The sequence below is a fragment of the Halalkalibacterium ligniniphilum genome, assembly GCF_000334155.1.
Lineage (GTDB): Bacteria > Bacillota > Bacilli > Bacillales > Bacillaceae_D > Halalkalibacterium > Halalkalibacterium ligniniphilum.
The window spans coordinates 1-41,416 of the sequence record NZ_ANNK01000132.1; the positions used below are offsets into that span (position 1 = coordinate 1).

A 41,416-nucleotide genomic window follows, 5' to 3' on the forward strand; every position below is an offset into this window, starting at 1 on the left:
CCCTGTCACAATCGTTACAACACCGCTGACAATAGCTGTGATTACAATCTTTGTGAGAGTCCGTCTGAGCCACGTTGTATCTTCGACAATTTTGTCTAAGCTTTTCGACAAGCCTTGTATTTCTCTGTCTTGAAGTTTGTCATTGAGTTTAAGTTCATCAATCTCTTTCCTCATGACTTTTTGCTCGACTTCTACACCTTCAAACCGTTTCGACATATTAGCGATGGTGCTTTCCATAATGTCCATGCCTGGTTCGCTCCTTTTAGCTTCACTCCTGACATAATAAACACCCCTCACTCTATATCTAGGAGCTTAGGCTATTTACTCCCTTGTGATTTTGCGATATAACTAATCCAACTCCTGTTCCTTGTGGCAGGAGCTAGGGGAGACTGCAGCTCCCCGACTATCATTAGACATAAAAAAATGCACCTCTCATAGAGTGGTGCTTGCTGCGTATCATCTTCCGTTTGTTCAGCATGTATATAAATCCCTATAAATAGTGACTTGTAGCGATTAGTATTAATTGTAGAATGCGTAATAGAACATAGTTGCTCACCTCCAGACATAATAAAAAAGCCAAACATAATCATGTCGACTTTTCTATTATTTATTATTAAATTAAAGCCCCCGTTAGTTAAACAGTGAAAAAAGATAATCTATATGAATTCAAATAATATAGTGATAACTAAACTTTGAATAAGTAGGACCGAAACGAAACCCCAAGTTAAAATTTTACCTTTTTTCTTCGATATAAATGCGTGAACTAAGTAATTAATTAAAAACATTATAATCATTACAATTAGTAATGAAAACCAAAATGGCGACGTGTAAGTTATAGTCATTTTTTATTCCTCACTTTCAATCGAATTTATTAACCTGCCTTGTTAGCGAAAGAAGGGAGACTGCTCTTGTACAGCAATCGCACCCATTAGCTCAATAACAATGTCTAAAAACTTTATTTTTCGACTCCTATACTAAGCTCTCTTTCCCCCCATTTTATGATAAAGAGACATGATGACCCAAATAGCAGTTGGAAGTGCGACCGCACCAATTACCATAAACGCCAAGAGGCGAACTGCACTGTCTGAGTCATCGACAAATAACAGTATAATAACAGCAATTAAGAAGAGAAAGAATGGTATAGGTTTCAATAGATTGACTAATCTTTTTTTCCTTTTACCTTCCATTTGTTATTGTATGTTGCGATCACAGTCCAAGCTGTTGGGATGGCAATTATACTAAGAATAACAGCTATTACATGAAGTAATGATTTTAAGGTACCAGAGCTTATCATTGCTCCAACCCATACTAGTACTGTTATTAAAACTAACGGAATTGCTAGACATTTCATGGAACCAATTAAATTTTCATACTTTTCAACTGATGTGTCACGGTCACTATAAATCGGTTTTGTACCAGGAGGTGCTCGAAATAAATGAATATATCCTTCTGAGGCAATATGCGACCATCCAGAAGATGAAAAAAAGTCAAAGTATTCCTCTTCTTCATCCTCTTTGAATGAACGATAATCTACACTGTAGATATAATCTGAGCTTTCTCCTTTTTCAAGCGTATACCCCATAAACTTAAAGTCACTGACATGCCAACCCTTCAAAGAAAATCGGCGTAATTTTTCCATGTCCTTTTCCTCAGAAAAAGCTAACCCACCTGACGTAATATACTTTGTTTGCCTCATTCTTCAACCTCCTTCAATCCAGTTTCCGCTAATTGAATCATCAGTTTTCTTAGCTTCACATCTTCTTCTAATACTTCTCTGCCCTTTTCAGTAAGCAGATATGTTTTACGTCTTGAATTCGACCCATCATGCAAATAAATCCACTCTTGTTTTAATAACTTTTTAATAATCGTGTACATTGAAGCGGGACCTATAGTAATTGCCCCTTTTGTTGTTTCTTCAATTAAGTTCATAATAGCGTAACCATGCCTTGGTTTAGTTAAAGCAGCCATAATATAAAACATTGAATCTGTTAATTGCTCCGTTTTCTTCAACCAATCACCTTCTATATCTTTTTAAGATATATCATAAAGCGATATATATCTAAAAATAATATATCATGATGTAATATATATGTCTAGAGCTATATCAATTTGATCAGCAATATGTGATCTTTATCCATAAGAATCAAAAAAGAGCCCTTACAATGGGCTTTTCACTAAATCTAAACATATCGGATTTTCTTGTCCATATCCTTCTACAACTAACCTGCTCCGTTTGTTGAACAACATTGCAACAATAATACCATATATAGCCAATAGGAAGGCATATGTTCACCCTCGATATATCCGTATTTAATGTCTGTTTCCCACAGTTTATTAGAAGTTATAATGCTACAGTTTTGAGCTAAGCGTCTTGGATAAGTGACCTTTTTCTTTCATTTGGTCGTAAAATATCGAGTTCTTTGCATAGACGATATATCTTCTTTTTATTGATGATGAGATCATAGTGTCGACGTATATGTTTGGTAAGCTTACGATATTTACAGGCATAAGCATCGCCTTTAATTTCTTCTAATAACCATTCTATTATTTGTTCATCTGCTATTTTCTTTCCGTCCTTCGTGCTGGAGTAACCTGGTGCTGGACGTCCCTCACTCACTTGCTTCTCTTTTACCTTATAATTCTTTTGATAATAGTAGATAGATCGAGGAAGCCCAATGATTTTTAGCACCGTTGAAACAGCATAACCTTTATTAATCCAGTGATCAGTCAATAAGTGAGGGGTTTTTTTTATGAGATCACAGAGTATGGCAATCTCTAAATCTTTTTCACCGAGTTACTTTTTAAGTTGATCATTTTCTTGAGATAACTGTTTTGTTTCTAGGAGAGCTGCATCACCAATGGTCGTATGGTCATCAAACTTCCCTTCTTCATATTCTTTTACCCAGCGATTGACCATGTAGGCTTAGCTCATAATGACGTGCAACAAGTGCTGCATTGATGCTGTTCTTTCAGCTACTCGCAGTTCTGCCATATTTACACAAGATGTTGAGGATACGTCGAGCAATTCATGAACGGTTTCCTCGATATGCTGGAGTTCGAAATCTTCCATCACCCCAAGAGGTTTGGAGAAATCAATTTCTTTTATATGCTCTTTTGCTTCTTTCAGTTCTTTTCTCGCTAAGTATGTTAATGCAGCTGGGTGATGATCGACTTGAGGTCCATTCATATAAGGAATAAACACTCCACCTGTAGCCTGTCGATGCAATTCCAATGTAAACTGTGCATCGTCTAATCCTGCACAATACTCTGGCCAATCCTCCTTGCTAACACTTCACTTGTCTGTTTCATGGTTAGCAATTCTTGACCGTGAATAAGACGTTCGTGTTGCAAGCTCTTGTTGTGTCAAGCCGGTTCTTTTTCTCGATTCAGCTACCAATTGACCGATTGACATAAAACCCTCTCCTTCTGTGACAGATTGATTATTTAGTTGTTTCATATAAGCATGTAAACTTTACATTTGATATGGGGTTGTCCAGCCAAAAGAGCTTATTTTAAGCTCTTTGTTGATGAACACTGCGCAATCGCTTCAACGATTTGCTCGCAAACTGGATTTCCTCTAATCAGTTCATTCTTAAACCATTCTTTAATTTCATGTGGTTGTTTGTGAATTAGGTTGGAATAGACAGTTGCTGTTGTGTTCCCAAGCTTAAACTCTTTTTTATCCACGGCGGATTCCCCCTTTTGACCATTTATATGCTCCTGGGGGGAACGGACAACCCTCGCATTTGTTGACCTTTGACGCGGAACAGCCATATGAACTTCACCTCCTTTAGTAGGATATTTCTCCCTTCTGACGAAATGTGTAAATGGAAGGAAGGCGTGATTGAAGATAACAACAACGTTCTTCTAAGCAGTTAAAAGAGCACGCGGTGTTCAAAACCTGCGATACGTTGTTCCAATTAGCTCACCTCCTTAGGCACTGGTTATTTTTTGCAACTTTTGGTTGCTTTCCACTTCAAAAAAAATAGTCCAGTTTATTTCAAGAACATCAGCAATTGCTTTTGCTACATCAACTGAAGGTCGCCTTTCACCATTCTCAATCATTCCGTAATACTGCCTAGTAATACCAATTTCACTCAAGAGCGCAACTCGTTCATGAGATAATTGTTTAAATTGTCTAGCAGAAATTAAAATTTTCTTAAGTTCTGACTTTTTCAAAATCAATTCACCTCTATTTAGCAACTTTTTGTTGCTGTATAATAATTGCTATATTCTATTAGAAAGAGGAATGAATATGTTCTCTAATCGCCTTAAAAATCTAAGAAATAACAATGGTTACACTCAACAAGAAATGGCTAATCGATTAGGCATAACACGACAAGCTTACGGAAAATATGAAAACAGTCAAGCTGAGCCAGATATAAAAACTTTGAAAAAAATTGCGGAAATATTTAATGTAAAAACAGATTATCTCCTTGGCCGTACAGACAAGCCCACAGTGGATCTAAAGCCAGAATCGGAGAAGGAAAATCTTTTCTTCTTCGACCAGGAGAATATCACTCCAGAAGAAGCGAAGGAACTAAAGAAACATTTGGAGTTTTTACGGTATAAGGCTCGGCAAGAGAATGAAAAAGATACAAAAAAAAAGGATTAAACTAAATTAAATAATAATCTTTGTTTTTAAGGATTATTTTATAATTTAGATTTAGATTAATAAGGTGCTTTTTTTCAATATGCAAGGAGGTTTTTATGGATATATTCTTATTTTTGACAGGTTGTGCTGTTTTACTAAGCGGCGTTATCCTACTTATCAAAAATTCCATTCAAAAAAAACCAAAGAAAATAGCTCTTATATTAATTCTATCCTCCCCAATAATTTTTATTGCTTTCGTATTTGCTATTCCAGACAGCTATAGAGAATTGGCCGAAGAAAGAAGATTAGCAGCACAAGCTGAGGAAGCTAAATTGCTTGCTGAGGAACAACTCGAAAAAGAAAGACTTGAGGCAGAGCGTATTGAGCAAGAAAGAATTGAACAAGAACGATTAAATAAAGAGCAAGAACGTGAAAAAGAGAAACAAGAGCGTTTAAAAGAAGAACAACTTCTGCAACAACAAAAAGCGCTGGAAATTAAGCAAAATGAACAGAAAGAAACAAAACAATTAGAGCTCAAACAAAAAGCTGAAGCGGAAAAGCTTGAGAAAGAACGGAAAGAAGCAATTTTTAAACAATCTAAAGAACATTACTTAAAGAATATAAAAAATCATATTGATAGAAACTTAGAAGAATATGATTTAATTTGGAGCTCTTTGTGGCAAAGAACTTTAAATGGCCTTTCAGATGGATCGGTTAGTAATATAGAAGCATATCAGTCGATGAAGGTTATCGAACAACGTTACAGGAATATTTATCAAAACGTTCGCGATGTGCCAACAGATCCTTTAAGTTCTGAGCACGCTAAAACAGTTAATTCAATAACTTTAGATATACAGGATGCTGCAGGCCTTCGTATAGAAGTTTCTAAAAAAATGAGACGAGCGATCGATAATAATGACTTCTCTCCTTCAACCTTGGATGCCATTATGACCATTATTGAAAGTTCAGATAGTTATATGTTTGATGCATTAACAAAGCTTGCATCTTTAGAATCTGAATTCGGAATAAAAAGATAGCTTAGAAAACATTCGGCGGTTACAAGATTAAGGTGATAGCAGGAATGAAAAAATGAGAAGAAATAACAAAGAGACACGCATCGGAAAATTATCTGCTTAGGCTAGTTATCTAAAACAGTTGATACTAAAAGGACCACACTGTCAACAACGGATTGAAATTCCCTCTTTTCAACGGTCCCAAATTCCCTTTTATCACCGTTAAATTTGGACTGGTGCTATTCCAGCTTTTTGCTTCTCACGAAGCCTATACGAATCGCCCTTTACATTAAATGTGGTTGCGTGATGAAGTAAGCGGTCTAAAATAGCGGTTGCTAACACTTCATCTCCAAATATTTTTCCCCAGTCAAGGAACGACTTATTGGAAGTAATAAGTATTGCTCCTCTTTTATCATATCTTTTTGAGATAACTTGAAATAAGATATTCGCACTAAGTTCGTCAAAAGGGAAATAGCCTAATTCATCTAAAATTAATAGATCTGGGCGGCTCCAACGTTTGATGACACGATTTATTAAACCTGCTTTGTCCGCTTTCTTACACTCATTGATAAAGTCATCTGCTCGAATAAAAAGGGCGGAATACCCTTTGATAATGGCTTCCATTGAAAAGGCGACAGATAAATGAGTTTTCCCAACTCCTGGTGGCCCTAAAAGTAAAACATTTTCTCCATTCTCAATAAACCGACAGGTTAAAACCTCTTTCACCCTTTTCTCACTAATGCTTGGTTGGAACTCAAAGTCAAATTCATGAATCGTCTTTTGGAAGGGAAGCTTCGCTTTAAGGATCCTTTTTTCTAGGGCTAACGAATCTCTTTTTTCCATTTCATTTAATAGAATAGTGTTAAGAAACTCAGAATATGGTACATTATCTTTAGATGCATCTTCTAAAAGACCATCAATTTGGTCAGCTGTATGGTGCCATCCCATTTGTGATAGTCGTTCGATTAGAAGTTGAGTAGACATTATGTTTCGCTCCCTTCTAATTGTTCATACACTTGAAGAGAACGTTGTTCTACTTCAAGCTCATTGGGTTGATGGAGACGGGTCGCCAAACCTTTTTGTGTCTCTTTCAACCCTTTATAATGTTCTAGATTCATATGCATTTCTGTTTTTCCATAGAGAATAGGGTGTTTAGCGATACATTCGTATTCGTCATATACTTCTATATGATGATCGAGTGTTTCTTTTATTTTCACTGATTTCCCTACAAACCGGTACGGAACAGAATAACGTTTACCTCTGTATGAGATAAAGGAATCTCGACTCACTTCTCGTATTTCCCACTTAGCTATCGGGAAGACAGGCTTCAAATTACTTGTTTTTAAATATTTCGTTTCGAGATTAAAGCGTTTAAGTGGCGATTCATTCGTTGTGGCATTAGGCTTTAAGTTCGCTGTCTTATCCAGCCATTTCCTTACGTTTTCATTAAGTGCTTGAATGGTCGGCTCATGCTTACGCTGCATAAAATTCTTCTTTAAATATCCAACGACATTTTCTACTTTTCCTTTTGTTTGAGGGCGATGTGGTTTACATGCCTTCGGCACAATCCCATAATAAGCTAAGAAGTCTTCAAACTTTTGATTAAACCGAATTTCAATGGGGGAGTGCTTGATAACCGCAGTTTTCATATTGTCATAAAGAATTTGTTCAGGAACTCCATTAAAATAAGCAAAGGCATTCATATGACATTTCATTAATGTTTCTAAATCCATGCTTGTTGTAAATTCTACATACTTCATACGAGAATAACCAAGTACCATGACAAAGGCATAAACCTCTTTCTCCAACCCATCCACTAAATATTTACCCACATACCCCCAATCCATCTGAGCTTGTTTTCCAGGAGGTGTTTCAAACCGCAAGGTTGCCTGCTTCTTAGGATTAACACGATGTGGTTTTACAAACTCTCTTAATATCGTTAATTTCCCTTGGTAACCTAATGATTGAATTTCATCAAATAATACTTCGCAATTGGTTGTCCCTTCTTTTATTCTTTCAAAGATGTATGACTTATAGGGATCTAATTTACTTGTTCGTCCTTCTCCAGGTTTCTTTTCAGGCAATGTATCGAGCTTTATATATTTTCGTATTGTTTTTGGATCAAAGCCTGTCTCCTCTGAAATCGCCTTGATTGTCCATCCTTTCTGATACAGTTCTCTAATCATGAAAAATTCCCCAATCTTGACCATAGTTTCGCCACTCCGTTAGTGTTTTGTTTTGAAACTATTGTCCGTTATTTTAGGGGAATTTGAAACCGTTGTTATTAGGGATTTTATCACCGATGCTTACACTCACATATTAGAATCTAAAATGTGTGGTCCTTTTATTTATTTTCTTCTTCAACTAAACACCCGTTCATTAAGAAAAGCGACTCATATTCAATAATCGCGCCCTTTTCTGGAAGATCTCGTCTTAAAATCAATTAATTCTTCTTTCACTAACGCTATCCGATTATTGAATATCCTATTGAACAGTATATTTGTATTGCGACATAAAAAAGCCAACGATTTAACGTTGACTTCCCTCTGAATTTTTTCTGTTATTTTAATTTTTCTCCATTACAGCAAAATAATTATCTTCATTATCTGCAAAGTTAAAGACTCTGCCAGTTGGCATATCAACAATTTCTCCGACTGTGATTTTTTTATTTAAGGGGTCTTGCCGACAAAACGCGAATATTATACGCTAAGAAATAAAATTAGGGTTTTTTAAGGTTTTATTTTCTTTTGCATATAATTTATTAGCCAAAAAACCCCTGGAGTATATGCAAAAATAAATAAGTTAAAAACAAGTTCTGGCTCAGACATAAAATTTATTTTATTTAGACCGAGTGTTATTCCCCAATACAAAATTATTCCTATAGCAAAAATAGAAACATGAATAATAAAAGATATAATGCTTTTATCTAAAGAAACTTTTTTTAAAATAAAATCAATTAGAATTGAGATCGGGATTCCTATAATAAAAATTATTGGTAAAACATAAATAAATGAGTAAGCTAAAATCTTTTCCAAAGCACTAATTAAATTTGTTAAAGTACTTTTATTTGTAACTACTTCAGCGTCTTTAGATTCAATTAAATAATATATGAATCCTGAATTTAGGGTGGTGAATAACCCAGCTATAAGTTTATACTTTAATTCTTTAATCATGATTAATTTCCTTTTCTAAATAATATTAATAACAAAGGAGAACCAGTATTCGGCTCTCCTACAAATATTAATTACATACTAACCTCAAAGTATTTTTGAGGAGTACCAGGGGCTAGATATGCAAAATCCATAGTGCTTCCAACAGCAAAGGTATATGCAGTTAAAGGTCTTAAATCAGTATATGCATTTCCAGCATATATTTCATGATTTGGTGCTTTATCATGTGATCCCCTTAAGCTAAAAGTACCGTTTTTATATACTGTTCCCTCATAGTAATATGTGATGTTTGGGTAAGTTCGGTCAAAAGGAACACCTACATCATGATTTACTCTCCACATCATTTTTGTACTTGACACTAAATCTTCGGTTACTTTAATTCCACTATTGCTTTCAGTATCTCGCATTAAAACATTACCGTCAGAGTCATAGAGTACACTTTCGCCTACTAAACGGTCAGCATATAAATCAGGATACCACCAATCGGCATAAACATCTACTCTAGTTCTATATTTGTTAGAAAAGGGATCAAATCCTCTATTATCCCCTTTTAATCTTGTTCCATATTCTCCAATAAGTGTTTCATGATATTGATTTGGATTATCCACTGACGCAAAAGGTATAAAGGTTTGGTATCTGAATAGATATGCCGGAACTTCTGCTCCCACGTCTGGTATTCCTAAAGCTTGAATAGGCGCTTCGACAAATTCCTCTGGAACATCTATCGATGCTAATTCTTCTTCTGAAATTTCTCCAACAGTTTCAACTACTTTTCCTACTGTCTTAACTTCATTAAATAAATATTCTTTATCTATTTTGGAAAAGTCTATATTATTCTTTTTTAATTGCTCTTTAATTTCTTTTTTTTGCTTATTTGATACCTCTTTAGAAGCTACAATCTCATACAAATGGTCTTGACCATTTTCCACTTTAAAATCAGTGTATTTTGTAATTGAAACTTTCTCTAATAACTTTCCATCCCGATAAATTTCATAGATACCGTCATCATCAGGAATCGGTTCCCATTCTAATGTTACATAATCTTTTCCAACCGTAGTTACAAGATCAGTTTCTTCGGAATATGTTGTATCTAAAACTTTATCTTGGTTTGTTTGCCTTTCCTTTTTAGTTTTAGCTCTGTATGATACAAGGTCTACAAGTTTTTCATTTTCATAGACACCTATTTTGTATGTATATGAGTAATCTGGTTCTAGATTTGCATCCACATAGTCTTTCTTACTTCCTTCCCAAATCTTCTTCCCATCTCTATAAACTTTGAAATAATTCCCCTTCATACTTTCCGTCACTAACTGAATTGAATCATATCCTCTTTTTGACTTAACCTCTGTTAATTCTTTTGCCCCTACCTCTTGTTGGCCAACTAATAACAAACCTGCAGCAAATAAAAATGGCACTATAATTTTTTTCATGACTACCTCCTGTGTTCTATTTTGTCAATTTTTAGTATATTTTAATAGTTAATGGATAACAAGGGTAAAATCCCTAAATAAGTAAATATACCTAATTTAATATGAAAATTACCCATGTTATTCTATGAAGTTTTTTTAACATAATGAAAATAATTTTCCGAAATGAAGAAAACTGTTAATAGACAACAATTCTAGCGAAACATTACGTCGGCGAATCCAACGTGGATTAAATAAGGGTGAAGCCATGAATGCCTTGGCACGGGCTATTTTCTTCGGGAAATATGGGGAACTTAGAGAAAGAGCATTACAAGATCAGTTACAGCGTGCCAGCTCGTTAAATCTAATTATCAATGCCATCAGCATTTGGAATACCGTGTATTTGTCACAAGCAATTGAACATTTGAAAACGATAGGAAAATATAAAGAGGAATTACTACCTCATATATCTCCTTTGGGATGGGAACACATTAACTTTTTGGGTGAATATTCATTTATACCCGAGATTTTGAACTCGATACATTCCCTACGTCCACTTAGGATATAAAAAACCCTGATTTTTCTACTGAGCGTAGGAAAATCAGGGTTTTATCTTCTAAAAAGTTCCTTAGCGTATAATATCTGCGTTTTGTCGGCAGGACCCCTTTAATAAGTCACTGTATAATTGATCAAAATTCTCCGTGAAAAACATTAAAGAAGGAGTACCTAGATTTAACCCAGGAGACATTTTAGCAACGAATTCCTTATTATGAATAATGATACTAGTATCTGCGTCCTTTTTTGGAGTAATTTCAATCCATCTCATTTCTGAACCATTTTTCTCTTAAGAAATAAGAGTAAAGCCTAATTTTTCTATCCAAAATTTATTGCCTCATCTTGGTTATTGACATACAGCATAATTTGACCAACTTTGCTAAACATAGACCTTTCACTCCCTTATCAAGATTTTTAACTCCAAAATATAACTAACTTCACTAATCTATTTTCGTTATTTGGGTTACAAAATCCATTTCCAGTAAACCTGCATTTATTCTTCCTGATGGTTAGCTAAAGTTACTTAGTTTTAAGCAATTCTTCAATGTGATCTTTATTCTCTTTTTGTATATCTGAAGGTAATTGATCAAATATTTTTCGAATCATTTGCCTCTTAATCATAAGTAATTCAACCATCTCTTTCTTAGTGAACTTCTTCATGGTTTTATGTGTCGTCAAATAATCATCTTCATACCCTATAAACTCTTGCATGGTTCTTTTTAATTCTGAATATAGTCTAGAATGTCTTTTTAATATTTCATACTCGCTAGTATCAATTTCAATTTTCTCATTCATTATTATCACCTCTAAAGTGATTATAACTTAAGAATCCATACCTATCATAAATTATTAGTCAGGGTAAACTTCGCCAGTAATTTGTTCGTATTCTTCCACTGTAATCGCTCCTGCACCTACCGCATTATACACTTGTTCCTTTGTCCATAAATTATTATCATAAAATCGTTTAATCCTTGCAAACATTCTACATTCCCACTCGTATCATACGCACTCGCTACAACTGTGGCATCTTGAACGTTTATATCTAATAATTGACTCTCTAGCATTAGCATACTGCCATTACGCTTAACGATATTTGTACTAGCTACTTCGTCAAAAATAGCACCAAATATATCGGTCATGTTGTCTCCGAATGTTAACCCATTTTCTATGCGCTCGGATGCTTCTTGTTTTAGATTGAGATATGCGATCTCACGATCTTGTCTTGTGTCTTTTTGACGTGGCAAGAAATGTTCTAACGCATTTTGGGTCTACTATGCATTAAAGAATGATAATACTTATTCCACATTATGTCTCATTAGTAGAATAACAACAGAGCTGCAACAGCACTTTTGTTAAATTCTAGCTCCCCGTTAGTGAAGTAACTAAAAGTTATCTTCAGCTAATTGTTCTTCTGATATTACTTGAAATCCGTTTCTTTTAAGTAAAGCGGAGGTTACTCCATTTCCAACTATTTTTTCACCTTTAAAATTACCATTGTAAATCATTGAACTACCACAAGATGGGCTACTCTCCTTGAGAACAACTGTTGTAGCATTTATTTTTATTGCTTTTTCTAATGTAGCATAAGCACCTTTAATATAAAGTTCGGTTACATCCTTACCTGACTTTTCAACAACTTTAGCTCTTCCATCCAGCACATCTTCTCCTTCTCCACCTACTATTTCAGCAGGTTCTCTTGGCGTAGAAAATCCACCAAGCAATTCGGGGCATATAGTTACCGCTTTATTCTCTTCTACTAATTTACTTATCTTATTATTTAAACTATGTGTACCGTTGTACCTTACTTCTAACCCTGCTAAACAAGAACTCACTAATATCATAAACTACTCCTCCACATACTTTATGTTTTAATTAATCCCTTCTTGCACTAAGCAGCTCTGTTAATAGAATATCAAAAAAAGCTGCACCTTTTTAAATTCAACTTAGAAAAATACAAAAAGTAACAAAAGATTTTGACTAATTTTGTCGAAATTACTCCTAAATCATTCCTTTCATTATAAAATTAACTATATCTACATTACTAATGTAAGGAGGTTATGAAAATAGTAGGGGGCATGATAATAGCCATTAAAATGTACCAGCTCCGACATACTATAAAATAACAAAAAGTGTACCGAGATGACTGACTGTTTACACTGCAATCCATCTGGGAATAAAACATATAAAACCTTAGTTTTGAGAATCAAAAATGTTATAAAAAATTGATTGAACTTTCAATAAGATCAGTCTTCTGCAAACGATCCAGGTTAACTCTTGTATTACGCAGTAGACTGTGCAACAATTTTCTTCATTTTTAAGTGTATTTGGCAAGTAAAAAATGTACTAAATGGCAATTAAAAATGCCAACCACTTGTCACGTCTAATTATTGATGTAATAAGGGTTCTTTATAACGAATACTATCTCCTTTAAAAACAAGTAAATGTGAATGATGAATCAACCAATCAATGACAGCTTCAGTTAGAATCGGATCACCAAAGACATGATTCCATTGACCAAATTGAAGATTTGTCGTGATACAAGCTCTTATTTTTATAACACATTGATATCACTTGGAATAATAATTCACCTCCTTCTTTATGCAAGGGGATGTATCCAAGCTCGTCTAACACTAGTAGATCGAGCTTTTCTAACTGCTTCATAAACTTTGGTAAAGTACCATTTTGATTAACCTCTATTAATTTGTTTACCAAGCCTGCCACTGTAAAGAATTTTACGCGACTGCCAAACCTATGTATGGCATGTACGATTCCCGTGATTGTATTTCAGATTTGCATGTCTATCATGGATCATTAAAGAACTCTTCCCTTTTAAATATCCCATAAAATGTGACACTGCCAACTTACGTGGTATTTTGACTAGCATGTGAATGTGATCTGGCATAGCATGAGCTTCTAAAATTTCCACATCTTTCATTTCACACAACCTTCTAAGAATTGCTCCAATGTCCCTTCTTAATTTTCCGTATACAATTTTCCTTCTGTATTTTGGAATGAACACGATATGATACTTACAATTCCAACGTGTGTGTGATAAACTATTGTCACTCATGAGTATAGATCTCCTCTCGTTATTTGAAGTTGGTTTGACGGCCACCTTCATTATAGCGGTTGGAGATCTTTTCTGTTACAACTCTAGAAGTTTTATTTGCACACAGGCATAGCCTGTGGTTTAAAAAGACTAATAAAAAATGACCAAGTTTGCTAACACTTGGCCAATGCAACTACGCATGAAGAGCGGCTGGACTTTTACAATTATTTCTTAGTATCTAGTTCTTTATTTTCTTCCTGATGTACAGATTTCGTCTCTGTTATTTCATCTTGTACATATACAACTGCTTGTTGCTTCTTTTCATTAACCGTTAAGCTAAAAACATCATTTCTTGCATAATGTCCGATTACATCAAAATCAAAACGACTCTTTGTGATTTGTGTTAAATCAAGTTCTGAAATGATAATTCCCTCTTCTCCAATTAAAGGTTTTTCTATAAAACTCCCGAGCGGACTTACGATACAGCTACCGCCTCTACATAGTTCTTCCTCTAATTCTGAAAAGATTGGGCGATTTCTAACATCCTCTGGATAATCATCTTTTGTTACATATTGATTGCAGGATAATACAAAACAACGGCCTTCTAGTGCAATATGCTGCATGGAGGCAAACCAACCATCCCGAGCATCCGCGGTTGGAGCCAGATATAAATCAACACCCTTGCCATACATGGCGGCTCGAGCAAGAGGCATATAATTTTCCCAACAAATTAATACTCCAATACGACCAAATGGAGTTTCAATTACCGGAAGTGTACTACCGTCTCCTTCTGCCCAAATTAATCGTTCAGATCCTGTTGGCTTTAGTTTCCTATGCTTTGCAAGTATTTTTCCATCTGGTCCAAAAATAACAGCCGTACAATATAAGCTTGCACCTTGGAAATGCTGTTCCTTTTCAATGACACCTATTACGACATAAGCTCCCGCTTTCTTTACTGCCTCAGAGATTAAATCTGTTTCTTTCCCCGGAATTTCAACGGCACCACTTGCGTACCGGTAAAAATCATTTCTTCCACTATCTGTTCTTATACCAACATATGTGTCAAAATGCAGCCCACGTGGATATCCTCCAATAAAAACCTCCGGGAATAAAATCAAATCTACTTGTTCCTTACTTGCTTCTTCAATAAGTTTAATAGCTTTATTTACTGTAGCTTCTGTATCGAATAGCTTTGCACCTGCTTGTATTACTGCTACTTTACAACTTTGCTTCTTTTCCATGTGTAATCCCCACCTTATAAAGTTTAATTTGCCTTGGATAATTTAATTTGTTCAGGTTGCAATTCCTTTCCATATAACACTTCAATTAACTCATCATGAACGGCATTCTTTTCAGCCTGATGTGCATCCCTCGTCACTAAGCTTCCTAAAATAAACGTGAAAATCCCTAATATAAAGCCTGCTGTTGCCGCTCCGATAGGAAGAGAAATTGAAAATACAGTTACGATTGCTAACGTTGCTTCACCAACGATGATAGAAGCAATTGCAGCTGCTTTTGTTCCTTTTCGCCAAAAGAGTGCACCAAAAGCTGCAGGCACCAACTGTAATACAATCCCATAACCTAACGCTGCAATTGGAATTAAGAATCCTTGAGCAACTGGTAAAAATGCAATAATTATTGTAATGAGAGTCATAATTAAAATCGTGATCTTAGCTGCTTTCGTTGCTTCTTCATTTGATAGATTTTTAGCAAAAAAACGAATATAAATATCATTTACAAGTAAGCTAGCCGATGATAATAAGGCACTATTAATAGTAGAAATACCAGCTGCAATAATAGCAGCTACAATGATTGCGCCAAATATTGCAGGGTAACCTGAAAAGAAAAGAGGGATAATACGATCACTATTTTCCGTAGTTAATCCTGGCACTATTCCTGGATAATGTGCCAAAATTCCAATAAATAACGCTCCCAAAGCCATTAGCCACGAGTTCCAAAACGGTGTAATAATGGACGTTTTTGCTAAAATCAAAGGTGATTTAGCAGACAAGAACTTTTGCCACATATGGGGCATTATCCAAAATCCGAATGCTAACCCTAATGCAGTTTCTATAATAGGCCAAAAATCTCCTTTATTAGTCATAATTTCAGGTGCTATTTCGGCAATATTCTTAAAGGCATTTAAGCCCCCTGCTTTAAATAAAAATGTTAGAGTTACAAATAGTAGTACAAATCCAAAGAAGAAACCCATGAATGTATCTCCCCAGGCCGCACCACGACCTCCACTTAGGAAAACAATTATTCCTACAAATAATCCCATTATCAATACGCCAACCCAATAAGGAATAGCTTCAGCTGTTAAACTATTTAAAGCCTGAGCCCCACCTGTAATTTGAATTAACATGTAGGGCACTAACCCAATAATACCAACTATGGCAAACAGAAGTTTTAACCCCGGACTCTTATAGTATTTCTCCATCATGTCACCTGGAGTAATATACTTATGTTTCTGACCAAAATACCAAATTCTTGCTCCAAATATCCATATGAATAATGCATGTAAAACGGCCCATGCAGCAAATGCAGCAAACCATACACCATCCCGGTAATGTTGACCAATTGATCCTAATAATGTCCATGTACTGAAATAACTCGCTCCAGTAGTCATTGTCATAACAATGGTTCCTAAACCACGACCTGCTAAGTAGAAATCGTTCGGTGTTGCTACATTTGACTTCGATGCATAGTTGCTAATGATAAGTAAGATTCCTAGAAAAATTGCCAATACAATTATGGTAATGACAGCTTGACTCATTTAATCTCTCCCTCCTCCGATAATTTCTTTTCCATTCGAAGAGCAAATGGTTTAAACACCTTAAAATAAATGACAAAAATTAAAATGGTATTAATTGCATTAATAATGAGTGTAAATGCCAAAGGCTCGGGAAATACACCCCAAAAAGTTAAATCATTAAAAATACCGACGTTAGGTAAAAATGTAGCCGCATACAAAATAAAAAATATCCCTAATAAAATTGCATTTGTTTTTCTCATTATAACCCTCCTTTTATTTACATTTTAGAAAATTGGTACTATTATGTATATAGCATATTTTTCATTACATTATTCCTGTAGGGAATAGTTAGAGGGGGGAAAATATTGGAGAATATTACAATAGAAGAATTAAAAATTTTAAAAAGAGTAATGGAAACAAAAAATATTACACAAATAGCCAATGAGTTATATATCAATCAACCAACGATTAGTAAAATGATTAAGCGAATTGAACAAAAGCATAATGTTCAGCTATTTAACCGAAAAAAAGGATTTACACTAACAAACGAAGGAGAAATATTCTATACCTATTTACTTGATTTATTAAAAACATGGAAATCACTTGAACACCACATTTCAGAAAAAAATATGAACTATATTTCTAAAATTCATATAGGGCTACCACCTATTATTGGATCATTTTTATTTCCTAAAATTATTACTTCATTTATTGAGGCCTACCCCAACATTGAAAATATTATACATGAAAGCGGTGGGCTGAAGATTGAAGAAGATTTACTGAAAGGAGAAATTGATGTTGGTTTTGCGGTGCTTCCAACTAAACATCCATCGTTAAAATCTCGTGTCATCTATCGAGATTCCTTTGTCGTTTGTGTAAACAAAAATCATCCGCTGGCTATACATGACGAAATAAAGTTTGTAGATTTAAAAAATGAACGATTCATTTGCTTTAGTAAAGATTTTATGATTCATCAAAAATTTTTAAAAATGTGCGAAGAAAGTGCTTTCGAACCAAAAATAATTTTAAAAAGTTCTCAGTGGGATTTAATTCTAGAACTTGTTGGAGTTAATTTTGGAATCGCTATCATACCTAGAATTTTAATCTCAAAATTTGAAAGAAAAGATAGTATTAAAGAAATTAATATTATCTTTCCAAAAATCCCTTGGGAAATTGGAATTATTTATAATGAATCTAATTATTTATCAATTGCAGCTAAAAATTTTATAGAAATTGCGATAAAAACGTATCTTTCTTAAAGAGAATACGACGCTTACATAATAAGGGAAATACTTCTGTTCCTTAACTACGCCTATCAGAAAGTACAGAAGGAAAAAAGAAGCAACCAAGGAATCAACTCTGCCTAACAGGAAAGCGTCACTTGCAGAAGCCCCTCTGTTAATGTGGTATAAAGTGTGGCCGTTTGATATTTCATTGGTAACTCTCCTTTCAAAAGAGAAAGGATGACTCAAATCGGTCATTCATACAACCTTTTGAATCATCCTCTTGAATTACACCAATGCTCCTTCTTGATCCTTCTTAAAGAATGTCTTCATGGCATGGTACACGTCGCCTTTTTCTTTTAGGATGTAATGGCGAAAGTGTGGATCACTGATATTTTTATAGGCACTCATTAGTGTGGAATGACGACTGTATTGATTCACTTCCCCATAGCCAAACATTCTGGAAGACGCCATCAACTCGGACACGAGTTTCACACAGCGAGCGTTGTCTGAAGTGAGATTGTCGCCGTCGGAAAAGTGGAAAGGATAGATGTTGTAGCGCTTTGGATCGTATTTATCACCAATGAGCTCTAATGCTTTTCGATAGGCTGATGAACAAATGGTTCCACCACTTTCTCCTTTGGTAAAGAAATCTTCTTCTGACACGACCTTCGCTTCGGTATGATGAGCAATAAATTCAATTTCCACAGATTCATATTTGGTGCGAAGGAAACGAGTCATCCAGAAAAAAAAGCTCCGCGCCATATACTTCTCCCACTTCCCCATCGAACCGCTTGTATCCATCATTGCAAGGACAACCGCCTTTGACTCTGGGCGGATGACTTCATTCCAAGTTTTAAAACGAAGGTCATCATTATAGATGGGTACTAGGCCTGGTCGCCCTTCGAGTGCGTTTCGTTTTATCGCCGTTAAAATCGTGCGTCGCTTGTCGATGTTGCCCATTAACCCTTTTTTTCGAATATCATTAAACTCGATATCCTCAACTACGAAATCAGCATCTTCTTTTTTCTCAAGGTTCGGAAGCTCTAATTCTCGGAAAAGCATTTCTTCCAGTTCAAGAATGGATACTTCTGCCTCGTAGTAATCCTCTCCAGCTTGGTCTCCTGCTCCCTCTCCTTTTCCAGGACCCTGCTGCTGATTAACACTTGGGTCACGTGCCACCACATCTCCAATTTTGCTATTACCTTTTCCTTGGCCCACATGCTTGTTTTTATCATAGTTGTAACGAATTTTATATTCGTCTAATGAGCGAATCGGAATTCGGATAACATCTCGACCGTTTGACATGACAATATTTTCTTCACTAACGAGGTCAGGCAAGTTTCTTTTAATCGCCTCTCGAACTTTTTCTTGATGTCGCCGTTGATCTTGATACCCCTTTCGATGGAGGGACCAATTTTCCTGTGAGACGACATAATTATGCTTATTTCCTTTCTTCACTTTTCGTTCCCCTCCTTAGCTCTCTCTATCATAAGGATCAGTCCGCCATTTCCCATCGCATCGCTGTACACATTATTTAAAGTTTTTTGTCACGATTTTCGACTGTCATACATATACTGATTTCGGGCCATTGTAAAGAGTAGAAAGGCTAGATTAAATGGCTTACTCTATCCTATGCAGAGAAGAAGAAGAGTTGCTCATAAATTCTGACAAATCCACCTCCCATTTTTTCATAAACAAAAAAGAAACCTTCCTTCTATCAGAAGATTTCTTGCTTACCGAACAGCTCCAGCTTCTCTAATCGGCCAGAATCGAAAGTTCACTTTTCCAACGATTTGATCTAATTCAATAAAGCCAATCATTCGACTATCATAGCTATTTGGACGATTATCTCCTAGTACAAACACATGCCCTGGTGGGACAGGTTCATCCACGTTAAAATCATTCGTATACAGTCCTTCATAAGCTGCTTTTCGTTCATCTAAAAATGGTTCGTCCACTGGTTCATCATTAATGTAAAGAACATCATTTTCATAACGAATACGATCCCCTGGTAAGCCGATCACCCTTTTTATGTAGTCCTCCTGTTCTGTTGCATGAAAGACAATCATATCAAACCGCTCAGGCTCCATGAAGTCATACTCCATTTTGTTGACGATGAACCGCTCTCCATCTTTAGCCGTCGGCATCATCGATTCACCGCTTACTTCATAGCTTGTAAATAGAAAAGTTCGAATAATAAAAGCAAGTAAGAGTGCTACCACAATTGCCTTTAGCCAATCAAATACTTCATTTCGAATCGATTGCAAGGTTTGTTCCTCCATTGACTACTTTTTCTATAACTTAACACTTCCATCCTTTAAAAACAAACGTAAAACGAATTAAGAAAGCGGCTACCCATTTATAGGATCCCCGCTTTCTTAAGCGTTATCGATTCAATAAACTACCAACATACCGAAGCAATTCATTGGCAGATACAGAGTTATAACCGTGCTCATCAATGAGTCGAGCAATGACCTCGTTCACTTTTTTGAGCTGAGATTCATCCGGTGTTTTTGTCGAGGTTGTGATTTTGACAATGTCTTTTAAATCTGCAAATAGCTTTTTCTGAATCGCCTCACGGAGACGCTCATGGGAATTGTAATCGAATTTCTTTCCTTTTCTCGCGTAAGCCGAAATCCGAATCAAGATTTCTTCGCGAAATGCCTTTTTCGCGTTTTCTGAAATACCGATTTGCTCTTCAATAGAGCGCATCAGTTTTTCGTCCGGCGTCATTTCTTCGCCAGTTAATGGATCACGGAGCTTATTTTTGTTGCAGTATGCTTCTACGTTATCTAAATAGTTATCCATTAAGGTTTTCGCTGACTCGTCATAGGAATAGACAAATGCTTTCTGTACTTCTTTTTTCGCAATGTCGTCATATTCTTTTCTGGCAACAGAGATAAAGTCCATGTATCGCTCCTTGTCTTCCTTTGAGATGGATGCGTGCTGATCTAACCCTTCTTTAATAGAGCGAAGCACATCAAGAGCATTAATGGACGTCAGCTGTTTCCGGATGATGGCTGAAGAAATTCGGTTAATGACATATCGTGGATCAATGCCATCCATTCCCTCTTCGCTATACTCTTTCTTAAGTTCGTCTACATCCTGCGTGTTAAAGCCCTCGACTGCTTCACCATCATAGAGACGCATCTTTTTAACAAGGTCAATCCCTTGTTTTTTCGGCTCTTTTAAGCGAGTTAAAATTGTAAAGATTGCTGCAATTTTTAGGGCATGAGGCGCTATGTGAACGTTGGAAAGATCGCTTTCTTTTATCATTTTTTGATAAATTCTCTCTTCCTCACTGACCCTCAAATTGTAAGGAATTTTCATCACGATAATCCGTGAATGTAAGGCTTCATTTTTCTTATTTGAAATAAATGATCGGTACTCAGATTCATTCGTATGGGCTACGATAAGCTCGTCAGCAGAAATGAGCGCGAATCTGCCCGCTTTAAAATTTCCTTCCTGTGTAAGAGAAAGCAGATGCCATAAAAATTTCTCATCACATTTAAGCATCTCTTGAAATTCCATGATTCCGCGGTTTGCCTTGTTTAACTCCCCGTCAAATCGATACGCCCTCGGATCAGACTCTGAGCCATATTCAGCGATGGTCGAAAAGTCAATACTCCCTGTTAAATCAGCAATATCCTGTGATTTCGGATCAGACGGACTAAAGGTACCAATGCCTGTACGCTTATCTTCGGAAAAGAAAATTCGCTCTATTAACACATCTTCAATTCGACCACCATAATCTTTCTCAAGCCTCATCATATTTAACGGAGACAAATTTCCTTCAATTTTAATTCCATATTCTTCTAAAAACTCTTCTCGTAAATGATGAGGAATTAGATGCAAAGGATCTTCATGCATCGGACAGCCTTTTATGGCAAAAACCGCCCCTCGATCCGTCCGTGAATATTTTTCTAATCCACGTTTTAGCATCGTCACAAGTGTTGACTTCCCCCCACTGACTGGTCCCATGAGCAGCAAGATACGCTTTCGCACGTCTAAACGCTTTGCTGCGGAGTGAAAATACTCTTCAACGAGTTTTTCAATGGAATCTTCAAGTCCAAATATTTGATCGTTAAAAAAGCGATAAGACTTTTTCCCATTCATTTCCTCTACACCAGCTTCATGAATCATATGATAAACGCGTGAATGAGCCGTTTGTGCAACCCAAGGCTTCTCTTTCAACATCTCCAAGTAATCAGCAAACGTCCCTTCCCACTTCAGCCGTTCCTCTTCTTCTCTGAAATTTTCCACTTTTTTTAAAATATCCATTAGGCTTTACCTCCATCTTTCGTGGTCAAGAGCGACATTAATAAACCTTATGCTAAGAAAAAGTGGTTCATGCTTGGGAATTGCTGAGAGCTGTGTTGTATCATAAGAAAATTTAGTTGAACGCCTTTCAAAACATTTATCACTAACAGAATTTTACGATTCAGTGTTACAATACAAAGGACATTGATAGATAAAGAGAGTGAATGAAAAAAATGAGAGCTAGTACAGGTTGGTTATTAACGATTTTATGTTTTATCGGGGTGTCCTTCCTGTTTATCGAAGTGGTTGCAGAAGTTCAACAAGTGCAAACATTCAGTGAGGTTGTGGACGAACATGTGAATTTAGACACGATCACCTTGTCGACGAACAGCCAAATCCTTGCAGGGAATGGTGAGCTAATCTCAGAGGTGTATCGCGATCAGAACCGAATTTACCTACCCTACGATAAAATCCCAGCCCATATCATAAATGCCTTTATCGCGACAGAAGATCGTCGTTTTTTTGAGCACCAAGGCTATGACGCGACTTCAATTGTCAGAGCGCTGATGACGAACTTGAGAAGTGAATCGATTGAACAAGGTGGTAGCACTGTGACGCAGCAGCTTGTTCGCAACGTCTTCCTTAGTCATGAGCAAACCTATCAGCGAAAAATCAGTGAGCTGCTTTATGCATATGAGCTAGAAAAGCATTATACTAAAGAAGAAATTATTGAACTCTACATCAACTCAATTTATTTTCAGCATGGTGTGTATGGATTTGAAGCCGCAAGCATCTATTATTTTAATCGCCCTAGCAATGAGCTGTCACTCGCTGAAATTGCCTTTTTAAGTGCGATTCCAAACAATCCAACCCATTATGACCCACTACGAAATAAAGAAAGCACAAAGCTGCGTCAAGAATGGATTTTAGAAAAAATGCTTGAGGTAGATGCTATTTCACAAGAAGAGTATTTTGCTGCCCTAGAGGAACCGATTACATTAAACATTCACGAGCGCGTCGACCGTTTTCCTGATTATGTCACCTATGTTCATGAGGAATTCAAACAGCTCGTCGCTGCATCTGAAGGTTTTAACACAAGGCTAGCAGAAGCTTCAACAGAGGATGCAAAAGAAGAAATTAATGCTTCTCTCAATGAACGAGTCAATGAGCTTTTACAAAGTGGAATCACCATTCAAACCGCCCTAGACCCAGCGATGCAACTTCGAACAAGAGATTCTGTCACAAGGCGGCTTCCGCAAGCAGATATCCAAGGGGCGGCGGTTGTCATTGATCATACAACCAATGAAGTTATCGCCATCACTGCAGGGAAAAATTATTCAAAATTTGATTTTCACCGCGGCTTTCAAAGCTATCGACAGCCAGGATCAGCGATTAAACCACTACTTGTCTATGGACCGTACTTCGAAGAAAAGGAAATTCCCATTCATAGCACAATAAATGCGGATAATTTTTGTTCTGGGAACTATTGTCCGAAAAACTTTGGTGGTGCACAATATGGAAATGTATCATTAGAAACAGCCTTTAAGCATTCACTTAATACGCCTGCCGTACGAATTCTTGAGCGTGTAGGGGTTGAGACTGCCTTTAAGTATTTGGAGTCTTTTCATTTTCAACGTTTAACAGAAAAAGATTATGGGCTTTATGCAGCATTAGGAGGATTTACATATGGTATGACTCCTCTTGAACTCACTTCCGCCTATACGACCTTTGGGAATAATGGAGTCTACCAGAAGCCTTTTGCCATACGGGAAGTGACAGATAGGAATGGTGAGGTTTTGTATAAATGGGAAGTGACTCCAGCGACCATCTGGAGTCAAGAAACGAATGATAAAATGCGAACCCTTCTCGCATCTGTCGTTCAAAGCGGGACAGGAACGAAAGCAAATGTGAACAGCAGCTATGTAGGTGGGAAAACAGGGACGACAAATGACTATCTAGATCTTTGGTTTGTCGGCTTAACCGAGCAATACACAGCTGGCGTCTGGGTTGGTAAAGACAAGCCCGCTAATTTACAGTCCATCTACAGCCAGACACCGAGCCAGCTAATTTGGCGAGATATTATGAGTCAATAATTTTATGGAACATACTCAAATGAACAGCACAAGCGCCTCGTTCAGCCGCGGCAAGTACTGGCAGTCCGCTTTTACGGAACGATTTACAGACTGAAATCCCAGCAACTAGACACTCTTGAATGTATCTTTTAAAAAAAGCGGTCGAGCTTTCGTTTCTCGAACCGCTTTTTCCTTTATAAGGGCAAACTGGCCATAAAGCTATTATAAAGCTTCAGACATGCATAGATGACTGCGAGCAAAAACGAAAACCAAAAAATAACCTGAAAAAAGATAAACCCGACCAAGCCTGCCCCAGAAAGGGATTCATTTACTTTGTAAACAAAATAGACAAAATAAACGAAGCATGAGAGACAAAGCAAGAGAACAATTCCTAGAGGATAACTGATAAATGCAAGGCTTGTCAGACTTGCGACAAGAAATATCCAGGACCCTCCTCGGATTTTTTTTAATTCATTCCCTTCTTCATCCTTTGAAAAAAAGAGCATGGAAAGCTCGTTAATGGTATCAGCAATTAATTTCAACGCAGAAAATACCATAAAGAAAAAAAGCATGGCAAGAAAAAGCAAGGTTAGCTTAATGCCGCTATCAGAAAAAAATTCACGCATCCCTTCATAAAGCCCTAATTCTTTTAACTGATTAACAATGTAGGTTTCCGTAAACAGGGCAAAGGATGTGCTAAAAAGCAAGATTGAAATCAAAGGAAAATGGCTCGTTAAATACGTATTTTTCATGGTCAATGACCGTCTCCTATCTGCTTGTCGTAATACTTTTCGTTTGGTACGACGATATGATTGTACAGATGGAAACAAAAAAAATCAACAGACACAACGTCTGTTGACTAAGGAAAATGGATACCTTCATAAGCAAACAATGTAATTTCAGTAGCAGATCCTTCTTTTTTGACTCTCTCTTGTTGAGAACATTCAAACGCTTCACTACGGGGCCTAGCTTCGTTACGCCATAAATTTGTCACTTTTTTCGTTTTTATTTTCTTCACTGTGAACGTTTTCTTCTTGTCCATCTTTCGCTATAATAGGATATAATATTGGATGTATGTGATCCTTATTCGCATAGCAAAGGAGGATAACCATGGGTACAATTTTAATCCTTGGAATTTGTGTTGCATTTTTAGTTTCCATTTTTACAGCAGGGTATGAAGATAATCCTCATAAAAACTAATGCACGAAAAGCCACTCACCTCTAATGACGAGTGGTTTTTTTCGTGACGAAACGATTTATTTACCCGCTCCTTAATAGGGGCTTACGACAGTCCTGGAAATCCTTGCTGGCGTATCGCTTCATAAATAACAATTGCAGCCGTATTCGAAAGGTTAAGGGAGCGTACCTTGTCTGTTTGCGGAATTCGAAAGCATCGTTCGATATGCTTATCGATGAGCCCTTGAGGCAAGCCTGTTGTTTCTCTCCCAAATACAAAAAAATGATCTTTGTTTTGGTCGCTGTAGTTAAAGTCGCTATAATTTTTCGTACCGACCGTTTCAATAAAATAAAACTCTCCGTCCGGATAGGTCTGAAAGAGCTCGTCCATTGAATCGTAATAATTGATGTGAACATTTGGCCAGTAATCACAGCCTGCCCGTTTCAGCATTTTATCATCAGTCGAAAAACCAAGGGGACGGATTAAATGAAGCTGGGTATTCGTGCCCGCGCACGTCCGTGCGATATTCCCTGTATTTGCAGGGATTTCAGGTTGGTATAGAACAATATGTAATGCCACAATTACACACCTCAAACTCTTTTCTCTTTTGATTTAGTAAATCTTTCGCAATTAAACCTTCATCATCAATCAGTTCTCAAAATCGACCTTATATATTATACCACTGCCTCTCCCATTAACAAATGAAGATGCTGACTCAAGGCAAAGGTTGCTCCCTTCATAATTGAAGAGTGGACGTTCATTTTGTCTTTTTGAGTCAGCCTTGTTCATTAGAATCGGTCAGGAAGATGAAAAAATTTATATTGAATCTTATCTGTCCAAGCCGTTGAATCTTCATAGGCCCAAAAGCGCATTCGACTGTTTGTCGTTTGTGCATTCACTAAGGGCTCTCCATTGGCATCCTTGGCCACAACAATTGTCGTATGCTGCCAACGCCCATCTCCATTAAAATCATAACAAATCACGTCACCTGGGACCAATTCAATTGGACTTTGCCTTTCTTCCCCGCGTAAGCCCCCAGTTGCTCCACTTAAATACCATCGAAACGAATTGGCAACCGCCCAAGTATAGCTCCAATTTTTCTGTTGAAACCACCAGCCTTTTGAACGGTTAGGCATCCCCGTCATTGGTGCTCCACCTGCCCGTAAGCATTGGGAAATAAAATTCGTGCAGTTGTTTTCAAACTTGATGTATTGAGGGTTATAATCATCCCACCATCGTTCAGCATAGCGAACCGCTTCGCGCCGATCATACATCCTTTGTCTATTTTGATTCAGAAACAAGCGAACTTGACTTTTACCCGACTGATTGTTGTCTTCGGCAAAAGGAGGAATCGAGATTTCTTTGTCTTCGGCGATAAGAGCATCAACAAAAAGAGCCCGTCGATGCTGACGATGTTCTTCAATATACAGATGACCGCGCAGATCGATGAGGTATTCATATTTCACAACATATTCAATTTGAAGCATATTTTCGAATTGCTGTCTTCTTATAATCGTCCCTGTTACGGTTGACTTCACGGTTTTTGCACCACGTCGCCTGTCACGCTCACGACGTCGTTCAATACACTGCAAATCCGACTCATGACACAAAAAATCAATCTGTCCTTTTACAAAGCACTGATTTCGTTTTTCAATTAAGGCATGCAGCTGCTTAAGCGCATCACTCACCATGACACCCCTCCCTGGTTCAGCTTTATCTACACCCTATGAGTAGAGGCTTGTATCGTATACATAACAAAACCATGAAAGAGAAACTTTTATCCAAAATAAAAAGGCCTGACCTCAAAATGAAGGCAAGACCCTTATAACAATTACGAGATTTTTTCTAAAGACCCCTCTAAACGGAGCAAAATTTCTTTTTTGTCTAATCCGCCACCATATCCTACCATCGCTCCATTACTTCCAATTACCCGATGACATGGAATTATAATCGGAACTGGGTTTTGGTTGTTGGCACCACCAATCGCACGAACTGCTTTTGGAACCCCTATATCTTGAGCTACTTCCTTATAAGAACGGGTTTCACCAAAACCAATCCGTTGAAGCGATTCCCAAACCTTTTTTTGAAAAGGGGTACCATACAGATCAAGTGGTAGATCAAATATCACTCGTTTCCCATGAAAATATTCATCAAGCTGTGTTAAGACTGGAGTCAAACGTTCGGCACTATGAGTAAGGGTGCCTTTAATCTGGCGCTTTTTCAACCAGACATTTAACGTTGCCTTACTTGGTTCGAACGGGCCAAAATGAATATTACACACACCTTTTTCAGTTGCTACGACAGTGAGCTTTCCAATTGGACTATCCAATTCATCGTAATATAAATACGACTGCGCTGTCATCTCATCCCTTCCTTCCACTATCCAGTCTCCCATTATCTTACCGAATCCTGTCATGCTTTTCCATTAGCTCATTGTCCAAAGTTAAGGAAATTCAGGCCTTTTTCGATTTCAGCTTGGACTTCCTCATCTTTTTCCCGCATTTTCGCAGCTTTAAGCCATTTTTCCGCAGCTTCTCCACCGATTTTCCCTATCGCCCAAGCTGCTGTGCCCCTTATGACAGGACGGGGATCCTTTTCAAGAAGCTCTGCCAATACAGGCAAGGCTGCCTCCTCCTTATAATGAGCAAGAGCCAAAATGGCATTGCGCTGAATCGGTTTTTTTCCTCGCCATGAACCTGAAACATGACCAAACGTATCCTTAAACGCTCGGTTGCTCATTGTTAATAACGGAATAAGCTTTGGTTTTGCTAGCTCTGGATCGGGCTCCATTTCAGAGTGATGATGGAAGTCCTTTCCTTTGTTTTCAGGGCATACTTGCTGGCAAGTATCACATCCATACAGTCGATTCCCTAGCTTTTTTCGAAATCTCTCTGGTAAAAAGTCTTTCGTCTGCGTTAAATAGGCAATGCATTTTTGTGAATCCAACTGCCCTCCTTGGACGAGGGCTCCTGTTGGACATGCCTCGACACATCGATTGCACGTGCCACACTGCTCTGTTATTGGTGTATCAGCAGGAAACGAAATCGTTGTTATAAGCTCTCCTAAGTAGACATAGCTTCCAAATTCAGGTGTAATAATCGCACAGTTTTTTCCACTCCATCCGATCCCTGCCCGTTCAGCTACCGCTCGGTCAGAAAGAGCACCCGTGTCCACCATCGACACAACCTTTTCATTAGGGAGCTTTTCAAGAAGGAAAGCCTCCAGCTTTTGCAGTCGATCTTTTAACACATGGTGATAATCCTTCCCCCAAGATGCTCGGCAAAAAACACCTCGGCGCTCGCCCTTCACACTTTTCGGTGAGTTTTTCATTTTCGAAGGATATGCTAAGGCAATCGCAATGATCGAACGGGCACCTGGTAGTACTCGTTCGGGATTCACTCGCTTTTCAATATCTGGCTCTTCAAATCCAGACTGATAGCCGAGCTGCTGTTGGGTAAGCAGTCGATCTTTTAGCTGTAAAAATGGGTCCGCTGAAGTGAATCCAATTTTATCGATCCCGATAGTTTTACTATATGCAATCAGTTCGTCCTTTAATTGGGCGGGTGTCACGGTCCATCACCTTTCTTCCAACAATCCCTGCCATAATGTGCTAAAATATTAGTAACCTTTCATATGATGAATACATATAAAAGTGAAGGTTTCCTTTCAGCTTAATTTTACCTGAAACAAAGGAGGTCAAACGTATGAAAACTTTAACAATCGCTTCCTCCATCTCATCTGTTATTCCTTCATTTAAAGTGGGTGTTATTGTCTATCATGATATTGTGATTGGTGATTCACCACAAATGCTTAAAGGAAGGATGCAATTTTTTCAAGAAGAAGTGAGAGTCTCTTTAGAAACCTCAAAATCCTTAACCGATTATACAGGTCTTGCTGTCTGGCGGCAAACCTTTAAGCAGCTTGGGATCGATCCAGCCCGTTATCGTCCATCTGTGGAAGCGCTCTATCGTCGGATTAAAAAAGGTCAGCCGCTCCCTCAAGTGAACTCAGCAGTGGACCTTAATAATTTTTTCTCATTAGAATACGAAATTCCTTTCGGGATCTACGATTTCGATAAAATTGACGGAAATATACGTATGAAAATCGGTGAATCATCCGATGACTACGAAGGCGTTAATGGTCGTGACAATCAAATGGAAGGAAAAATCGTCACCACTGACAATCTAGGGGCTTTTGGCAGTCCGATTGTTGACTCTCTCCGCACAAGTGTCACGGAGGCTACCACATCAGCGATCCAAATTGCTTACATACGCCCTTCAATGGAGCCACACATGGCCAACCAATTGCTTAAGGCAGCAGCTTCGATGTTTGTACAGATACACGGTGGAACATCAAGCTACTCCCTCGTTACAGCTGATCATGTTTAAAAAAGAGGATGAGAGGGAACATAAATGATGAGCAAATAACAAGGAGGACGAATCACATTATGAGTCAAGAGAAAGTATCAGCCATTCTAAACAAACAAATTGCCAATTGGAGTATTTTATTTGTAAAGCTTCACAATTACCACTGGTACGTAAAAGGTCCTCAATTCTTTACTTTGCATGATAAGTTTGAGGAGTTATATAACGAAGCATCAACACATATTGATGAATTGGCGGAACGCTTACTTGCCTTAAAAGGTCAGCCTGTCGCAACAATGAGAGAATTTCTTGAAATCTCCTCTATTTCTGAAGCAAAAGGCGGCGAAACGGCTGATGAAATGGTTGCGGAAATTAGTAAAGATTTTGACACAATCATCGATGAGCTAAAGGAAGGAATGGAAGCGGCCGATTCGCTTGGCGATGAAACGACGGCAGATATGCTGTTAGCGATCCACCAATCCTTAGAGAAGCATAACTGGATGCTCCGCTCTTTCTTGAAGTAAGAGATTGAGGCTGGGACATAACGAACGTATATGATTGAAAATGCGAACAACGCACAACCTTAGCGGAGTATATTTCCGAAGCGATTGCTATGCAGCAACGATCATGACGTTCGGATTTCTCTTCAATAAAAACGCTTTTGTCTAAAAAGCAAGCTACTAATGAGCTTGCTTTTTTTGCATTTAATCGATTTATCTGCTTAATCAACAACAGGGAACCATCCTGGAGTATTAACAATCGCTTGCCAAAGTGGGGTTGGAATGACAAGCTTTTCTTGATCTTGTTTGGAGAGTGTTGTGCGAATCGTCCCTTCCTCACCAGCTTCTACTTTTTCCATCCATTTTGGCTCCATAATTAATTCTCGACCTAAGGCAAGCAAAGGAACCCCAGTATTTAAGGCTTTTACAACATCATCAGGAGTATGAAGAGATCCTACACCAATTATTGGTATTTGCTCACCGACGTGCTTTTGAAGGTTGACCACGCGAGAGGTTGCATCTTCCTTATCACGAAGCGAACCACCCCAGAAATCCTGTACGGATACATGAAGATAGTCTAATGGAAACTTAGCCAATTCTTTTGTTAATGCAAGCGTATCTTCAAAGGTGATCCCTGGATTCTCCGCTTCTTCAGGAGACAAGCGATACCCGACTATAAATGGTTTTGTTGAATGAGTTGATACATTTTTTAACACCTCTTCAACGACTGCAAATGGAAACGCCATCCGCTTCTCAAGCGAGCCACCCCATTTGTCCGTTCTTCGATTAGAGTGAGGAGAGAAAAATTGTTGAATAATATAGGTGTTTGCCCCATGAATTTCTACGCCGTCAAACCCAGCTTCAATTGCACGGCGTGTCGCATCACCAAAGGCTTTGATCACACGGTTAATATCCTCTTCGGTCATTTCTCTTGGAACTGCTGCATCTGGACGTTCGGCTGCAACGGCACTCGCGCTAATAGGCTGCCCATCAGGCAATAGCTCAGGTGGGCTCATACGGCCTCCGTGAAAAATTTGTAAGATCGCTTTTGCGCCTTTTTCTTGTATTGAGCTTGCTAAGCGCTTCAAGCTCGGTAGAAGGGAGTCATCGTCTGCACTGAATTCACCAGGAAAACCTTTTCCATCCTTTGTTACATATACACATGCAGTGACAACAGCACCCACTCCACCTGCTCTCTCTTGATAGTAAGCAATTTCTTCATCAGACACTTCTCCATTTTCCTTTGATGAGAAGTTCGTCATTGGTGCCATTAACACGCGATTTTTTACCTCAACTCCTGAACGAAACGTAAATGGTTGAAAGATTTGTTTGTAATTTGCATTCATTTTAGAAGGACTCCTTTTTAACTTATTTAAAACCTTTGGTGTGTATGCATTGTAAATCGTAGTGGAAATCAAAGTCAAAGAACTTGCTCGAAAAAAGAAAGTAACAAACAAATCAAAAGAAGTCTTTTTGAAACGTTTTGCTAGGCACACAACGTTTTATAAAAAAGGGAGAAGCAACGGTGAAAAAATCCTTGCAGGTATTAGCAGCTTTGTATTTTTTAAAGGAGCAGGAACAGATAAAATGTAAGTTGTGGTATTTGTTCATTCTCGGTCAATCAGCTTTTCTCTACACGCAAACAAACGAGCACACAATTGTGCTCGTAATCCTTTTAATTTTCAAACAGTCTGTATCCAACGAAACCACAAATTAGGCCTAAAAGTGCACCGCCTAACACCTCTTCTGGTTGGTGACCAAGTCGTTCCCGTAGCCGTACTTGTTTACTGATATGCTCTTGCACATTTTCTTCCCCTGTCAGTTGTTCTACTTCCTCGTCCAATTCATTTACCTTTAACGTCAGCTCACCTGCTTGCCTGCGAATGCCTTGTGCGTCGTACATCACAATCAAACCAAATACTGTTGAAAGGGCAAAATCAATCGTCGATATCCCCTGTTTTCGTCCAATATATGTAGCTAGCGCCGTTACGCCTGCGGAATGGGAGCTTGGCATGCCCCCTGTTTCAACAATCACTGATACATCCCAATGACCTGTCTTCCACTTTTTAATTGGCATTTTAAGCATTTGAGCAAAAGCAATTGTCGATAACGCCGTCAGGATTGGTTTATTCAATTCAGCTCACCCCTCGTTAGAGTTTGAGGAATGAGAGCATTCTATTCAAGAGTTTGTAAACCTAACGTATTTTTATCCCTTTGCATTTACCTTTCGCTTTTTCACAGACTCACCCGCGATCCCCCAATGCTCACTAGGCATTTCTTGGATGAGAATACGGACACTCTCTATCGGTGCATCAAGCACGTCCGCCACCAAATCACTGACTTCTCGGATTAACCGTTCTTTTTTTTCCGGTGTTCGTCCTTCAAGGATATTGATTTGAATAAATGGCACGATTAAAACACCCCTTTACTTTTGATATTAAACTTCTTCGACGGCTAACGTGCGATATTTACCATTGAAATAAAGAAGTGGTTCTCCCTCCTCTAAATGAATCGCTGTCACTTTTCCGATAAAAAGTGTATGATCCCCTTCCACATGCTTGTTAACAACTTCACACGTCACTTGTGCAAGTGAACCTTTTAAAACAGGTAACCCGTTTAACCGATCAAAGGATACATCTATTTTTTCTTTTATTTGTCCTGCAAAATTTATCGATAGCTCTTGCTGATCAGAAGCTAAAATGTTCACTGCGTATTTTTGACTCTTTTTTATTTGCTCAAGCATATGAGCTTGCTCCCTTATGGAAACGACAACGAGCTTAGGCTGAAGCGAAACGGACATGAATGCATTTGCTGTCATGCCATGTACTTCACCCTCCACTTCTGTCGTGATTACTGTTATTCCTGATGCAAATCTCCCCATTGCATTTCTGAACAACATATCATCCATAACACTTCCTCCTTTTTTGTGTGAAAAGGGGACGGGGCTTCCGTTCAAGATGAAGAAACAATGAAGTCCATCCGCACGCACCGCCTAAATTGAAATGGTACACAGAATAACCTGACACATTCGTTTTCATCCGTGTGGGAAGAGCGAGCCGCACATGCTAGTTTATGTTTAACATTTACGGTTTCTCACATTTAAGCAATGGCGCTACCAATTTAAGAGGGGCTGAGCAGCCAGCTCTTCTCCATTTGACATCATTTGTCGAATGCGAGTAGATGAAATCACTTCTCCCCGCTCACAACAAACCTTCTCAATGACACGTACTTGAAAACATCTTTGCAAATCTACAATTCCTCCACTGCGCTTTTTTCCAAAACGAAAATCGGTCCCAACAAAAATTTCTTCAGGCCGTAGGGCAGATATCTCCGTAATAAAGCTCGAAACACTCCGATTTAAATAATGCTCATCAAAATGGGCAATGACGATATGCTCAACGCCTAATGCAAAAATTCTTTCAAGCTTCTCCTCTAGCGAAAGAAGCTGCCTAGCATTTTCAAAATAAACACGTGGAGGCGGATCAAATGTATAGATAATACTTGGAACACCCAGTCGCTGACTCCTTTCAACCATTTGGCGAATCACGGTTTGGTGACCAAGATGAACCCCATCAAAAGTGCCAATCGCTAGCATTGAGGCATTTAATGAAAGTGTTTCGGCTGGATGAACATACATTTTTTCACCTTCTTTGTTGAATATCAGCATCGACTTTTTTATTAATACTGAAATGTCTTGAAAGGGATGGAGCTGTCATGCAAGCTGCTGAAGCAATCAAGCACTTTCGCTCCCCCCTTTCACTAAAGGTTGTCTACAAATTTACTTTTTAAGCTTTTTTTATTCCATGCTTATCAATTGATAGGGTGTACTGTAAAAGCCTTTACCCTTTAACCGTTGTTTTGTGAGGCGTTCCATATAAGAAATATTCTTCTGGAAGTGGAGAACCGTACCAAATAATTCCTTTCTCCAGCTCATCCTCATGCCATGTAAGCGGTTTCCAATCTGGGTCAAAAATAAGATATCCAGCATCTCCGAACAATTCAACACGATTTCCACCTGGCTCAAATACGTACATAAAGTACGCCTGACTAATTCCATGCTTTCCCGGCCCTGCTTCAATGACAATCTCATTTTCCACAAGCAAATCAGCTACATCCATCAAATGCTGTGGGTATCCATACCAGTAAGCGATATGATGGAATCGACCTTTTTGACCCGTTCGATCTCCCATCAAGGCTACCTCGTGAACAAGTGGACTTACACTCATCCATGCACCGGCCTCTGTGCCATCATTTAAAATAATGTTTTCACGCAGCTTAAATCCTAACTCATCCTTCATAAATTCCTTGTTTTGGGTTACATTGCTGCACATTAAATTTACATGGTCTAAGCGTCTTGCCGGAATCCCCACTTTCGGACGTTTTTGTGGACGGCTCTTTAATTTCGTCTTCAGTTCATCAGGCGCTTGATAGTAATCAACCTCCCAAAGAATTTCCATATTATGCCCATCAGGCGTTTGAAATTGATAGGCTTGCCCATGACCAAGATCTCCTTCAATCCAGCCTTTACCATAGCCACTCTTTTCAAGCGATTGCACTCTTTGATGAAGAGCTGCTTCTGAGCTTGCTCTCCAAGCCGTATGCCCCATTCCAGCTTCTTTCGCCTCAGTAATTTTCAACGTATGGTGATAAAAATCTTCATAGGCTCTTAAGTAGACCGATTGACCTTGACGCTCTGTTACTTGTAAACCGAGAAGCTCTGTAAAGAAATCCAAGGTTTCCTGTGGCTTCGGAGAAAAGATTTCAACATGGGCTAATTGGGCAACATCAAAATTTGACATAAAACATCCTCCTTATTTTTCAAAAATTTTTATCAACATAAAAGAATGATTATCGGACAAGTTTAGAAGCTTGATCGATTTAATCGATGATCACTAAAACGTTTTATAGGTATCGCTCTTAAAGAAATTAACATCATCAGGATTAATCCACGTTGGATTCGTCCAGCCATTTAAATCATAATCACTCATACACTGTTCGGCAAAAGCGATCAGCTCATCTGTCTTTCCTGCTCCTTGTGCAGCATATAATGTCTCCAGACGGATGCCTTCATGGTTTCCTGCATAGTTTCTTTCATAGAGCTCGTGTCGTCCGCCGTACTCCGTTCCAATCGCATCCCAAAGCAACTTGATTACTTTGATTTTTTCTAGCGCGTCAATTCCATAAGATCCTCGGTAAAATTTATCAATAATTGGTCTTAATTCTTCATTTTTAAAATCAAGTGCGCTCGATGGTTGAACGATTAAGTTTCCACCGACAATTTGCTCAATCAGTCCTTTCACTCGCGGCCACGCCTCAGTCATAAACACCCGGTACGCCATCCCACCTTCCAAGCGTGGTAATACAGAATTGCTTGGGCCAGGCTCCGGATTAAGTGCCATTGCGTCTGTTAAGGACCAAAATAAATTTCGCCACGCAATCACTTCTCCTGCAGCTGCCTGCACACCTCTAAATGTATCCGTTCCCGCTGTCTTTATTGCTTTAAGCAGCGTACCTGCTACCAAATCAAGCTTTACAGCAAGTCTCGTCGAACCATGGAAGGTGAAACGGTGGACGAAACCACTCATCGGTAAAAAGTTATTTACTTTTTCAATGTCCCTGTAAACGAGAACATTTTCCCAAGGGATTAACGCTTTTTCAAATACAAGGACCGCATCATTTTCATCAAAACGACTGCTTAATGGATAGTCAAATGGGCTCCCCATGACAGCAGCTGTCATTTCATACGAGCTACGACTAATAAGCTTTACACCAGGACAATTCATTGGCGCAATAAAGACGACGGCAAATTCTTCTTTTTGAATCGGAACTCCGTAATGGCCAACAAAGTTATAATGCGTAAGCGCAGAACCAGTTGCCACCATTTTAGAACCACTAATGACTAACCCTTTATCTGTTTCCTCCTCAACTCGAATGAAGACATCAGCAGATTCATGAGCAGGCTTGTTCCGGTCGATTGGTGGATTTACAATCGCATGGTTGAAAAACCAGTTTCTCTCTTGGACTTCCTGATACCAATACTTCGCATGATCCTCATAAGGTGCATAAAAGTCCGTGTGTGAACCCAACGTTGCTAGAAATGCTGCTTTATAATCTGGAGTACGCCCCATTTGACCATAGGTAAGCTTCGCCCACATTGCAATTGCATCCCGTCCCCCAATCAAATCTTGAGGACTCTTCGGTGTCTGGAAAAATTTATGCGTGTACGATCCTGATCTCGTATCTGTTTCTGTCGTTAAAATGTTCTTTGTCTCTTCCTCATGAAGAGCATCATACAATCTCGCAATTGAGCGAGCAGCATTTCGAAAGGCTGGATGAGTTGTCACATCTTTTACTCTATCACCCTGGAACCAAATTTCGCGGCCATCACGTAAGCTTTCTAAATACTCTTCCCCTGTTAGTGGTTTTCTTAATTTTTGTTCTACCGTCATGATAATGACCTCCTTTTCCAAATCAAGTTAAGTACGCTTTTGTAAAAGCGCTTTCAAAAAATGCAGAAGTTACGATGTCTAGGTTTATAATAAATAATTATCAGAAAATATATAATTATCAAAAAGTATAGTGTTTTTTTGTTTCACTATCAAAATCTAAAGTTGAACAGAAAAATATGGCGCTTTCAAAAGACTTACTTTTAATCATCGATGCAACCTTTTTTTCTCCTCTCTATTTCGTATGACACAGGAGCTCTTACTTCAAAAAAAAAATCGGTACAGGGCCGATTTTGATTTATTCCTTACTATTTTGTTTTAACTTAGTTTATCTTTTCATTTTTGAAGGAATGATTGTTAATCGCTTTCATCGTGTAATAGGTTTGAATTGCGATTTGACAATGAAAGCTTCCTTGCCCCGTCTTGAAATCAACCTCGCATAATGAGTGGATTTTATTTAATCGATAGCGTAAACCAGGTATTGACAAATTTAATTCAGTTGCTGTTTGATTTAGATTCCCGTTGTTGTCCAAATAGCTTTTTAACGTTTGTACCAAATTTGATTCATTGTTTTTATCATAATCAAGCAGATTACCTATTGTTTTCTCCGAAAAGGTCAAGAGCTCTTTTGGCTCCATCGATTTTAAAAATAACATAATCGGATCAAGCTGCTCATAAATCGCAATTTTATTTTTTGTCGGATAGGCAAGCCTTAAAAAGTCACATATTTGAAAGGCGCCCTTATAGCTTTCTCCAATCTCACTAATGGAAGCTGACGCTTTGCCTGCTCCAATATAAAACATCGTATTGCTGAAAGTTTTTTCCACTAACCTTTGAACCTCGTGCAAAAATTGATGAAGCGAGGATTTTTCCTCAACATTTTTTGGTAAAATCATAATAATATATCCTTTTTTCATGAAAATATCTAGCTTGGGATAGGTTGTATTTAGTAAATACCAGATATCTTTATTTTTTTCTTCAGAGATACTCTTAATCACTACAATTCGATTATTTTTTTCAATATCAAAGTTAAACAAATGATTTGCTTGGTAGATCAGCTGCTCCTTGTCATAACTGTCATTTAATAGCTCATCAAAAAAATCCACTTTCTTTTGCCATAATGATTGAGCGATCATACGCTGTGTATACATTTGAATTGAAAGAACCGATAATGCTCTTTCAATAATCATGCGGTCCTCTTTTGTAATTGGCTCCGTTCCAAGAACAATCATTTTTCCAAGACAATCTTTATTCGCCATAATTTTAAAAATATGAATAAAGTCGTTGGACTGAACGTTTTCTTTTCTCATCCATTTCTGATAGCGGTCATAATCCTCCTCTGTTAAAAACTTCGATTCAAAGGCCTGATTCATCTCACCTCTTTTGATGATGACGCTTTTCCCTAAGACATCTGCTATTACATCAATTAACGTTGAAAGGTTTTTCCCCTCAAGCAGCAAACTTGTTAGCTCTTTATGAACCTTTTCTGAACGTATGATTGAAAGGTTTAATGTTTTTACTTCATTGTACATTTTATCAAGCTCTGTCACGAGTGACTCTTCCTCGTAATAACGTAAAATGTCCCGATGCTCAGGTGCGCAATGCTCAACCGTTTGTGCCACAAAATAACACTTCTCGTCTCCTTTACCAATACAGCTTTTTTCGTAAATCACAATTTCTTTTCCAACAATTTTAGTTAGATAGCCTGTTGCAAACCCTACAAGCATCCAGCAAACCGCTTCATTGCTATAACTGAAGTGACGGATATGCTCCTCACCTTCAAAGGAATATCGCCAGTATCCAGACATATACAGTCTCTCACCATCTAAATCCAAAACATCAGGCTCAACCGTCACAATTCCTTCTAACGTATGAAGAGCAGGGCCAGCAAGTATAAGCTCCCTTTTCGATTCCCAATTATACATACTTTCGATCGATTCAGCATCGTTATACCCACTTGCAAACCCATACCGGAGTAAAAACCCCTTTGCCCGCTCCATCCCTAATGTGGCAACCAAATCTCTTCTTAAGTACCCTAGCGCCTCTACTGAAATGAGTGCCATCCTCTTATCATTAAGTTTGATGGTTCCCATTCTAGGGTTAATATCAATGGAGTTTTGGAATAGCAAATGATGAGCTTTCATTTTCACTAGCATCCTCTCCCTTTTGTAAATCATTTATTATAAAGGACAAGCAAGTATTTTAAAAATAACCATTTGAAAGCGTTTACATTATCTTAATCATAACAAAACTACAAAATTTTCATACCACAAAAGCAGATAGTTCTCTTCAAAATGACTATATGTTTTGTATAGTAGGAACGAGATAATAGGAAGACAAAGCTAGATTCTTCTTACATTTCGATATAGAGAACGTCCTTTCCTTTTTTCATCACTTGTATATTTATCTTTTTTATTTAAGCGCAATTCGTTAATTGGAGCTTTATTGTTTGAGCATTCCGTTTCATTTTTCTAAAATGAAGGTATTAAAATCGATGAAGGAGTGTGGAAGCAATGGAGAAACGACGGCTAGGTGATTCTGATTTACTTGTAAGCGAACTTGGCTTTGGCTGTATGTCTTTAGGTACCGATGAAAAGCATGCGCTTAATATGATCGATCAAGCTATCGAACATGGCATTAATTATTTAGACACTGCTGACCTTTATGATCAGGGTTTAAACGAAGCGTTTATCGGTCAAGCATTAAAAGGGAGACGGGAGCAAATCATTTTAGCGACAAAAGTGGGAAACCGTTTCGAAAAGGGGAAAGAAGGATGGTCATGGGATCCATCAAAGCGCTATATCAAGCAAGCCGTCAAAGCCAGCCTCCAACGGCTGCAAACAGATTACATCGATCTTTATCAGCTGCATGGCGGCACGATTGAAGATCATATTGATGAAACAATTGAAGCCTTTGAGGAATTAAAAAAAGAAGGAGTGATTCGTTATTACGGCATTTCTTCCATTCGTCCAAATGTTATTCGCGAATACTTGAAGCGCTCCTCCATTGTTAGTATTATGATGCAATATAGCATCCTTGATCGTCGTCCTGAAGAATGGTTTTCTTTAATAAAAGAGCATCGTGTAAGCATTGTCGCACGAGGTCCTTTGGCAAAAGGGCTATTAACCAATCGCTCTCTTGATTCTCTAGGGGAGTCAACAAAGCAAAGTGGTTATCTTGACTACTCTTATCAAGAATTAGTCAACGTGCGAGAACAGCTGACAAGCAAAATTTCTAAACGTAGCCTGAACGAAATGGCTTTACGCTATTGTCTTCATGACGATGCTGTTGCAACCGTAGCTGCGGGCGCAAGTACAGTTGAACAACTCGAAGACAATGTAGAAGCGATCGATTCTCCCCCGCTATCAAAAAGTGAAATTGAGATGATTCAAGCTACAACGAAGGCTTCACGCTACGAACAGCATCGTTAAGATAAACAAAGCTTTGCTTTCTCTAAGTCCTTAATAGCGAAAGCCTTCGATAAACTTCTGTGTTAAGTAAAAAAAATCTAAGCAGAGCGTCTGCTTAGATTTTTCATTTTATTATTGCTGCAAGCCTTTTTTAACCCATTCAGCCACTTGAACCGTACGCTTCGCTTGATGCGTGACACCTTGCTTCACATCTTCTGTCATCTTGCCATCCTGCCCTACAGTGACACTTGTACCGTACGGATTCCCACCTGCAGCAAATGTTTCAGGTGCAGTGTAACCAGGCGCTGCAACGATTGCACCCCAGTGGTACATGGTAGTGTAAAGAGAAAGAATCGTTGCTTCATGTCCGCCATGAGGATTACTTGCACTAGACATTGCACTAACAACCTTGTTTGCTAACTTTCCATTGAACCATAGACCACCTGTTGTATCTAAGAATTGCTTCATTTGAGCTGGTAAGTTTCCGAAGCGTGTAGGTACACTGAAAATGATGGCGTCAGCCCACTCTAAATCATCAAGACTAACAGTCGGAACATCCTTTGTTGCTTCAACATGCGCTTTCCAAGCAGGATTTGATTCAATCGCTGCTTCTGGAGCAAGCTCTTCAACTTTTAAAAGCTTAACTTCTGCGCCAGCTTGTGTTGCTGCCTCTTCAGCCCATTGAGCAAGCTGATAGTTAGTACCTGTTGAGCTGTAATAAATGACTGCCAATTTTACGTTAGACATTGTATCATTCTCCTTTTTATCTGATTTTCCAAAAAGCTTGTTAAACAAACCCATCTGAAACACCTCATTTAATGAGTGAAATCCTCAAATGCTACTGTAAAAATTTTTTGTTCATTTCAGTTTAATTATGCATGGAATTGAAAGAGTCCGAAAAGTACGCACTTTCATGTAAGCTAGTTTCAAAAAAGATACTAATGAGAAGGAATAAGCATTTTCCTTTTCACTTTTATCGAAATATGCTATCATTTTTAAGTAAGTTACTTTAGAATATCAAGTAAAAAAGTGGAGGGATATCATGGCAGAAAAATGCTCAGGCGTTGAAGCAACATTAGACATCATAGCTGGCAAGTGGAAGCCTGTTATTTTGTTCCACCTATTAACAAATGAGACGTTACGATTTGGTGAATTAAGACGTGCATTACCGAATATTACACAGAAAATGCTTACATCTCAATTACGGGAATTAGAAAATAAGGGCATTATTGAACGCAAAGTGTATCCCCAAGTACCGCCGAAAGTAGAGTACTCGATTACAGAACATGGTCATTCGCTTGTTCCGATTCTGCAATTAATGGATGAATGGGGCGATACCCACCTCAAACAAACCAGTCCAGAAAAAATCGCTACAAATAAATAAAGAAATAAGTAAATATCCGCCGGTAGAACCGGCGG

At 38.1% G+C, this 41,416-nt stretch carries 44 protein-coding genes and 5 pseudogenes; 9 read left to right on the forward strand and 40 right to left on the reverse strand.

The features are described 5' to 3' along the window. The 9 genes from BLT_RS0116050 to BLT_RS0116095 all read right to left on the reverse strand — a co-directional run. Positions 1-246, reverse strand: a 246-nt coding sequence (locus BLT_RS0116050; RefSeq protein WP_017728790.1) for a hemolysin XhlA family protein, incomplete at its 3' end; no start/stop codon positions are given. 913 nt (positions 247-1,159) lie between these two features. Further along, positions 1,160-1,696 carry a DUF2812 domain-containing protein gene (locus BLT_RS0116065; protein ID WP_017728792.1) on the reverse strand — a complete coding sequence of 179 codons (537 nt, stop codon included), beginning with the start codon at positions 1,694-1,696 and terminating at the stop codon, positions 1,160-1,162. Then, a complete protein-coding gene (locus BLT_RS0116070; RefSeq protein ID WP_017728793.1) occupies positions 1,693-2,010 on the reverse strand; it encodes a PadR family transcriptional regulator in 318 nt (105 codons plus the stop codon). Before BLT_RS0116070 ends, BLT_RS0116065 begins: the two co-directional genes overlap by 4 nt. Before the next feature lie 352 nt (positions 2,011-2,362). Continuing rightward, the gene (locus tag BLT_RS22175; protein ID WP_051045261.1) at positions 2,363-2,689 is read right to left on the reverse strand and encodes an IS3 family transposase; all 327 of its coding nucleotides are present in this window, start codon (positions 2,687-2,689) and stop codon (positions 2,363-2,365) included. Between the two features lie 105 nt (positions 2,690-2,794). Then, a complete protein-coding gene (locus tag BLT_RS24745) occupies positions 2,795-2,917 on the reverse strand; it encodes a hypothetical protein (RefSeq protein WP_017728794.1) in 123 nt (40 codons plus the stop codon). Positions 2,918-2,923: 6 nt separating this feature from the next. Further along, positions 2,924-3,232, reverse strand: a complete 309-nt coding sequence (locus BLT_RS0116080; protein ID WP_152414386.1) for a hypothetical protein — start codon at positions 3,230-3,232, stop codon at positions 2,924-2,926. Positions 3,233-3,292: 60 nt separating this feature from the next. Continuing rightward, positions 3,293-3,412, reverse strand: coding sequence for a helix-turn-helix domain-containing protein (locus BLT_RS23320; RefSeq protein WP_017728796.1), 120 nt, complete (start codon positions 3,410-3,412; stop codon positions 3,293-3,295). A gap of 95 nt (positions 3,413-3,507) precedes the next feature. Next, positions 3,508-3,687: a hypothetical protein gene (locus BLT_RS22185; RefSeq protein ID WP_035425987.1), complete on the reverse strand. Its 180-nt coding sequence runs from the start codon at positions 3,685-3,687 to the stop codon at positions 3,508-3,510. Between the two features lie 246 nt (positions 3,688-3,933). Next, positions 3,934-4,179 carry a helix-turn-helix transcriptional regulator gene (locus BLT_RS0116095; protein WP_017728798.1) on the reverse strand — a complete coding sequence of 82 codons (246 nt, stop codon included), beginning with the start codon at positions 4,177-4,179 and terminating at the stop codon, positions 3,934-3,936. Between the two features lie 76 nt (positions 4,180-4,255). Here BLT_RS0116095 and BLT_RS0116100 point away from each other — a divergent pair, with 76 nt between their 5' ends. Together BLT_RS0116100 and BLT_RS0116105 are read left to right on the forward strand one after the other, a co-directional pair. Beyond that, positions 4,256-4,615: a helix-turn-helix domain-containing protein gene (locus tag BLT_RS0116100; protein ID WP_017728799.1), complete on the forward strand. Its 360-nt coding sequence runs from the start codon at positions 4,256-4,258 to the stop codon at positions 4,613-4,615. A gap of 95 nt (positions 4,616-4,710) precedes the next feature. Further along, positions 4,711-5,631 (forward strand): hypothetical protein, encoded by a 921-nt coding sequence (locus tag BLT_RS0116105; protein WP_017728800.1) that lies wholly within the window; start codon positions 4,711-4,713, stop codon positions 5,629-5,631. 198 nt (positions 5,632-5,829) lie between these two features. Here BLT_RS0116105 and istB read toward each other — a convergent pair whose 3' ends face one another. The 5 genes and pseudogenes from istB to BLT_RS0116125 form a co-directional block, all read right to left on the reverse strand. Then, positions 5,830-6,591, reverse strand: a complete 762-nt coding sequence (istB, locus tag BLT_RS0116110) for an IS21-like element helper ATPase IstB (protein WP_017726154.1) — start codon at positions 6,589-6,591, stop codon at positions 5,830-5,832. After that, on the reverse strand, positions 6,591-7,817 hold the full coding sequence (istA, locus tag BLT_RS0116115; RefSeq protein ID WP_017726155.1) for an IS21 family transposase: 1,227 nt from the start codon (positions 7,815-7,817) through the stop codon (positions 6,591-6,593). Before istA ends, istB begins: the two co-directional genes overlap by 1 nt. Positions 7,818-8,172: 355 nt before the next feature. After that, positions 8,173-8,289, reverse strand: a pseudogene (locus tag BLT_RS24530) (VOC family protein); the annotation flags it as partial. A 47-nt stretch (positions 8,290-8,336) separates the two neighbouring features. Further along, a complete protein-coding gene (locus tag BLT_RS0116120; protein WP_017728801.1) occupies positions 8,337-8,780 on the reverse strand; it encodes a hypothetical protein in 444 nt (147 codons plus the stop codon). Positions 8,781-8,851: 71 nt separating this feature from the next. Then, complete coding sequence (locus BLT_RS0116125) at positions 8,852-10,207, reverse strand: DUF3238 domain-containing protein (protein ID WP_017728802.1); 1,356 nt, start codon at positions 10,205-10,207, stop codon at positions 8,852-8,854. A gap of 175 nt (positions 10,208-10,382) precedes the next feature. On the opposite strand from BLT_RS0116125, the pseudogene BLT_RS0116130 reads away from it, so the two are divergent. Continuing rightward, a pseudogene (locus BLT_RS0116130) lies at positions 10,383-10,751 on the forward strand (Tn3 family transposase); the annotation flags it as partial. A 102-nt stretch (positions 10,752-10,853) separates the two neighbouring features. Here the strand turns inward: BLT_RS0116130 and BLT_RS22190 are convergent. The 9 genes and pseudogenes from BLT_RS22190 to BLT_RS0116170 all read right to left on the reverse strand — a co-directional run. Beyond that, positions 10,854-11,125, reverse strand: a pseudogene (locus tag BLT_RS22190) (VOC family protein); the annotation flags it as partial. Positions 11,126-11,257: 132 nt separating this feature from the next. Then, complete coding sequence (locus BLT_RS0116140) at positions 11,258-11,533, reverse strand: hypothetical protein (RefSeq protein WP_017728805.1); 276 nt, start codon at positions 11,531-11,533, stop codon at positions 11,258-11,260. Between the two features lie 54 nt (positions 11,534-11,587). Next, positions 11,588-11,719 carry an XkdX family protein gene (locus tag BLT_RS23325; protein WP_017728806.1) on the reverse strand — a complete coding sequence of 44 codons (132 nt, stop codon included), beginning with the start codon at positions 11,717-11,719 and terminating at the stop codon, positions 11,588-11,590. A gap of 401 nt (positions 11,720-12,120) precedes the next feature. Continuing rightward, on the reverse strand, positions 12,121-12,579 hold the full coding sequence (locus BLT_RS0116150) for a DUF523 domain-containing protein (protein WP_017728807.1): 459 nt from the start codon (positions 12,577-12,579) through the stop codon (positions 12,121-12,123). 543 nt (positions 12,580-13,122) lie between these two features. Next, positions 13,123-13,501: pseudogene (locus tag BLT_RS23330) on the reverse strand (ATP-binding protein); the annotation flags it as partial. Position 13,502: 1 nt separating this feature from the next. Beyond that, positions 13,503-13,808: pseudogene (gene tnpA, locus BLT_RS22195) on the reverse strand (IS200/IS605 family transposase); the annotation flags it as partial. A gap of 203 nt (positions 13,809-14,011) precedes the next feature. Further along, complete coding sequence (locus BLT_RS0116160) at positions 14,012-15,028, reverse strand: carbon-nitrogen hydrolase family protein (protein ID WP_017728809.1); 1,017 nt, start codon at positions 15,026-15,028, stop codon at positions 14,012-14,014. Positions 15,029-15,051: 23 nt separating this feature from the next. Further along, a complete protein-coding gene (locus BLT_RS0116165) occupies positions 15,052-16,563 on the reverse strand; it encodes a sodium:solute symporter family protein (RefSeq protein ID WP_017728810.1) in 1,512 nt (503 codons plus the stop codon). Further along, the gene (locus tag BLT_RS0116170) at positions 16,560-16,802 is read right to left on the reverse strand and encodes a hypothetical protein (RefSeq protein ID WP_017728811.1); all 243 of its coding nucleotides are present in this window, start codon (positions 16,800-16,802) and stop codon (positions 16,560-16,562) included. Before BLT_RS0116170 ends, BLT_RS0116165 begins: the two co-directional genes overlap by 4 nt. 105 nt (positions 16,803-16,907) lie before the next feature. On the opposite strand from BLT_RS0116170, the gene BLT_RS0116175 reads away from it, so the two are divergent. Then, positions 16,908-17,801 carry a LysR family transcriptional regulator gene (locus tag BLT_RS0116175; RefSeq protein WP_017728812.1) on the forward strand — a complete coding sequence of 298 codons (894 nt, stop codon included), beginning with the start codon at positions 16,908-16,910 and terminating at the stop codon, positions 17,799-17,801. A gap of 252 nt (positions 17,802-18,053) precedes the next feature. Here BLT_RS0116175 and yhbH read toward each other — a convergent pair whose 3' ends face one another. The 3 genes from yhbH to BLT_RS0116190 form a co-directional block, all read right to left on the reverse strand. Then, positions 18,054-19,226, reverse strand: a complete 1,173-nt coding sequence (gene yhbH / locus BLT_RS0116180) for a sporulation protein YhbH (protein ID WP_017728813.1) — start codon at positions 19,224-19,226, stop codon at positions 18,054-18,056. Positions 19,227-19,501: 275 nt separating this feature from the next. After that, a complete protein-coding gene (lepB, locus tag BLT_RS0116185; RefSeq protein WP_017728814.1) occupies positions 19,502-20,035 on the reverse strand; it encodes a signal peptidase I in 534 nt (177 codons plus the stop codon). A gap of 118 nt (positions 20,036-20,153) precedes the next feature. Beyond that, on the reverse strand, positions 20,154-22,049 hold the full coding sequence (locus tag BLT_RS0116190; RefSeq protein ID WP_017728815.1) for a PrkA family serine protein kinase: 1,896 nt from the start codon (positions 22,047-22,049) through the stop codon (positions 20,154-20,156). A gap of 212 nt (positions 22,050-22,261) precedes the next feature. Between BLT_RS0116190 and BLT_RS0116195 the strand changes: the two genes are divergently transcribed. After that, positions 22,262-24,121, forward strand: a complete 1,860-nt coding sequence (locus tag BLT_RS0116195; protein WP_026105162.1) for a transglycosylase domain-containing protein — start codon at positions 22,262-22,264, stop codon at positions 24,119-24,121. A gap of 173 nt (positions 24,122-24,294) precedes the next feature. Here the strand turns inward: BLT_RS0116195 and BLT_RS0116200 are convergent, their stop codons facing one another. The 5 genes from BLT_RS0116200 to queG form a co-directional block, all read right to left on the reverse strand. Beyond that, positions 24,295-24,852, reverse strand: coding sequence for a YufK family protein (locus tag BLT_RS0116200; protein ID WP_017728817.1), 558 nt, complete (start codon positions 24,850-24,852; stop codon positions 24,295-24,297). A gap of 530 nt (positions 24,853-25,382) precedes the next feature. Further along, positions 25,383-25,856: a tRNA (uridine(34)/cytosine(34)/5-carboxymethylaminomethyluridine(34)-2'-O)-methyltransferase TrmL gene (gene trmL / locus BLT_RS0116215; protein ID WP_017728820.1), complete on the reverse strand. Its 474-nt coding sequence runs from the start codon at positions 25,854-25,856 to the stop codon at positions 25,383-25,385. A 209-nt stretch (positions 25,857-26,065) separates the two neighbouring features. Next, positions 26,066-26,968: an amidase domain-containing protein gene (locus BLT_RS0116220; protein WP_017728821.1), complete on the reverse strand. Its 903-nt coding sequence runs from the start codon at positions 26,966-26,968 to the stop codon at positions 26,066-26,068. Between the two features lie 140 nt (positions 26,969-27,108). Further along, the gene (locus BLT_RS0116225; RefSeq protein WP_026105163.1) at positions 27,109-27,639 is read right to left on the reverse strand and encodes a methylated-DNA--[protein]-cysteine S-methyltransferase; all 531 of its coding nucleotides are present in this window, start codon (positions 27,637-27,639) and stop codon (positions 27,109-27,111) included. Positions 27,640-27,707: 68 nt separating this feature from the next. Next, positions 27,708-28,847 carry a tRNA epoxyqueuosine(34) reductase QueG gene (gene queG, locus BLT_RS0116230; RefSeq protein ID WP_017728823.1) on the reverse strand — a complete coding sequence of 380 codons (1,140 nt, stop codon included), beginning with the start codon at positions 28,845-28,847 and terminating at the stop codon, positions 27,708-27,710. 134 nt (positions 28,848-28,981) lie between these two features. Between queG and BLT_RS0116235 the strand changes: the two genes are divergently transcribed. Together BLT_RS0116235 and BLT_RS0116240 are read left to right on the forward strand one after the other, a co-directional pair. Beyond that, positions 28,982-29,665, forward strand: a complete 684-nt coding sequence (locus BLT_RS0116235; protein ID WP_017728824.1) for a B3/B4 domain-containing protein — start codon at positions 28,982-28,984, stop codon at positions 29,663-29,665. Positions 29,666-29,724: 59 nt separating this feature from the next. Beyond that, positions 29,725-30,165, forward strand: coding sequence for a Dps family protein (locus tag BLT_RS0116240; RefSeq protein ID WP_017728825.1), 441 nt, complete (start codon positions 29,725-29,727; stop codon positions 30,163-30,165). Between the two features lie 197 nt (positions 30,166-30,362). Here the strand turns inward: BLT_RS0116240 and BLT_RS0116245 are convergent, their stop codons facing one another. The 8 genes from BLT_RS0116245 to BLT_RS0116285 all read right to left on the reverse strand — a co-directional run bounded on the left by BLT_RS0116245 (position 30,363) and on the right by BLT_RS0116285 (position 38,731). Beyond that, positions 30,363-31,487, reverse strand: coding sequence for an NADH-dependent flavin oxidoreductase (locus BLT_RS0116245; RefSeq protein ID WP_017728826.1), 1,125 nt, complete (start codon positions 31,485-31,487; stop codon positions 30,363-30,365). Positions 31,488-31,816: 329 nt separating this feature from the next. Further along, positions 31,817-32,275 (reverse strand): divergent PAP2 family protein, encoded by a 459-nt coding sequence (locus BLT_RS0116255; protein ID WP_017728828.1) that lies wholly within the window; start codon positions 32,273-32,275, stop codon positions 31,817-31,819. A 72-nt stretch (positions 32,276-32,347) separates the two neighbouring features. Continuing rightward, a complete protein-coding gene (locus tag BLT_RS0116260; protein WP_017728829.1) occupies positions 32,348-32,551 on the reverse strand; it encodes a 4-oxalocrotonate tautomerase in 204 nt (67 codons plus the stop codon). A 27-nt stretch (positions 32,552-32,578) separates the two neighbouring features. Continuing rightward, entirely contained in the window at positions 32,579-33,049 is a 471-nt protein-coding gene (locus BLT_RS0116265) for a flavin reductase family protein (protein WP_017728830.1), read from the reverse strand. 204 nt (positions 33,050-33,253) lie between these two features. Further along, positions 33,254-33,778 (reverse strand): FAD synthetase family protein, encoded by a 525-nt coding sequence (locus BLT_RS0116270; RefSeq protein ID WP_017728831.1) that lies wholly within the window; start codon positions 33,776-33,778, stop codon positions 33,254-33,256. 202 nt (positions 33,779-33,980) lie between these two features. After that, complete coding sequence (locus tag BLT_RS0116275; RefSeq protein WP_017728832.1) at positions 33,981-34,940, reverse strand: catechol 2,3-dioxygenase; 960 nt, start codon at positions 34,938-34,940, stop codon at positions 33,981-33,983. A gap of 93 nt (positions 34,941-35,033) precedes the next feature. After that, entirely contained in the window at positions 35,034-36,590 is a 1,557-nt protein-coding gene (locus BLT_RS0116280; protein WP_017728833.1) for a 4-hydroxyphenylacetate 3-hydroxylase N-terminal domain-containing protein, read from the reverse strand. 320 nt (positions 36,591-36,910) lie between these two features. Next, entirely contained in the window at positions 36,911-38,731 is a 1,821-nt protein-coding gene (locus BLT_RS0116285) for a XylR N-terminal domain-containing protein (protein WP_017728834.1), read from the reverse strand. Positions 38,732-39,100: 369 nt separating this feature from the next. Here BLT_RS0116285 and BLT_RS0116290 point away from each other — a divergent pair, with 369 nt between their 5' ends. Beyond that, entirely contained in the window at positions 39,101-40,018 is a 918-nt protein-coding gene (locus tag BLT_RS0116290) for an aldo/keto reductase (RefSeq protein ID WP_017728835.1), read from the forward strand. Between the two features lie 111 nt (positions 40,019-40,129). Here BLT_RS0116290 and wrbA read toward each other — a convergent pair whose 3' ends face one another. Then, positions 40,130-40,798, reverse strand: a complete 669-nt coding sequence (gene wrbA, locus BLT_RS0116295; RefSeq protein WP_017728836.1) for an NAD(P)H:quinone oxidoreductase — start codon at positions 40,796-40,798, stop codon at positions 40,130-40,132. Positions 40,799-41,039: 241 nt separating this feature from the next. Between wrbA and BLT_RS0116300 the strand changes: the two genes are divergently transcribed. Beyond that, positions 41,040-41,381, forward strand: coding sequence for a winged helix-turn-helix transcriptional regulator (locus BLT_RS0116300; RefSeq protein ID WP_017728837.1), 342 nt, complete (start codon positions 41,040-41,042; stop codon positions 41,379-41,381). Positions 41,382-41,416 lie beyond the last annotated feature (35 nt).

Coding starts and splice junctions, on each gene's coding strand:
- BLT_RS0116165 (WP_017728810.1), bottom strand. CDS start 16,563: ATGAGTCAAGCTGTCATTACCATAATTGTATTGGCAATTTTTCTAGGA.
- BLT_RS23325 (WP_017728806.1), bottom strand. CDS start 11,719: ATGTTTGCAAGGATTAAACGATTTTATGATAATAATTTATGGACAAAG.
- BLT_RS0116160 (WP_017728809.1), bottom strand. CDS start 15,028: ATGGAAAAGAAGCAAAGTTGTAAAGTAGCAGTAATACAAGCAGGTGCA.
- BLT_RS0116225 (WP_026105163.1), bottom strand. CDS start 27,639: ATGACAGCGCAGTCGTATTTATATTACGATGAATTGGATAGTCCAATT.
- BLT_RS0116100 (WP_017728799.1), top strand. CDS start 4,256: ATGTTCTCTAATCGCCTTAAAAATCTAAGAAATAACAATGGTTACACT.
- BLT_RS0116170 (WP_017728811.1), bottom strand. CDS start 16,802: ATGAGAAAAACAAATGCAATTTTATTAGGGATATTTTTTATTTTGTAT.
- BLT_RS0116245 (WP_017728826.1), bottom strand. CDS start 31,487: ATGAATGCAAATTACAAACAAATCTTTCAACCATTTACGTTTCGTTCA.
- BLT_RS0116195 (WP_026105162.1), top strand. CDS start 22,262: ATGAGAGCTAGTACAGGTTGGTTATTAACGATTTTATGTTTTATCGGG.
- BLT_RS0116120 (WP_017728801.1), bottom strand. CDS start 8,780: ATGATTAAAGAATTAAAGTATAAACTTATAGCTGGGTTATTCACCACC.
- BLT_RS0116285 (WP_017728834.1), bottom strand. CDS start 38,731: ATGAAAGCTCATCATTTGCTATTCCAAAACTCCATTGATATTAACCCT.
- BLT_RS0116140 (WP_017728805.1), bottom strand. CDS start 11,533: ATGAATGAGAAAATTGAAATTGATACTAGCGAGTATGAAATATTAAAA.
- BLT_RS0116235 (WP_017728824.1), top strand. CDS start 28,982: ATGAAAACTTTAACAATCGCTTCCTCCATCTCATCTGTTATTCCTTCA.
- BLT_RS0116300 (WP_017728837.1), top strand. CDS start 41,040: ATGGCAGAAAAATGCTCAGGCGTTGAAGCAACATTAGACATCATAGCT.
- BLT_RS24745 (WP_017728794.1), bottom strand. CDS start 2,917: ATGGTCAATCGCTGGGTAAAAGAATATGAAGAAGGGAAGTTTGATGAC.
- BLT_RS23320 (WP_017728796.1), bottom strand. CDS start 3,412: ATGTCAATCGGTCAATTGGTAGCTGAATCGAGAAAAAGAACCGGCTTG.
- BLT_RS0116240 (WP_017728825.1), top strand. CDS start 29,725: ATGAGTCAAGAGAAAGTATCAGCCATTCTAAACAAACAAATTGCCAAT.
- BLT_RS0116190 (WP_017728815.1), bottom strand. CDS start 22,049: ATGGATATTTTAAAAAAAGTGGAAAATTTCAGAGAAGAAGAGGAACGG.
- wrbA (WP_017728836.1), bottom strand. CDS start 40,798: ATGGGTTTGTTTAACAAGCTTTTTGGAAAATCAGATAAAAAGGAGAAT.
- BLT_RS0116220 (WP_017728821.1), bottom strand. CDS start 26,968: ATGGTGAGTGATGCGCTTAAGCAGCTGCATGCCTTAATTGAAAAACGA.
- BLT_RS0116265 (WP_017728830.1), bottom strand. CDS start 33,049: ATGGATGATATGTTGTTCAGAAATGCAATGGGGAGATTTGCATCAGGA.
- BLT_RS0116200 (WP_017728817.1), bottom strand. CDS start 24,852: ATGAAAAATACGTATTTAACGAGCCATTTTCCTTTGATTTCAATCTTG.
- BLT_RS0116290 (WP_017728835.1), top strand. CDS start 39,101: ATGGAGAAACGACGGCTAGGTGATTCTGATTTACTTGTAAGCGAACTT.
- BLT_RS0116275 (WP_017728832.1), bottom strand. CDS start 34,940: ATGTCAAATTTTGATGTTGCCCAATTAGCCCATGTTGAAATCTTTTCT.
- BLT_RS0116150 (WP_017728807.1), bottom strand. CDS start 12,579: ATGATATTAGTGAGTTCTTGTTTAGCAGGGTTAGAAGTAAGGTACAAC.
- BLT_RS0116065 (WP_017728792.1), bottom strand. CDS start 1,696: ATGAGGCAAACAAAGTATATTACGTCAGGTGGGTTAGCTTTTTCTGAG.
- istA (WP_017726155.1), bottom strand. CDS start 7,817: ATGGTCAAGATTGGGGAATTTTTCATGATTAGAGAACTGTATCAGAAA.
- BLT_RS0116280 (WP_017728833.1), bottom strand. CDS start 36,590: ATGACGGTAGAACAAAAATTAAGAAAACCACTAACAGGGGAAGAGTAT.
- BLT_RS0116270 (WP_017728831.1), bottom strand. CDS start 33,778: ATGTATGTTCATCCAGCCGAAACACTTTCATTAAATGCCTCAATGCTA.
- BLT_RS0116125 (WP_017728802.1), bottom strand. CDS start 10,207: ATGAAAAAAATTATAGTGCCATTTTTATTTGCTGCAGGTTTGTTATTA.
- BLT_RS0116105 (WP_017728800.1), top strand. CDS start 4,711: ATGGATATATTCTTATTTTTGACAGGTTGTGCTGTTTTACTAAGCGGC.
- istB (WP_017726154.1), bottom strand. CDS start 6,591: ATGTCTACTCAACTTCTAATCGAACGACTATCACAAATGGGATGGCAC.